Origin of the sequence: Moraxella oculi (genome assembly GCF_023336735.1) — a bacterium.
In the GTDB taxonomy this organism is placed as follows: domain Bacteria; phylum Pseudomonadota; class Gammaproteobacteria; order Pseudomonadales; family Moraxellaceae; genus Moraxella; species Moraxella oculi.
Genome location: NZ_JAMBAQ010000016.1, coordinates 1 through 42,333, shown reverse-complemented (window position 1 = coordinate 42,333; position 42,333 = coordinate 1). Strand labels below are relative to the sequence as shown.

At 44.1% G+C, this 42,333-nt stretch carries 38 protein-coding genes and 2 pseudogenes; 23 read left to right on the top strand and 17 right to left on the bottom strand.

The annotated features are described in order from the left end of the window. Positions 1-674, bottom strand: a 674-nt coding sequence (locus M2R47_RS07850; protein WP_249101390.1) for an ESPR-type extended signal peptide-containing protein, incomplete at its 3' end; no start/stop codon positions are given. Positions 675-1,067: 393 nt separating this feature from the next. Here M2R47_RS07850 and M2R47_RS07845 point away from each other — a divergent pair. The 5 genes and pseudogenes from M2R47_RS07845 to galE all read left to right on the top strand — a co-directional run bounded on the left by M2R47_RS07845 (position 1,068) and on the right by galE (position 6,619). Further along, complete coding sequence (locus M2R47_RS07845; RefSeq protein ID WP_249101387.1) at positions 1,068-1,961, top strand: UTP--glucose-1-phosphate uridylyltransferase; 894 nt, start codon at positions 1,068-1,070, stop codon at positions 1,959-1,961. 98 nt (positions 1,962-2,059) lie between these two features. After that, positions 2,060-2,566 (top strand): annotated as a pseudogene (locus M2R47_RS07840) (Abi family protein); the annotation flags it as partial. A gap of 120 nt (positions 2,567-2,686) precedes the next feature. Next, positions 2,687-4,318, top strand: coding sequence for a glucose-6-phosphate isomerase (gene pgi, locus M2R47_RS07835; RefSeq protein ID WP_249101396.1), 1,632 nt, complete (start codon positions 2,687-2,689; stop codon positions 4,316-4,318). Next, positions 4,315-5,577, top strand: coding sequence for a UDP-glucose 6-dehydrogenase (locus M2R47_RS07830; protein ID WP_249101382.1), 1,263 nt, complete (start codon positions 4,315-4,317; stop codon positions 5,575-5,577). Before pgi ends, M2R47_RS07830 begins: the two co-directional genes overlap by 4 nt. 13 nt (positions 5,578-5,590) lie before the next feature. Beyond that, positions 5,591-6,619, top strand: a complete 1,029-nt coding sequence (gene galE, locus M2R47_RS07825) for a UDP-glucose 4-epimerase GalE (protein ID WP_249101380.1) — start codon at positions 5,591-5,593, stop codon at positions 6,617-6,619. Positions 6,620-6,632: 13 nt separating this feature from the next. Here the strand turns inward: galE and M2R47_RS09525 are convergent, their stop codons facing one another. The 3 genes from M2R47_RS09525 to M2R47_RS07815 all read right to left on the bottom strand — a co-directional run bounded on the left by M2R47_RS09525 (position 6,633) and on the right by M2R47_RS07815 (position 8,940). Continuing rightward, entirely contained in the window at positions 6,633-6,755 is a 123-nt protein-coding gene (locus M2R47_RS09525) for a hypothetical protein (protein ID WP_283162939.1), read from the bottom strand. Positions 6,756-6,842: 87 nt separating this feature from the next. Beyond that, a complete protein-coding gene (locus M2R47_RS07820; protein WP_249101375.1) occupies positions 6,843-7,898 on the bottom strand; it encodes a M48 family metallopeptidase in 1,056 nt (351 codons plus the stop codon). Further along, entirely contained in the window at positions 7,870-8,940 is a 1,071-nt protein-coding gene (locus M2R47_RS07815) for a YjgN family protein (protein WP_249101372.1), read from the bottom strand. The genes M2R47_RS07820 and M2R47_RS07815 overlap by 29 nt, the downstream gene beginning before the upstream one ends. Before the next feature lie 145 nt (positions 8,941-9,085). Here M2R47_RS07815 and rdgB point away from each other — a divergent pair, with 145 nt between their 5' ends. The 9 genes from rdgB to M2R47_RS09585 all read left to right on the top strand — a co-directional run bounded on the left by rdgB (position 9,086) and on the right by M2R47_RS09585 (position 19,433). Beyond that, positions 9,086-9,739 carry an RdgB/HAM1 family non-canonical purine NTP pyrophosphatase gene (rdgB, locus tag M2R47_RS07810; RefSeq protein WP_418001191.1) on the top strand — a complete coding sequence of 218 codons (654 nt, stop codon included), beginning with the start codon at positions 9,086-9,088 and terminating at the stop codon, positions 9,737-9,739. Between the two features lie 392 nt (positions 9,740-10,131). Next, positions 10,132-11,466 (top strand): trigger factor, encoded by a 1,335-nt coding sequence (tig, locus tag M2R47_RS07805; protein WP_249101365.1) that lies wholly within the window; start codon positions 10,132-10,134, stop codon positions 11,464-11,466. Positions 11,467-11,614: 148 nt separating this feature from the next. Further along, positions 11,615-12,232 carry an ATP-dependent Clp endopeptidase proteolytic subunit ClpP gene (clpP, locus tag M2R47_RS07800; RefSeq protein WP_249101392.1) on the top strand — a complete coding sequence of 206 codons (618 nt, stop codon included), beginning with the start codon at positions 11,615-11,617 and terminating at the stop codon, positions 12,230-12,232. A 9-nt stretch (positions 12,233-12,241) separates the two neighbouring features. Then, positions 12,242-13,492 carry an ATP-dependent protease ATP-binding subunit ClpX gene (gene clpX, locus M2R47_RS07795; protein WP_249101362.1) on the top strand — a complete coding sequence of 417 codons (1,251 nt, stop codon included), beginning with the start codon at positions 12,242-12,244 and terminating at the stop codon, positions 13,490-13,492. Positions 13,493-13,888: 396 nt separating this feature from the next. Beyond that, a complete protein-coding gene (gene fadB / locus M2R47_RS07790; RefSeq protein WP_249101360.1) occupies positions 13,889-16,039 on the top strand; it encodes a fatty acid oxidation complex subunit alpha FadB in 2,151 nt (716 codons plus the stop codon). Positions 16,040-16,079: 40 nt separating this feature from the next. Continuing rightward, positions 16,080-17,252 carry an acetyl-CoA C-acyltransferase FadA gene (fadA, locus tag M2R47_RS07785; protein WP_249101357.1) on the top strand — a complete coding sequence of 391 codons (1,173 nt, stop codon included), beginning with the start codon at positions 16,080-16,082 and terminating at the stop codon, positions 17,250-17,252. Positions 17,253-17,508: 256 nt separating this feature from the next. Beyond that, positions 17,509-18,018, top strand: a complete 510-nt coding sequence (locus M2R47_RS07780) for a hypothetical protein (RefSeq protein WP_249101355.1) — start codon at positions 17,509-17,511, stop codon at positions 18,016-18,018. Positions 18,019-18,053: 35 nt separating this feature from the next. Continuing rightward, on the top strand, positions 18,054-18,293 hold the full coding sequence (locus M2R47_RS07775) for a hypothetical protein (protein ID WP_249101353.1): 240 nt from the start codon (positions 18,054-18,056) through the stop codon (positions 18,291-18,293). A 423-nt stretch (positions 18,294-18,716) separates the two neighbouring features. Further along, positions 18,717-19,433 (top strand): CPBP family intramembrane glutamic endopeptidase, encoded by a 717-nt coding sequence (locus M2R47_RS09585; RefSeq protein WP_249101351.1) that lies wholly within the window; start codon positions 18,717-18,719, stop codon positions 19,431-19,433. 39 nt (positions 19,434-19,472) lie between these two features. Here the strand turns inward: M2R47_RS09585 and glmS are convergent, their stop codons facing one another. From glmS to M2R47_RS07740, 6 genes are all read right to left on the bottom strand, one after another. Further along, complete coding sequence (glmS, locus tag M2R47_RS07765) at positions 19,473-21,317, bottom strand: glutamine--fructose-6-phosphate transaminase (isomerizing) (protein WP_249101348.1); 1,845 nt, start codon at positions 21,315-21,317, stop codon at positions 19,473-19,475. A gap of 292 nt (positions 21,318-21,609) precedes the next feature. Further along, positions 21,610-22,458, bottom strand: a complete 849-nt coding sequence (locus M2R47_RS07760; RefSeq protein ID WP_249101346.1) for an ABC transporter ATP-binding protein — start codon at positions 22,456-22,458, stop codon at positions 21,610-21,612. 12 nt (positions 22,459-22,470) lie between these two features. After that, positions 22,471-23,352, bottom strand: coding sequence for a nitrate ABC transporter permease (gene ntrB, locus M2R47_RS07755; RefSeq protein ID WP_249101343.1), 882 nt, complete (start codon positions 23,350-23,352; stop codon positions 22,471-22,473). A gap of 12 nt (positions 23,353-23,364) precedes the next feature. Next, positions 23,365-24,750, bottom strand: a complete 1,386-nt coding sequence (locus tag M2R47_RS07750; protein ID WP_249101340.1) for a CmpA/NrtA family ABC transporter substrate-binding protein — start codon at positions 24,748-24,750, stop codon at positions 23,365-23,367. Positions 24,751-24,797: 47 nt separating this feature from the next. After that, complete coding sequence (locus M2R47_RS07745) at positions 24,798-26,153, bottom strand: FAD-dependent oxidoreductase (RefSeq protein ID WP_249101337.1); 1,356 nt, start codon at positions 26,151-26,153, stop codon at positions 24,798-24,800. A 74-nt stretch (positions 26,154-26,227) separates the two neighbouring features. After that, positions 26,228-27,331, bottom strand: a complete 1,104-nt coding sequence (locus M2R47_RS07740; RefSeq protein WP_249101335.1) for an acyl-CoA dehydrogenase family protein — start codon at positions 27,329-27,331, stop codon at positions 26,228-26,230. Between the two features lie 183 nt (positions 27,332-27,514). Between M2R47_RS07740 and hslO the strand changes: the two genes are divergently transcribed. Next, positions 27,515-28,402 (top strand): Hsp33 family molecular chaperone HslO, encoded by an 888-nt coding sequence (hslO, locus tag M2R47_RS07735; RefSeq protein WP_249101332.1) that lies wholly within the window; start codon positions 27,515-27,517, stop codon positions 28,400-28,402. 118 nt (positions 28,403-28,520) lie between these two features. On the opposite strand, the gene M2R47_RS07730 is transcribed toward hslO, so the two are convergent. The 6 genes from M2R47_RS07730 to aroE all read right to left on the bottom strand — a co-directional run bounded on the left by M2R47_RS07730 (position 28,521) and on the right by aroE (position 34,983). After that, positions 28,521-29,231: an ABC transporter permease gene (locus tag M2R47_RS07730; protein WP_249101328.1), complete on the bottom strand. Its 711-nt coding sequence runs from the start codon at positions 29,229-29,231 to the stop codon at positions 28,521-28,523. Continuing rightward, complete coding sequence (locus M2R47_RS07725) at positions 29,228-29,950, bottom strand: ABC transporter permease (RefSeq protein WP_249101325.1); 723 nt, start codon at positions 29,948-29,950, stop codon at positions 29,228-29,230. Before M2R47_RS07725 ends, M2R47_RS07730 begins: the two co-directional genes overlap by 4 nt. A 264-nt stretch (positions 29,951-30,214) precedes the next feature. After that, entirely contained in the window at positions 30,215-30,988 is a 774-nt protein-coding gene (locus M2R47_RS07720; RefSeq protein WP_249101321.1) for a transporter substrate-binding domain-containing protein, read from the bottom strand. 121 nt (positions 30,989-31,109) lie between these two features. Continuing rightward, positions 31,110-31,886 (bottom strand): ABC transporter ATP-binding protein, encoded by a 777-nt coding sequence (locus tag M2R47_RS07715; RefSeq protein WP_249101317.1) that lies wholly within the window; start codon positions 31,884-31,886, stop codon positions 31,110-31,112. Positions 31,887-32,224: 338 nt separating this feature from the next. Continuing rightward, positions 32,225-34,045, bottom strand: a complete 1,821-nt coding sequence (locus M2R47_RS07710; protein WP_249101312.1) for an acyl-CoA dehydrogenase C-terminal domain-containing protein — start codon at positions 34,043-34,045, stop codon at positions 32,225-32,227. A gap of 140 nt (positions 34,046-34,185) precedes the next feature. Further along, positions 34,186-34,983 carry a shikimate dehydrogenase gene (aroE, locus tag M2R47_RS07705; RefSeq protein ID WP_249101311.1) on the bottom strand — a complete coding sequence of 266 codons (798 nt, stop codon included), beginning with the start codon at positions 34,981-34,983 and terminating at the stop codon, positions 34,186-34,188. 154 nt (positions 34,984-35,137) lie between these two features. Here aroE and M2R47_RS07700 point away from each other — a divergent pair, with 154 nt between their 5' ends. From M2R47_RS07700 to purC, 8 genes are all read left to right on the top strand, one after another. Beyond that, positions 35,138-35,722: a hypothetical protein gene (locus tag M2R47_RS07700; RefSeq protein WP_249101308.1), complete on the top strand. Its 585-nt coding sequence runs from the start codon at positions 35,138-35,140 to the stop codon at positions 35,720-35,722. Between the two features lie 29 nt (positions 35,723-35,751). After that, the gene (locus M2R47_RS07695) at positions 35,752-36,603 is read left to right on the top strand and encodes an aminotransferase class IV (RefSeq protein ID WP_249101305.1); all 852 of its coding nucleotides are present in this window, start codon (positions 35,752-35,754) and stop codon (positions 36,601-36,603) included. Positions 36,604-36,734: 131 nt separating this feature from the next. Then, entirely contained in the window at positions 36,735-37,784 is a 1,050-nt protein-coding gene (mltG, locus tag M2R47_RS07690) for an endolytic transglycosylase MltG (protein ID WP_249101300.1), read from the top strand. A 13-nt stretch (positions 37,785-37,797) separates the two neighbouring features. Beyond that, positions 37,798-38,445: a dTMP kinase gene (tmk, locus tag M2R47_RS07685; protein WP_249101297.1), complete on the top strand. Its 648-nt coding sequence runs from the start codon at positions 37,798-37,800 to the stop codon at positions 38,443-38,445. Positions 38,446-38,541: 96 nt separating this feature from the next. Continuing rightward, complete coding sequence (locus M2R47_RS07680) at positions 38,542-39,927, top strand: trypsin-like peptidase domain-containing protein (RefSeq protein ID WP_249101294.1); 1,386 nt, start codon at positions 38,542-38,544, stop codon at positions 39,925-39,927. A gap of 110 nt (positions 39,928-40,037) precedes the next feature. Further along, a complete protein-coding gene (dapA, locus tag M2R47_RS07675) occupies positions 40,038-40,943 on the top strand; it encodes a 4-hydroxy-tetrahydrodipicolinate synthase (protein ID WP_249101291.1) in 906 nt (301 codons plus the stop codon). A 33-nt stretch (positions 40,944-40,976) separates the two neighbouring features. Further along, complete coding sequence (locus tag M2R47_RS07670) at positions 40,977-41,252, top strand: hypothetical protein (protein WP_249101289.1); 276 nt, start codon at positions 40,977-40,979, stop codon at positions 41,250-41,252. Positions 41,253-41,294: 42 nt separating this feature from the next. Then, a complete protein-coding gene (purC, locus tag M2R47_RS07665) occupies positions 41,295-42,011 on the top strand; it encodes a phosphoribosylaminoimidazolesuccinocarboxamide synthase (protein WP_249101284.1) in 717 nt (238 codons plus the stop codon). A gap of 76 nt (positions 42,012-42,087) precedes the next feature. Here the strand turns inward: purC and M2R47_RS07660 are convergent. Then, positions 42,088-42,282, bottom strand: a pseudogene (locus M2R47_RS07660) (IS3 family transposase); the annotation flags it as partial. Positions 42,283-42,333: the final 51 nt, after the last annotated feature.

The following is a 42,333-nucleotide window of genomic DNA, read 5'->3' as shown; positions in this document are numbered from 1 at the left end:
TCAATTGTTGCTTTATTATCTTTGATCTGTGCACGGTTCTTAGCCACTTCATCAACAGTGGTTTCAGAAATCACAGCCAATTTACCGATGTCATTGGTGTTGTCAGCGATTTCGTCGATGAGGACATTAGATGCAGTGGTTAGAGCATCAATTGTTGCTTTATTATCTTTGATCTGTGCACGGTTCTTAGCCACTTCATCAACAGTGGTTTCAGAAATCACAGCCAATTTACCGATGTCATTGGTGTTGTCAGCGATTTCGTCGATGAGGACATCGTCTGTTGCGTCCAAAGCACTAACAATATCAGCCACGCCATCAAGAGCAACACGGTTGTCTTCAATTGTCTCATAAGCTTGTTGAGACCAACCTAAAAGACCGTTAAGATTATTATCAGTCTCTTCTACAGCAAGTTCTAGATTTGCAATTTTGTCAGCATTTTCGTTTGTTTTGAACTTATTCAAGTCTATTTGAAACGCAGCAAGGCTGGTTGCGGGAGTGGTGTCTTCCGTGTAGTGCGATGTTTCTTGAGCAACCGCTTGACCAGCTACCGTACTTGCCACAGCCAATGCCAACGCAGAGGCGATCACACGACCTTTTGAGCGAGAGGTGGCGATTTCTGAGCATACCACCGATTGACCAAGCGAGTTACGCTTGACTTTAAAAATTTTATTCATAAGACATCTCCTACACCATTGATTTTTGAAAATAGGTAAATATCAACCCAGAGCAACTCTTGGTTTAATATCGCCATATAAATTGAAAAAACTACTTTACTTCATGGTAACAAGGCATCGCCTTTATGTCAATCATTTTAGCATTATTTTTAGCTTTGCTGTCAAAAATTTTTTGTTGTTTTTTTGATTTTTTATCTCAATCGAAAAAAATTGTCTGTGATCATCACTGAAAAATACTTAGGGCTTTTGTGATGATTGAGCCTTGGCAGTGTTGTGTTTTTGCGTGCTTTTGAGCTGATGATTTGGGTGTGTCTGTGCTTGTGTCTTGATGTGGTGATTGTGTTATAATTTGGTCATTCAACCATTAACAAAAACACAATATAGGCAGTCCAAATGAACTTCGTGAAGCATGCCATCATTCCTTGTGCAGGCTTTGGCACAAGAATGCTCCCACTTTCAAAAGCCATCCCAAAAGAGCTACTACCGCTTGGCAATCGCCCAAGCATTGCCTATGTCGTTGATGAAGCGATACAAGCAGGCATTAAAAACATCGTGCTGGTCAATCACGCCCAAAAAAGTGCGATAGAAAATTATTTTGACATCAATGGCGAACTAGACAACCAATTGAGAAATAAGGGCAAAAATGAACTGGCAGACAGTCTAAACTTTTTGCCAGATGATGTGGTGATTGCCAGCGTACGCCAAGGCAAGCCTTTGGGGCTTGGACATGCTGTGCTACAAGGGCGTGCGGTGGTGGGTGATAATCCTTTTGCTGTGCTTTTGCCTGATGTGGTGCTTGACCCATTTGACACCGATTATGCCAGTCAAAACTTGGCATTTATGCTAAAAGAATTTAAAAAAACCGCTCGCTCACAAATCCTTGTCAATCCTGTGGCGGTAGCGGATATTGACAAATACGGCATTGCTAAATTACAAAATCCTCAAACCATTGAAAAATCAAGCCAAAACCAAGTGCTGCCTGTTACAGGTTTTGTGGAAAAGCCAAACGCCAAAGACGCACCGTCAAACCTTGCGGTGGTGGGTCGCTATGTGTTTGACAATGCCATTTTTGATTATCTTGCCAAAACCGCTCCAAGCGTGGGCGATGAAATTCAGCTGACCGATGCCATTGATGCACTGATTGGCACACAAGGCGTGGATGTAACCACGATGGTGGGTAACAGCTTTGATGCTGGCGATATGACAAGCTATATGCGTGCGTTTATGTATTTTGCGACAAGGCAGGGTGTGGATAAACAAAAAGCCCACAACCGACAATCGGTGTAGGCTTTCTCTTTGTCTAAGGCGGTCTGTTAAAAACAGTATAACTGGTTGCTACCAGTTCCGACCCCTAGCTCACAGTGATATTGTAGGATAAAATACAAATGAATGCAAGTCAAATTGATGAAATTTTTGACAATTTGTCGTCCGAACGATTGCAAACTTATTTAAATCTTTGCCAGGACAGACAGCAGGCATTGTGCTTATATCAAAAAAATATGGCATTATCGGCAAGTTTTTTAGCACCTTTGCAAATTTGTGAAGTTGTATTACGCAACGCGATTGCCAATGCCTTGACTTTTGTGCATGGGCAAAATTGGTTTAAAAATCATTTACTTATTAAAAACTTATTGCCAGTTTGGCGAAAAGAATTGCAAAAAGCACTCAAACAATTGGGCAATCATACAACTCAGTCGGTTTTAATTCCCAATCTTAGCTTTGCGTTTTGGCAATCGTTTTTGACCAAACGCTTTGACGGTGTGCTATGGAATAAGGCATTTTTTGTGGTATTTAGCAATGCTCCCAAAAAAAGTGTGGCGGACAACCGTTTGTTTTTACACCAAAGTCTTGACGAAATTCGTAAATTTAGAAATAGAATTGCCCATCACGAGCCGATTTTTAACAAAAATCATCGGCAAATTTACCAAAATATTATTACAGCGGTAAGTTTTTGCTCACAAAGTTTGGGGCAATTTTTGCAAGACGCTTACAAAAAAGCAGATTTTAATCATATTACTAGCAATCAACCCAATCAAAACACTTGGCAAACTCTACACACCCTTGCTCAAAATCCCCCAGATTTAAATGCCTTATTTAAATCCAATCCCACTCGTGGTAAAAAGTTTACTGCCAACGCTTGCGATATTTTTATGGATTTTAGTAAGCAAGCGATTGACGAGACAATTTTAAACAATTTGTTAAATTTGGCAGATGAATTTGATTTATCTAATAAAATCAATGACTTACTGACGGGCAAAAAAATCAACGACACCGAAAATCGCCCTGCCTTACACACCGCTCTTAGATTGCCAAAGGGCGAAGTGCTTGTTGTGGATGGCGTTGATGTCAATGACCAAGTTCATCAAAGCTTAGCAAAATGTGAGACGATTGCCAATCGTATCCGCCAAAAAATCTGGCGTGGTTATTCAGGCAAGGCGATCACTGATGTGGTTAATATTGGCGTGGGCGGCTCGGATTTGGGACCGTTGATGGCAACGACGGCACTTGATGAATGGGCGGATACCGCCATCAATGTGCATTTTGTGTCCAATATGGACGGCACGCAGCTCAATAATTTATTAAAAATTTTAAATCCACAAACGACCTTATTCATCATTTCATCAAAATCTTTTGGTACGGTTGATACACTCTCTAACGCCAAAACGGCCTTGCACTGGCTATTGTCCGCACACAACAACAAACACACCGTGCTACACCGCCATTTTATTGGCGTATCCACTCGCTTTGACAAAATGAGCGAATGGGGCATTCACCCTGACAATCAGCTTTTGCTTTGGGACTGGGTTGGTGGGCGGTTTAGTATGTGGTCGGCGATTGGGCTTGCCATTGCCATTAAAATTGGTATGGATAATTTTTATGAGCTATTGGCAGGGGCAAACCAAATGGATAGGCATTTTGCTGGTGCTGATTTTGCTGGTAATTTGCCTGTTTTGCTTGGGCTGATTGGCGTGTGGAATGCCTCGTTTTTAAACATCAACGCCCATTCGGTGTTGCCTTATGATGGACGGCTTAAATTTTTTCCCAATTATTTAACCCAACTTGAAATGGAGTCTAACGGCAAATCGGTAACAAGGGACGGACAAAAGGTGGATTTTAAGACCTGTCCGATTTTGTGGGGAGATATCGGTTCAAACGCCCAGCACGCCTTTTATCAGCTGTTACATCAAGGTACCCAAGCGGTTTCTTGCGATTTTATCACGCCGATTAATCGCTATGATACCAATCAAGCTCACGACAAATATTTGGAAAATCAGCATAAATTATCGCTTGCCAACTGCTTGGCTCAGTCGCAAGTATTGGCATTTGGCAATCAGGCCTTACCCCAAAATTTGCAAATCAACAATGATGCTTTTGGACAGTTTAAACAATATCGTGGTAATCAGCCGTCCACGACTTTGCTTTTGACGGCTTTAACGCCCAAAACTTTGGGGTCTTTGATTGCACTTTATGAGCATAAAGTGTTTGTGATGAGTGTCATTTGGCAAATCAATCCTTTTGACCAATGGGGCGTGGAAGTTGGTAAAGTGATGGCGGACAGCGTTTTGACGGCATTAAATACAGGGGTGGGCGAATTTGACAGTTCTACGGATAATTTGTTAACAGTGATAGGGAAGAAAAAATGAAACAAATACAGCTTATTGGTGTTAATTTTGAGAGTATAAATACTGCCATATTTTTGGCAGGGTTAGATTTACAAGTGTATTTAATTGGGCAAACCGACACAATCAATGCCTTATTAAAAAATTATCAATTTGACCGTCAATTGGCTTTGTTATGGCAGTTTTATACCGCTGACAATAAAATCATTATTAGCGATATATTACAAAATACCGATACTTTTTGGTTATTTTTTGATAATGAGACTGATGATAAATCTAATGAGTTGGGCGATACATTTTTAACAAAACAATTATTCAATCCAAATAGCCAGGTGATATTAAGCGGCTCAAAACCGATTGGGTTTTTTGATGAATTTGCCAACAATTTGCCGACAAATTGGGTATATTATTTGCCGTTTAATTTTTTAAAAGAAGGCAATAATTTTAATGCGTTTTTTCATATTGAGCTTTTGTTAATTGGCGAAAAGATTAAAGACAGTTTTGATAAATCCAGTATTTTAAAGATATTATTAAAAGATAGCCAAAAGCACAATATCTCTACCATTAAAACCATTGAGTTTGTGCGTGCCAGTATTGCAGGTATGCTTGCCACACGACTGTCTTTTATCAATGAAATGGCACGCCTTGCCGACAGCCACAAGGTCAATATCAAACAGATACAAACCATAATGGGGCAAGATAAACGCATTGGCAAAGAATATCTAAAAGCAGGGTGGGGTTTTGGTGGTAAGTCATTGCCAAACGAACTGTCGTTTTTGATGCAAAGTTTTGAGCAAAATCAAGTGGATACCGCTCTTTTAAAAGCAGTTGTTGATGTTAATGATGACCAAAAAGAGCTGATTTTTAGAAAATTTTGGCAATATTTTAATGGCGATATTGACCATAAAACGGTGGTGATTTGGGGGGCGGGCTATCGCACGGGTGCTGGGCGTACCATAGGCAGTGCGGTGCATACTTTGCTAAATTTGTGTTGGCATTATGGCATAAAAACATTGGTTTATACAGTAAATACCACTTATGAACTGACCCAGCAATATCAAAATCAGCCATTGTTTCATTTGATTGACAATCCTTATGCACTGAATCACGCCCACGCATTATTTGTGATTAATTGGGCAGATGGTCAAATTGATGTATCGGCCTTGAATGAATTTGCCTTGCCGATATTTGACGGTAAAAATGTATTTTGTGATACGCAAATTTGTCAATACAAAGGCTATTATACAGGCATTGGTTGTTTTGATTTAACAACCAAATCGTAAAAAGGGTAAAAAGATGAAAAATATTTTGGTAACAGGTGGGGCAGGTTATATCGGCTCGCATACTTTGATTGAGCTTGTCAAGGCAGGTTTTAGTCCTGTGGTTTATGATAATTTATCCAATTCTAGCCCAATTGCCATTGACAGAGTAGAAAAAATTGTCGGTAAAAAAATTGATTTTATCCAAGGCGATGTGTTGGATAAAGTGTTATTAAGTCAAGTATTTGCAAAAAACGATTTTTTCGCCGTGATTCATTTTGCAGGCTTAAAAGCGGTGGGTGAAAGTGTCAAAGAGCCGTTAAAATATTATCAAAATAATGTGGCTGGCACTTTAAATCTTTTGGAGGTGATGAATGATTTTGATGTCAAAAACTTTGTCTTTTCATCGTCGGCAACGGTTTATGGCAATCCCAAGTCTTTACCGATTTTTGAGGATTTCCCCCGCTCTTGTACCAATCCTTATGGACAAAGCAAATTAACGGTAGAATATATTTTAGAAGATTTGTGCAAATCAAAAGTGTTTAATGCGATCAGTTTGCGTTATTTTAATCCGATTGGGGCGTATGAAACAGGCACGATTGGCGAAGACCCAAGTGATGTTCCCAATAATTTAATGCCTTATATCAGCCAAGTGGCGGTGGGCAAACTTGCCAAATTATCCATTTTTGGTGATGACTATGACACCATTGACGGCACGGGCGTGCGAGATTATATTCATATCACTGATTTGGCAAAAGGACATTTAAAAGCCTTAGAATATTTGGTCAATGGCAATGACAACACAATTGGATTTGAGCCAATCAATTTGGGTACAGGGCGTGGCACAAGTGTTTTGCAGCTTGTGAATGCCTTTGAAAAAGCAACCAATCAGAGTGTGCCTTATGTGATGGTGGATAGGCGAGCAGGCGATATCGCCAGTTGTTATGCGTCTTGCGATAAGGCAAAACAAATATTAAATTGGCAAGCACAGTTTGATATTACCCGTGCGTGCGTAGATGCTTGGCGGTGGCAAAGTAATAATCCTAATGGGTATCAGTTGGACTAGCTTTGCTGCTTTGTCATGAGGGTGTTGCCGTAAAAGCAGTGGCATCAAGAATGCTTGGGTGGTCTGACTGGTCATTCAATAAGATTGACATCGGCTGACTGGTCATGACTGCCCAATTAAGCCTGTCATCACTCATGTTGTACGCACCAAGCCAAAAATGCCATCAACCTCATGTTTGGGGCGTGTTTCATGATGGGGGTGATGCTTGTCTTATCAACACAGATTAATGGCTGGGCGAGTCCATGTTTTGCTTGACTTGTTTGATTCTTTGTTCTGTTGTTGGGTGAGTTGATGGCATTGACCAATGCGAATGCTTGGCATCTTTACTCATTCTTTCAAGAATATTGGCAAGGTGTATTGGCGAGATACCAAGGCGTTTTAATTCATCAATGGCGAATTTGTCCGCTTCAAGTTCGGCTTGTTGGGAATAATGAGCGAAAGTTAGCAAGCTGGGTAATGTTAAGAGTAGGCTGTTGACATCGCCTGTCGCCACAAAAATCAAGGCCCCTACGCCCAGACTGCTGATGGCCTTTTCTAGGGTATGGCGATGTGTCAGATGACCTTGTTCATGGGCTAGTACGGCAAGGATTTCATCATCATGATGGCTAAGTATGATGAGTTCATCAGTGATGACGATGGTATTGTTGGCAATGGCAACGGCATTCATGCCAAGTTCGCCACCACCGCGTATGAGTATTTTGGCTTTTGGATTGGGGTCGAGTTTGTGGTATAAGGCGGTGATTGCGTCTTGGCGTTTTTGTGAGATGATGCTCTGGGTCGTCATTTCCAACACTTCATTCTCCCCGCTGTCGCCAATCTCCATTAATATGTCGTGAGGCAGTGAATGGGCAATGTGATGTGCAGCTAAGGGTATGCCAAAGCGATATAACCCAACTACAAGTACGCACATGACAGCAATTCCTACTGCGACCCATTTCCAATGTTTTTCCATATGACTGACTTGGCTAAATAGCTTTTGATGATGTAAAGGTAGCCAGTCAGGCGGCTTGCCCAAAAACTCAATCTTAGATCCATCTGACATGATTAAAGCGTGCGGTGCTTTGTCAACGGCAGGCAGATATTCATAATCTTTGGGAAAATGGCGTTTTTGTTGCTGGGTGTTTGAGGTATCTTTCCAGGTGATGACAAAGCCATCAAGCACGCCTTGATAATACACTGGGTGGATATGGGCAGGGTGTGGTGTGCTTATCCGCCCATCAAAATAGCGAATGGTGCTGGTCATTGTAGGCTCACCATGAAACATCAAGATCAAAGACATCACTGATTTCCTCGCCCACAGGGGATATATTGTCTGCATGGGGCGTAGTCAGTCTTTCAAAATCATCGACTGCCATGAAGCATAATGTTTGCACTTTATAGCGATGCATACGCACCACCGCCCATGGGTAGAGCAGCCCTAAAGACAGTACAATGACAATTTGGTTGGTCAGATGAATGAAGCTGAATTTTAGAATGCTAAAATTGACCAGTTTGAATTGATTATCGCCAAGTGTCAGCTTTCCCCAAACGATTTGATGTAAAAACCCTTTTATAACTGGTATGATGAACAACAATGCCACATAAAATGCCGCCATGACCATGATGATCATGTCATCAACAATTTCATCAAAAAACATGCCAGTAATAATGGTGAACATACCAATCACCATCAAGGCTAACAAGAGCATGGGCAGGCACAGTGCTTTATAGAAGTCAAGAATGGTTGAATGAAACCCGAACTTTAACCGCCCAAAATAAGTATTATCAAATTGGTAACGCTTAAACAACCAAAACCCAAGCGGTGATAATAAGCCAGCACTCAGCACACTCATCAAAAATGTCCCAATGGCGATCAGATACAGCTTGCCCAGTCCACCACCAAACCCAAAATGTACATTATTATATTGGCTATTTCTTGCCATGAATCTCATGGTTGAGCGAATGATCCATGGCATGGCAATCAAGATGAACAGCAAGCCTGCTAAGGCAACCGTAGGTAGAAAAACATCAAAAATACTGATTGCCGCATACAGACCAAGAGCGATGAGCCGCCCCATTAAAATGCGTTTTGGGTTGGCGGTGAAATCAAAACCTCGTCCATCAATTTGAGTGTTGCCATAAAAATATCGCAGACGACGCACTTTCGCCCATGGTGCATAGATGCCTAGTGTGATGATGGTTAAAAGTAGATTGACAATCCATATCTGAAAGTAACTGGTGCCATCTCCATGAAAACTAAATCGATGCATGGTTGGGGGGTTGGTTGATGGTGATGTGTGAGAATGCGTTTGAGTTGGGAGTGGTGAGATCTGTTCTGTCATGATGAAAAATCCATGAGTGATATTGTCAACAATTGTATGTTTTTAGTTACATTGTATCAGCAAATCTGTTAAAAATAAATAACGATTTTGTCGTGATGAGCGTGTCATTTTGGTAAAAACTGTCATCAAAACTGTGTTAAAATGAATGCAACCCCACTGTTTTGGTGATGCTATGCTAGACTTACAAAAAATCGTATTGGCAAGTAATAATCAAGGTAAGCTTGCTGAATTTCAAAGCTTGTTTGATGCTCAAAATTTGGGTATCAGCATTGTGCCACAAGGGAATCTTGGTATTACTGATGCCATAGAAGATGGGCAGTCATTTATTGAGAATGCCATCATCAAAGCTCGCCATGCGAGTGCTCAAAGTGGATTGCCTGCCATCGCTGATGACAGTGGGCTGTGCGTGCCTGTTTTAGGTAATTTGCCGGGGATATATTCGGCACGCTTTGCAGGCGAGCATGGCAATGACATCGCCAATAATGAAAAGCTCATTCAAGAGCTGGGGAGTTATTTTGAGCGAGGCGAGAAAGTGGAGGCTGTCTTTGTCTGCGTGTTAGTGCTTGTTCGTCATCAAGATGACCCCTTACCCATCATATCCCAAGGCTTGTGGCACGGTCAGATCATCTCTGAGCCAAAAGGGGAGCATGGCTTTGGCTACGACCCAATTTTTTGGTTGCCAAAATTACAAAAAACCTCAGCCCAACTTGATAAAATACAAAAAAATCAAATCAGCCATCGTGGGCAGGCGCTGCATTCTTTGATGACAATGTTGGCGAACCAAGGGCTTTGTCGGTAAGTCATGGGTAAAAGCCATGTGTTGAATGAAAAACGCTTGATATCAATTGATTTTTTATCTGTGGCGATTTAAAAACATGCCAATTGACTCATCATTCATGTTGGCTTTGGCCGTAACAATTTTATCAATCGCCACTCCTTATTATGTTCGCAGACTTTATAGACTCTTGACTTAGCCAGCTGGGAGATGCGTTTGGCAATTGGTTGTTGGTGCGTCAGGTTGCTTTTGGTTGGAGGAGTATCTTGCTGGCGACTTGCCTTTTGCTTGTCATTTTTATGGAAAAAAGCTATAATGACTGTCTTTTAAGAATTTTATGGCAGTCATTGCCAGCTTGGACTTATATCGTTATTTTAAGTAATTGATTTTTAATAATTTTTTTAAAGGTAATCACCATGAGTAATCTAGACATCGCAGTCAATGTACTGTCTGACAAAGAGACCCAATTGACCGTAAAAGTGCCAGTTGGTACCATTCAAAACAAAGTAGAAAGTCGCATTCGCAGCTTAGCCAAAACCGCCAAAATCGACGGCTTTCGCAAAGGTAAAGTGCCAGTAAGTCATATTCGTGCACAGTACGGAGCAGGTATCCAGCAAGAAGTGATTAACGATGTGATTCGTGATACTGTATTTGAAGCGATGAGTGAGAGAAAGGTGCGTGCTGTTGGTGTGCCGAACATTGATGATGTCAAGCTTGAAAATGACTTTTTGGTATACCAAGCCACCGTTGAGACTTTCCCAGAGGTAACGGTGCAAGGTCTGACTGAGATTGAAGTGGAGCGTCAAACAGCCACCGTCTCAGACGAAGATGTTGATGTCATGATTGAGAACTTACAAAAGCAACGCCAAACTTTCGAAGCTAAAGAGGGTGCTTTGGAAGATGGCGATGAAGCGACTTTCGATTTTGAAGGTACGATTGATGGCGAGAAATTCGAAGGTGGCACTGCTGAAAACTATCGTTTAATCATTGGTTCAGGTCGTATGATTCCTGGCTTTGAAGATGGCATGAAGGGCATGAAAGCTGGCGAAGAAAAGACCATCAAGGTTACTTTCCCAGCAGACTATCAGGCTGAAAACCTACAAGGTAAAGAAGCTGATTTTAAAATCAGTGTTAAAGAAATTAAAGCACCTAAGTTACCAGAATTGAACGAAGAATTCTTTGAGTTATTTGGTGTGAAAGAGGGCGGTCTTGATAAGCTAAAAGCCGATGTTCGTAAGAACATGGAGCGTGAAATCAAAAACGCAGGCCGTAACCAAGTGAAGCAAGCAGCTTTTGATGCGTTACTTGAAAAAAATGAATTTGATGTGCCAAAAGCCATGCTGGACCAAGAAATCAATCGTCAGCGTGAGCAAATGTTGCAGCGTTTTGCCCAGCAGTTTGGTGCCAATCCAAACAGCTTTGGTGCGGACATGTTGCCAAATGAGTTGTTTGAAGATCAAGCGTTGCGTGCAGTGCGTTTGGGCGTGCTTGTCAGCCAAATCATTGAGCAACAAAACATTGAAGTTGATCAAGATCGTGTGACGGCATTCATCAGTGAAGCTGCTGAAAACTATGAAGACCCACAAGAGGTGATTGATTTTTATACCAATGACAAACAGCAGCGTGCTGGTATTGAGTCTGTGGTATTAGAAGATCAAGTGGTGGATTATCTGCTTAGCCAAGGTAAGGTAACGGATAAGGAAGTTAACTATCAAGATTTATTGGCGGCAGTGCAGCAAGCACAGTTCTAAGTGTCTTTTGCTTACAATAAAATCATAAAAATACCCCAGCAATGTTTGGGGTATTTGTTTATTTGATGGTAAAATAAGCATTATTTTAATATTTTTTTGGAAAAAATCCATGAATGACATGAAACACAATCCTTTTTATGATCAACTGATGGACAGTTATCACGCTCCGCAGAACGCTTTGGTGCCGATGGTAATTGAGCAGTCTGGTCGTGGTGAACGCTCATTTGATATCTTCTCTCGCCTACTGCGTGAGCGAGTGATTTTCCTGACAGGTCAGGTTGAAGATGGCATGGCAAATCTCATTGTCGCCCAACTTTTGTTTTTGGAGGCGGATAATCCAGAAAAAGACATCCATTTGTATATCAATTCGCCAGGCGGTGTGGTAACGGCTGGCATGGCAATTTATGATACGATGAATTTCATCAAGCCGCATGTTTCAACCATTTGTATGGGACAGGCAGCGAGCATGGGTTCATTCTTGTTGTCAGCAGGAGAAAAAGGCAAGCGATATGCTCTTGCCAACAGTCGTATCATGATTCATCAGCCGTTAGGTGGATTCCGCGGTCAAGCCTCTGATATTGAGATTCATGCACGAGAAATCATTCAGCTAAAAGCCAAGCTTAACCAGTTGCTTGCTGAACACACAGGACAGCCTGTTGAACGCTTGGAGAAGGATACTGACCGTGATAACTTCATGAGTGCCGAGCAAGCAAAAGAATACGGCTTGGTTGATGTGGTGCTTGATAAACGCCCATCAAATCTGTAAGGAGTGCGTATGACCGATCTAAAAAAATGCTCATTTTGCGGTAAGAAAAAAAGTGAGGTTAAAAAACTCATCACAGGTAAGGGTGCGACCATTTGTAACGAGTGTATCTTGGCTTGTGGCGATATGCTCGCTGATGCGGGCATTGACAACGATAAAGAGACGACCGACAATGACAAGCAGGTCAATGCGTGGGAAAATGCAAAGCTACCGACACCAAAGGAGTTAAGAGCCCATCTTGATGAGTATGTCATCGGTCAAGATGCTGCTAAAAAAGCCTTGTCCGTGGCGGTTTATAATCACTACAAGCGTCTAAAATCCGAGCAAAAAGGCACATTAAATGGTGATCAAGTCGAGCTGGCTAAGAGCAATATCATGCTGATCGGCCCTACAGGCTCTGGCAAGACTTTGTTGGCACAAACCCTAGCACGGTTACTAGATGTTCCTTTTGCGATGGCTGATGCCACCACTTTGACGGAGGCGGGCTATGTGGGCGAAGATGTGGAAAACATTGTTCAAAAATTGCTACAGGCTGCCGATTACGACATTGAGCGTACCCAAAGAGGCATCATTTTCATCGATGAGATTGATAAAATCACCCGTAAATCCGAAAATCCTTCCATTACCCGAGATGTCTCTGGTGAAGGCGTGCAACAAGCATTATTGAAGATTATTGAGGGTACGGTAGCAAGCATTCCGCCGCAAGGAGGTCGTAAACACCCACGCCAAGAGATGATACAGGTGGACACAAGTAACATTCTGATCATCGTTGGTGGTGCGTTTGCAGGCCTTGATCGAATCATTCAGCAGCGTACCGAAACCACAGGCATGGGTTTTAATGCCACTGTCAAGGCACAATCAGAGGCAAAAGTCAGTGAGTTGTTCCGTGAGGTTGAGCCAGAGGATTTGGTGAAATTTGGTATCATTCCAGAGTTCATCGGTCGTTTGCCTGTCATTGCCACACTGGATGAATTGGATGAGGCGGCATTGGTACGGATTTTAACAGAACCAAAAAATGCCTTGACAAAACAATATCAATATTTGTTTGAGATGGAAGGGGCGAAATTATCCTTTGATGAAGAGGCCTTGACTGCCATCGCCAAAAAAGCGATGAAGCGTAAAACAGGTGCAAGGGGATTGCGTTCCATCATTGAAAGTGCATTGCTTGATACCATGTATGAGTTGCCGAGCATGAATGATGTGAAAGAGGTTGAGGTAACCAAATCGGTGATTGAAGATGGTGAAACACCACGAATGTCGTGAGTTGTTTTGCTAAGTTCATCAAACCAAGTTTGCTTGCAGACTTGGTTTTTTAATTTCATTTCATTAAGATGTCAAGCTTTAACATGCTTTTTTGGGCCATGCTGATTGAGATTTTAAAACATTGAGAGATGAGATTGGCTCTTACAATATTGCAATGGTGTTGATAAAAACGCAGGCATGCCAGCCCTTGTCAAACGCAACAAGGTGTGGATGTCGAATGCTGGTTCATGGGTGTGATTGCGTTGGTTGTGTATGAAATTGATGCGAAAGCACCTGTCATGACCCATTGGTCAATTTTAAAAAATTTTCCACCCCAAGTGATGAAAATTTTGTTATATTAAATTGGCTAAGTGATGATTGCTGGCATTCAATTATTCATGATAAAAGGAAAAGGTAATGACTGAGATTTATAATGGCAACAGCTTGTCTGTTTCATTGGCGAATGGTATCGCCAATTTGTGTTTTGACAATCCATCAGAATCAATCAATAAATTTGACGCAGCGACGAATGCTGAATTTGCTGAAGTGGTTTCGTTGCTTGAAAATCGAGATGATATTCAGGGTCTGATCGTCACTTCTGGTAAAAAAGTCTTTATTGCAGGGGCGGACATCACGGAGTTTGTGTCGCATTTTGAACGCCCAGAAGAAGAGTTGACCGCTTGGCTGCTGAACATTAATCAGACATTCAATCGTTTTGAGGATTTGCCATTCCCTAAAATCGCTGCCATTAACGGTGCAGCCTTAGGCGGCGGCTTTGAGATGAGTTTGGTGTGTGAATATCGTGTGATTGGTGCATCAGGTCAAGTGGGTCTTCCTGAAACAAAACTGGGTATTTTTCCAGGATTTGGCGGTTCGGTGCGTACCCCTCGTGTCGTAGGCGTGGACAATGCGCTAGAAATCATCGCCACAGGTAATCATATTCGCCCAGATGCCGCCTTAAAGATGGGCTTGGTCGATGCTGTGGTGGCTGATGATCAGGTTGAGCAATCGGCGATTGATTTGGTTAAAAAATGTATCGCTGGTGATTTTGATTGGCAAGTCAAACGCCAAGAGAAAATCAATCCTGTACGCCTAAGCCAGCTTGAACAAGCAATGGCGTTCAATGCTGCTAAGGGCGTGATTTTCACCAAAGCCAACCCAAAACATTATCCTGCCATCGCATTGGCGGTACAAACCATCGAAAAGCATGCCAATCTCACCCGTGATGATGCCATCAAAGTGGAAGTGGAGGGCTTTGTAAAAGCGGCTAAGACGCCACAAGCTCAAGCGTTGGTTGGTGTGTTCTTAAATGATCAAGCGGTGAAAAAAATCGCTAAAGATCATAGCAAAGATGCCCATGACATTGATGAGATGGCGGTACTGGGGGCGGGCATCATGGGTGGTGGCATTGCCCATCAAGCAGCCGCTAAGGGTCTGTCCATCATCATGAAAGACATCAAATCCCAACAGCTTGATTTGGGCATGAGTGAGGCAACCAAGCTGTTATCCAAAGAAATTGAGCGTGGCAAATCAACGCCAGCTAAGATGGGGGAGGTACTTGGTCGTATTCGCCCAACCTTAAATTATGGCGACTTTTCAGCACCTGACATCATCATTGAGGCGGTTGTTGAAAATGAACAAGTGAAAAAATCTGTACTCGCTGAGGCAGAAAGTGTCATGAAAGAGAGTGCCATTTTGGCATCAAATACTTCAACCATTAGTATTACCAAATTGGCCGAAAATCTCAAACGCCCAGAAAATTTTGTAGGCATGCACTTTTTTAATCCTGTGCATCGCATGCCACTGGTTGAGATCATTCGTGGTGAAAAATCGAGCAATGAAGCAGTGGCAACCACGGTTGCTCTTGCCCAAAAGATGGGTAAAACACCCATTGTTGTTAACGATTGCCCAGGATTTTTGGTGAATCGTGTGCTGTTTCCGTATTTTGGTGCGTTTGATTTGCTGGTCAAGCATGGAGCGGATTTTGCCAAGATTGACAAGGTGATGGAGAGATTTGGCTGGCCGATGGGTCCTGCTTACTTGTTGGATGTGGTTGGTATTGATACAGGCGTGCATGCTAGCCAAGTGATGGCGGAGGGTTTTCCTGATCGCATGAAGCCTGACTACAAGACAGCGACTGATGTGATGTTTGCAAACAATCGCTTGGGTCAAAAAAATGGCTTGGGTTTCTACAAATACGAGCTTGATAAAAAAGGCAAGCTTAAAAAAACATCAGATGGTCATGTCTATGAACTGCTGACAAGTGTGCAAGATGCCCAAGCAGAGTTTGACGATCAGCAAATCATCGATCGCTTGATGGTGGCATTTTGTAATGAGACGGTACGCTGCCTAGAAGATGGTATTGTAGCGACACCTGCCGAAGCTGATATGGCGATGCTGTTAGGGCTTGGATTTCCACCGTTCCGTGGTGGTCCTTGCAGATACATTGATCAAATAGGTGTGGTCAATTTTGTGGCGTTGTGCGATGAATATGCACATCTGGGCAAAGCCTATGAGGCACCAGCGTTGTTGCGTGAAATGGTGCAGCAGGGCAAGACTTTTTACTGATTGAACACCGATGGCTAAAAATAAATTTTAAGGAAAAATCATGACAACTTTATCCCCAAAAGATGTGGTCATCGTTGATGGCGTGCGAACAGCGATGGGTAAATCGAAAAATGGCATGTTTCGTAATGTGCGTGCTGAGGTACTTTCAGCCGAACTGATGAAAGCATTGATTGATCGTAATGACTTGGATGCTGATGTGCTTGAAGATGTGATCTGGGGCTGTGTGAACCAGACTTTAGAACAAGGCTGGAATATTGCCAGGCATGCCAGTCTGTTGGCAGGTATCCCCAAGCATGTGGCTGCTCAGACTGTCAATCGTCTGTGCGGCTCTTCCATGCAAGCACTGCATACCGCAGCGGCTCAAATCATGACTCATCAAGGCGATGTGTTCATCATTGGCGGTGTGGAGCATATGGGGCATGTGGCAATGATGCATGGCGTAGACATCAATCCAAGCGCTTCCAAGCGTGTTGCCAAAGCATCGAATATGATGGGTCTGACTGCAGAAATGCTAGGCAGGCTTAACGGCATCACTCGTCAAGAACAAGATGAATTTGCCCTAAATTCACATCTAAAAGCCGCCAAGGCTACTGCTGAAGGTCGTTTTGATAATGAAATCGTAGGTGTTGAGGGTCATGATGATGCAGGTAATTTGCAGCTTTGCCTGACAGATGAAGTGATTCGTTTTGATGCTAACATTGAAAGCCTACAAAAACTAAAACCTGTCTTTGACCCAGCTAACGGTACGGTAACGGCAGGCACAGCATCAGCATTGTCTGACGGTGCATCGGCAATGCTTGTGATGAGTGCGTCTAAGGCAAAAGAGCTTGGTTTGCGACCAAGAGCTCGCATTCGTGGTATGGCTGTGGCAGGCTGTGATGCCGCCATCATGGGCTACGGTCCTGTGCCAGCCACCCAAAAGGCATTGAAGCGTGCTGGAGTAAATCTGTCTGATATCCAGACGATTGAGCTTAATGAGGCATTCGCCGCTCAAGGCCTGTCTGTGCTAAAAGGCTTGGATCTGTACGACAGACAAGACATTGTCAATCACAATGGCGGTGCCATTGCTTTAGGGCATCCGCTTGGCTGTTCAGGAGCTCGCATCACCACCACGCTGCTTAATGTTATGGAGCAACAAGACACCCAGCTGGGGCTTGCAACGATGTGTATTGGCCTAGGTCAGGGCATCGCCACCATCATTGAGCGTGTTTAATCCATTTGAATTGAAAAAAGCCATTGATGATCAATGGCTTTTTATGAATGACTTGGTGGCCAAGATGAGAGGCGGTGTGATGATGTTGGCGTGTGTCATTAGGCAACAAGATCACACAGATGGGCATTGCTTATGATACAATTTTAATATGTTTTGATGCTGATTTCATGCTATGATAAGAAAAAATCAGACATCAACCATTTGGCGATTGGTCTTCAATCGTGTCTTACTATTACTAATTGATGAGGAAAAGCTTATGAAATTGCATCGCATATTTTTGGCTGTGATGGTGATGACAGTCTCGGCAGCCAATGCCATGTTGCCAACGCCAAGTGATGCACAACTTCCAAACGCTCAAGTCAGCCAAGTCAATCCAGAGATTGATGCCAAGTTGCATGCTTTTTTGGTGCGTACTGACGCTGCTGGTAAGGAAACTTTACAGCCATTGACAACCAATGATAATGTGGTTCATGGTGATGTGATCGAGTACCAAGGGTTGTACACCAATCATAACGCCAACCGTTTGCGTAGCATGACTATCACACTTAGCATTCCTAAAGAGGCAGAGCTTATTGGCATGGTAGAGCCTGCAATCGTTCGAGCCAGTGTTGATGGTCAGCGATTTGTCAACATGCCGATTCGCACCAGGGTTAATGGGCAGATACAGGAAGTTCCATTAAGCTACTATAAAGCATTGCGATGGACAATCGAGGATGTTGGTATTGGAGCGACGGCTGCTGTCAAGTATCGTGTACGCATTAAGTAATCGCTTGTCAGTTTTTTTGTTAGTATTTGATTGTTATGTCAGCGGTATTGACTCATGATTTTGATTTGGAGTTAACTCGTCAGGAATTGGCAAAACAAGCTGAACAAACAGCATTTGAGTCAGCAGGCTTGGAAGCGTTAAGACGCTACAAGGCAACAGGGCTACACATTACAGACGAAGAATTGCAAGCGTACATCGGCAGTTTAGCCAACGGCGAATCTGTGGAGTTTCCAAAATTCATTGGAAATGCAAATTTGGTTTCAGCCATGCGATGAGTGATTATGTGTGAAAGTTATTGAAAGCAAATTTGATTATGGCAGGCGACGGATATTGCACGGTTAATGTCAAATAATGTCCTTGTTTTTTTAAAAAGAATATTGTATTTTTAACCTAAACGCAAGGGCGGTGGAGTTCTAAGTTAACCGAGATTTTATTTTGGCGACAAGGCTCATTCGTCATGGGGTTTTTTCATGTCTAAAGTCCCTAATTGTTTCTTATAAAGGTGGTTAAAATGACTGACACTGCTTTAAACCCAATGTATCCTAACAAGAATGTTTGTGATGTTAGCGTTGCTAATATTTTTAAAATACCCTTTACTAATCTTTACTAGAGGTTTAGAGATTTGATTAAGAGGCAAAACCAGTTCTTTTCAAATCAAGCATTGAGGTAAAGATAACGCATTTTTTTACTGGTGATGAGTGAGTAACAAGTTAATGACGCATTTGAACAAGCAACTGTACTTCCATGATATTGTGATCTTGGCAGTCGTCTTTTTTGGCATTGCCATCTATGATTCAACCTTACATTTCATTGGGATGCTCAATCATGGACAGGTTGCCCCAGAGACATTAGAGTTTGATGCCGGTGGTAATTGGCGAGGCATTGCGACTGAGTTGGTGGCTTTGGTGGTGGCTTGGGGTTATTTAAAATACCGTCGATTTGATTTTAAACAGCTTAATTTTAGCTTTAATCGCTGGACCATACCAAAGACTGTTTTGTATGTTCTTTGTGCAAGTGTGGTTGCCACCCTTTATGAAACCTTTCAGTACATGGCTTTTCCGCAGCTTTATGCTGCCGCAGAAGTGCAGTATGGTGTGGAGGAGCATTTTGGTATGTGGTCGCCGTCTTTATTGCTATTTGCTTTGATTAATGGCTTTTATGAAGAGGTGTTTTTTGTTGGGCTTGTGGCATTGACTGCTAAAAAGCATTTGCCACTGGCAATTGTGTTGACTTTATTGGTGCGCTTTGCCTTTCATACTTATCAAGGCTTGGCAGGGGCTTTGACCATCACGACGCTTGGTATGGTGTTCTTGTTGTTGCGTCGTAAGAGTGATGAGTTGTTGCCGTTCACTTTGGCACATTCATTTTTTGATTTGTTTGGGTTGACCTTGCCTTTGTATTTGCTGGGGGAGTGAGAAAGAAGAGCCATTAAGCAATGGCTCTTGATGGTGAAGTCATTCTACTGTTACTGATTTTGCCAGATTTCTTGGTTTATCGACATCTGTACCGCGTACCAGTGCGACATGATAAGATAGGATTTGTACGGCAATGGTATGCACGATGGGGGATAATACCCCGACATGGCGTGGTGTTCGAATCACATGCACCCCATCTGTCTCGGCAAAATCGCTATCTAGGTCAGTCAGCACAAACAGTTCGCCACCACGCGCACCAACTTCTTGCATGTTTGCCTTGACCTTATCAAGCAATTTGTCATTTGGGGCGATGACGACCACAGGCATGTTTTCATCAACCAATGCTAGTGGTCCGTGTTTGAGTTCACCTGCTGGGTAAGCTTCGGCATGAATATAAGTCAACTCTTTAAGCTTGAGAGCGCCTTCTAGGGCGATTGGATAGTGAATACCACGACCTAAAAATAAAGCCGATGGCTTAGTGGCGAATTTTTGTGCCCAAGTAGCAATCTGTGGTTCTAGATTCAAAGCGTGTTGAATGCTACCAGGGAGCTGACGCAATGCTTCACCATGGCTTTCAAGTTGGTCATCATTGAGATGGCCGCGCATCTTGGCTAGGGTTACTGCCAGACCAAATAAGATCACCAGTTGTGTTGTGAACGCCTTGGTGCTTGCCACCCCAATCTCTGCTCCTGCACGAGTGTGAATGGCAAGCGTGCTGTTTCTGGGTAGGGCGGACTCCATGACATTACAGATGGATAGGCTGTAATCATGCCCTTGTTGCTGAGCGTATTTCAAGGCTTCCATCGTGTCTAGCGTTTCGCCTGACTGACTGATGGTGATGATCAGCTCATTTGGGTCAGCGATGACATCACGATAGCGGTATTCACTGGCGATTTCAACATCACAACGAATTTTGGCGATGGACTCTAGCCAGTATTTGCCTGTCAATGCGGCGTAGTGGGAAGTGCCGCAGGCGAGAATTTTAATGCTGGTGATGGCATCAAAAATTTGTGGTGCCATGTCGCCAAAATTTTCTGCGACAAATCCGCCATCTAAGAAGATCTCTGCCGTATCAGCAACCGCTCTTGGTTGTTCATTGATTTCTTTTTGCATGAAATGGCTATAAGGCCCCAGTTCAAGGCTGGCAAGGGATAGCTGAGAGGTCTTAATTTGACGCTGTGGCGTGTTACCATCTTTGTCAATCAAAGTGTCAATGCCATCGGCTGTTAAGATGGCAATGTCCCCATCTTCTAGGTAGGTTACTTGACGAGTAAAAGACACGACCGCTGAGACATCTGATGCGACGAATACTTCTTTTTCGCCAAATCCGATGAGTAATGGACAGCCCATTCTGGCCACCACCATCTGTGTTGGGTCGTCAGGCGTGATGACGGCGATGGCATACGCTCCTTGAAAACGAGAGCATGCAGTTTGTACAGCACGATATAGATGACCGCCGTTTTGGGTGTATTCGTGATGAATGCTGTGAGCGATGACTTCAGTATCTGTCTGAGATTCAAACACAAAGCCCAATGCTTCTAGGCGATTGCGTTCTGCTTCAAAGTTTTCAATGATGCCATTATGCACAACAGCAATCGTTCCGCCTGAAATGTGTGGATGTGCGTTTGGTTCGGTTACGCCTCCGTGCGTTGCCCAGCGAGTATGACCGATGCCGATATGCCCTGTGACGCCTTTAGCTCGTGCTGCCTCTTCCATGAGTGCCACGCGTCCAACACGACGAACACGCTTGATTTTGTTTTCTGCTTCGCCATATACAGCAATCCCAGACGAATCGTAGCCACGATATTCCAAGCGTTTTAAGCTGTCTGTCAAAAAATCTACAATATTGGCATTGCTGCGAATGCCACCAACGATACCGCACACAAAAAGTTCCTTAGTATCAAAAAATACAGTTAGTCATCAATGGTCTTGATGAGCCAATCGTGAGACACCCAATAAGCCACCCCAAATCGTTGGGCAGCTTGGTGAATTTTTTTGGCAAACCCAAAAAGTTAAAATGAGTGCTAGTATATCACATTCGTTTTGTGTAAATTGTTTAGTTTTGCTAAAAATCTTGTTGCTAAGTCGACCATGATGCCTTTAATAAAAGCGTTGAGTTTTGGGAGTGAAAATGTCCAAGATTATCAGCTGGCATGGGATGTTATTTATTGAAATGCTACAACAAATCCCAGTTGTCCCTTGCAGGGTAGACGATTTTTGGGGTGCTGGGTCGGTCAGTTTCTGCTTGCAGTTTTTTACTGCGATGCACCAAAAAGTCCAAAAGATGATTGCGAATACGATAATAATCTTGGGTATGATGAATCTCTTCACGACTTCTTGGGTGAGAGATGGTATTGACGACAATCTCGGCAAGCACAGCTCTTGGACCATTACTCATCAAAAAAATTCGGTCAGCAAGTAAAATGGCTTCGTCAATGTCATGAGTGATCATAAAGACGGTTTGGTGAGTTTTTTCGACAATATTGACAAGCTCATCTTGAATGATGCCTCGTGTCAGGGCGTCTAATGCACCAAAGGGTTCGTCCATCAGTAACATTTTTGGTTCGGTGGCAAAAGCTCTGGCAATGCCAACACGCTGTTTCATACCGCCAGACAGTTCAGAAGGCATCTTATCCATCGCTGATTCTAGACCAACCAGTGAAAGATAATGGCGAATCTTATCGGTTTTGTCATGATGGGGCAGTTTGCCAAACTTAGCATCAATGGCGAAGCCGATATTATCCTTGACCGACAGCCAGGGCAATAAGGCATGTGATTGAAACACCATACCACGCTCCAAGCTGGTGCCTGTGATGGGAATGTTTTCCATCAGTATCTGACCAGAGGTGGGTGTGTCAAGCCCTGCTAGGCAATTTAAGATGGTGGATTTTCCACAGCCAGAATGACCAATCAGGCAGATGAATTCATTTTTCTTGATGTCAAAGTTGACATTCTGAAAAACGGCTTGGGCATCTTGGGAAAAGCTTTTGGTCAGGTTTTTGACACTGATTAGGGATTCTGTCATCTTTAATTCTCATCATTCTGTATAGCTGGCTTTTCTTTGTAATTTGGCAAAAATCAAATCAAGGAGCATGCCCACCAAGCCAATCATCAATACCGCAAAAATCACATTGCCCAGTGAAAGATTATTCCACTGATTCCATACAAAATAGCCAATGCCTGTGCCACCTACGAGCATTTCAGCAGCCACAATGACCAGCCAAGCAATGCCCATGGAGATGCGCATGCCTGTTACGATGGTTGGGGCGGCGGCTGGCAGGACGATTTTTCTGGCCTTGGTTAAGGCATCTACTTCTAAGGTACGAGCGACATTGAGCCATTCACGGCGAACACTGGCTACGCCAAAGGCGGTATTGGTCAACATTGGCCAAATTGAACAAATAAAAATCACAAACACTGCCGATAGATTGGCATCTTTGATGGTATAAAGAGCAATGGGCATCCACGCAAGCGGTGAAATGGGTTTGAGTAACTGTATGAAAGGAGAGATGGCTTTATTGGCGATTTGAGAGATGCCAAGTAAGTATCCAAGCGGAATGCCAACCATCATCGCCAGCATGAAGCCTGCCAACACACGAACGATTGAATACGCCAGCTGAATGCCAATGCCTTTATCGTTAGGACCTTTGTCATAAAAAGGATCGGATAAATGCTCAAGGCTGATTTTGGCGAAATTGACTGGGCTGGGAAAGTCGCTTTGGACTGTGCTTAAAGTCGCACCAGCTGGCGTACCCTCTGGTATGTTGCCCATCAGCACTTCGTATTCTAAAGCGATGGGGTCGGTTGGGGCGGTGGTTTTGGTGGGTAAAGTCGCCACTTGCCAAATGCCAAGCATGCTAATGACGAGTAAGAGACTTAGTAAATGGGCTTTGGTTTGTTGTGTGAGTTTGCCAAACATGGCGATTTGTCCTCATATAAACTGCTTGGCTTGGCGTCTGATGTTAAAGCCATTAAGATAGTCATCTGGTTTGGCGGGGTCGAATCTCTTGCCCATCACAACAATGGATTTTTCATCAGCAAATTCATAACCTAATTTACTCATTTCTCTCTTGGCATCAGTGAGCATAAAGATTTGTTGGGCGAGTGATTGGTAGTTGACATCGCCTTTTAGATAACCCCAGCGTTTCATCTGTGTCATCATCCAAACCGCCAATGAATGCCATGGCATCGCATCAAAGCCTGTGCGATCAGGCACATCTTGAATACCACCCACACCATCGGCAAAGCGACCAGTAAGACTTTGGCGAATGACCAATTCAGGTTGGTTGAGATAATTGGCAGGTGCTAAGATTTTGGAAAGCTGTTTTTTGATGTTAGGTTGGTTTGCCATCACATTGGCTTTTAAAATTGCTCGGTACATTGCCAAAAAGCTGTTTGGGTGATGTTGAATGAATGTTGATGATGTGCCAAATGAACAGCAAGGATGCCCATTCCAAATATCACGGCTAAGCGTATGAATGTAGCCTGCCTTATCCCACACAGCTCGTTGGTTGAACGGTTCTGGCCCAAAAAAACCATCAATATTGCCTGCTCTTAGATTGGCGATCATGTCAGGTGGTGTGGTTAGGCGAAGTTTGACATCTTTATCAGGGTCAAGTCCATGTTCCGCCAAAAAATATCTTAGCAGGTAGTTGTGCATCGAATGTTCAAAGGGAATGGCGAAAGTCATGCCTTTCCAGTTGGCAGGATTGCGGTTGTTTTTGTGTTTGAGTGCCATCACCAAGGCTTGCCCATTGATGTTTTGGATACAGGCGACTTGAGTGTCTTGTTTGGCAGACCCTAAACCAAGAGTCATTGCTAATGGCATCGGTGCCAAAAAGTGTGATGCGTCTAGCTGGCGACTCATGAGTTGATCTCGTATCAACGCCCAGCCTGCTCGCTTGACCAGTTTGGTGCGAATGCCTTGCTCGGCATAATAGCCTAAGGGGTCAGCCATGATGAGTGGCGTGGAACATAGTATGGGGATAAAGCCAATGGTCAGCTCTTTTTTTTCTAAGGCAAGCTTATCAATCGCAGCGGCTTCTTGGAGAGAGGATAAGGGCAGAATGCTTGCTACCGCCGCCATCACCGCACCTTTACCAACACTGTTCAAAAATGCACGGCGAGTCGGCTCATGCGGGAACAGTGCTTTAATGGCAACAGCTTCTACAAAGTCAACCGATGCTTGCTCAATCTGGCTGGCTTGACTGTGTTTGTCATCAAGCAAGCTTGTGGGGCAGGTCGATTGATCATGATGTTTGCCACATGAACAGCCTAGCTGTGCATCATGTTCAAAAGGTCTAAAGATGTTGGTCATATGTTGCTTTTTAAACCATGCTTTTTAAGTATGTTGAGTGCATCATGTCAGCTTTTGATGGGTGTTTTTAGCAATGCCTTAGCAATGACTTGCCCATCTTGGTGCATTTCCAAAGACAGTTCATTCATGTCATCATTGACAACATGCCAGTTGCCATCAGCTTTTGGCAGACCATGAGCAGTTACAGCGATGCTTTTGTTTTTTAGGCGAATCATTGGCGGTTTGTGCTCATAATTACCTACGCCCTGCAAAATATGGCTTGCAATGGCGGCGGCTTGGGCTCGGTGTGGGGCGACATAGCGACATGGCACGCCATCTATGCTGATGCTGTCGCCAATGGCATAGATATGCGGCATGTTTGTTTGAAGTGTTTTTTTGTCGACGACGATGCCTGTGCGTCTGTCAAATGCGATGCCAGCTCGGATTGGCAGGCGTTCATCAATCATCAAGCCAGTCGCCACGACAATTTCGTCAACTGTTAAAGATTGGGTTTGTCCATCGGTGCTGTTCATCAGTTGTAGGGTGCGACCATGCTCATCGTGATGAACCGCCTGCACCATCGTTTCGCCCATGAAATCAACACCCAAATCAACGATGGCACTCAAAATCCGTTCGCCTGCCACTTTCGGCAATAATGCACTCAATGGATATGTGCTGACATCAATCAGTGTTACTGCGTGTCCTGCTCGTCTTAAATCTTCTGCAAATTCGGTACCAACCATGCCAGCACCAACGATGGCAATGTGTTTTTTTCCATCTTTTAGGCGATTTTGCAACCCTGAAAATCTTTGTAGATGGTTGATGTGCCATGCCGAATCGGGGCAGATGGTGGGTGGGTATGCAGGAGTAGCACCAATGGCAAGCACCAAATCATCATAACCGATGATACCACGCGTGGTGTGCACTTGCTGAGACTGGGCATCAATGTTGGTAACAAAAGTGTTGGCAACTAGGCGGATATTGGCGACTTTGGCGGCTTCCATGCCTGTAGTACGCACCAAGTCGCTTGGTGTTTTTTGTTGGCTGATGGCAGCAGACAGCATGGGTTTGTGATAGCGGTCAGCATCATCGGCACTGATGAGTGTGATATTGATGTTGTCATCAATCGCACGCAATGCCTCAACCACACTCCAACCAGCCAAGCCAGCACCAACGATGACAATGCCTGCTTGATCGTCGGTGAACTCTATGACATCAAGCACAGCATCTTCTGCCTGTTCATACGGCTCAAAATCGCTTTTTTTCACACCACACAGCGGACACTGCCAGTCGTCAGGAATGTCTTCAAAGCGAGTGCCAGCAGGCAAACCGCCATCAACATCGCCCACCTCTTCATCATAAACATATCCGCAAGCCAAGCAGATGAATTTTCGCCAATCACCACGACCATCAGTTGCCATCATTTTGTTATCCTTAGTGAGTGTTGTCAGTTTTTTTTGGTAAATGAATTGGTTGTCATTAATGCTAAAAAAGTAAGCTACCTAACCTGAGGTTCGCTCATGATTTGATGGGATAAATAACGCAAATGCTTGATCGCAGGGGTAACAATCGCCACAAACTGTGCTTCACGCAGACGGCGTTGGGGATTGGCAATCATCAGGTAGCCCTTTGCACCTTGGTGTAGCATGGCAGCTTGTGTGGCCTGTAGGCATAGCATCGCACCTTGCTCTCTGACATTGAGTACATCTAAGAAAAAATCGTGATGAGTGTCAAAAGGCGTTTCAGCAAGCTTGAGAGTCGTGGCTGTTAATTTATCCAAAGCAAGGCTAAGTGTGCCTGCTTGATCTTCTAAAAAGGCGTTGCTGACAGCCGTACCTTGGCGAATGTCGTCAATCGCTCCAGCGATGATGCCAGCACCGATGCCCAGCTGCATCAGGACGAATGCACCACGAATGCGTTTGATGAATTCTTGGCAGGGCATGGCGATGATGTCGTCGGTGGTGATGGGGTAATCATTCAGTTCAATCCGCCAAGTGCTAGAACCTTCCATTCCTGCAAAGGTTGGGCAAGCGTGCAGCTGCCATTTTCCTGCTCGCATGTCGTCGAATTGAAGTAGGAAAAATAGCTGCTCTTTTGTGTCTTCAAGGACTGCAACAGCACCGCAATACTGATCTGGTGCGATGTGACTGATCCATGGCAATGTGCCTGTGATGCGATAGCCTTGTCCGTCTTTTTTGGCCTTTAAAATCATTGTCTCAATGTTTGCCCAGGTTTTCATTGGGTTGGATAGGGCGGTGCCACCAAAGCGATCGGCGATGGCATGCTTGGCGAGAAATTGCTGTTTTAAAAGCAGGTTGTCAGACTGGTCTAAATACAGGCCGCACACTTGATGACACCAAGATAAAAAGCCTGTCGTACCACAGGTTTGGGCAATCTTAGCGGTCGCCAAAATCGCCGTGCCAAAATCTCCACCGTGATCGGTCAGATGTCTTGAAAATGCACCAGCTTTTCCCAAAACTGACATTTCAGCAAGCGGATAGTAGCCTTGATCAATATCGATGACTTTAGGGGTAAGATGTGCCTTGGCAAGTGTTTCGATGTGATGTAAAAGTTCGCTTGACTGTTGAGATGAATGGCTCATGATGGGCTCAATATTGTGATTGAAATATGAACTAACATTATAAGCCAGCCTATTGGGGGCTAATTTATGCTATTTTAGACTATGTATATTTTATTTTGGCATATCTGATTGAAATGGTGATGATTGCAATCTGTCAAGCCGCCCCCATATAGGGATAAATTTAGCCACATAAGAAGTATCATCGTGATTTCAGTCCAGCAGCCAGACCAATACCGTCAACGCTTTTTCATTGAAAATTCACCTGTGCGTGGTGATGTGGTGCGTCTGACCAAAGCGTATCAAACCGTCATCACCAAAAAAAACTACCCCAATGCCATCAAAGCATTGCTGGGTGAAATGCTGGTGGCGGCAAGCTTACTCATTGGCACATTAAAGATCAATGGGAGATTATCAATACAGCTACACTCATCAGATGACAGCATGCCTTTATCATGGGCGATGGCAGAGTGCGACCACGCAGGGCAGGTGCGAGCTTTGGCAAGCTTTCGTGATGATGACGCATGGCAAACCATCACCACGAGTCGTCAAGCGTTCAGCAAGCTTGGGCAAGGTGTGCTATTCATCAGCATTCATCCAGAGCAAGGCGAAGCCTATCAGGGTATCGTGGAGCGTGTGAGTGATGATTTGGCAGAGTGCTTGGCACACTATCAAAAGCAGTCGGCACAGATTCCAACCTTATTGAAGATTGCCACCGATGATCAGGCGGCAGGTGGTATGTTGGTACAGCTATTACCCCAAAGCGATCAAGACCGTGAAGATGATCCAGATTTGTGGGAGCGTATGAAAGCCCTGACCGCCACCATTAGGGCAGATGAGCTGACTGAGCTTGGTGCTAATGAGATACTGCATCGTTTATATCATGAAGAAGAAGTGGTCATTCCAGAGGTGGTGCCATTAGAGTTTGGCTGTACTTGCTCAGTGGACAAAAGCGAAGCGGCAATACTACAGCTTGGGCATGAAGAGGCCATGCGTGCACTGGAGGTTCATGGTGGCAGGCTGTCTTTGGATTGTGGGTTCTGTGGTGCGTCTTATGACTTTGATGAAAAGGCGATTCATACTCTGTTCTCATGACATGTGTTGAGCCGTATGAGGTGGGTCTGACCCACCTTGTTTTTTGATTGAATTGTTTGAATGGTGGATTGGGGTTGCCATGCCATAAAAAAAGAGCGGTATGTCGCTCTTTTTTAGGTCATGACACTGCTGGGGGTGTGTGGCGTTTGTGCTTATTGATGCGATTTTCAAAGAGTCTAAACCCAATCATGATGATCCATGCCAATATCAGGTAGATCACGCCAGCAGCTGTATACATTTCAATGGGCATGTAATTCTTGGCAGCGAGATTCTTGGCTGTATAAGTCAGCTCTGCTAGAGTGATGGATGCGGCTAAGGCACTGCCTTTTAGGATAAAAATCACTTCATTGCTATAAGCTGGAATCATGATGCCAAAAGCACGAGGAAGCATGATTCGGCGTGCTTTTTGGTATCTTGACATGCCGATGGCATCTGCTGCTTCTAGTTCGCCGCTTGGAATGGCGGCAATTGCCCCACGCACGATCTCAGCGATGTAGGCTGCGGTGTTGAGTGTGAGTGCGATGATGGCACACCAGTAAGCTTGCTTGAAAATGGGTTCCCATAAGAAGCTTTCTGTAATGAAATCAAACTGACCAAGTCCTTGATAAATCAAAAAAATCTGAATCAGCAGGGGCGTACCACGAAAAAAGAACATATAAGTAAAAGGAAATGCCTTAACCCACCAATGTTCAGATGAACGCAGAAGCCCCAAAATAACGCCCAAGATCAATCCGATGACACAAGACATGACGACCAGTTGAATGGTGAGTACAGAGGCTTTTAGCATGGTGGGGAGTTGTTCGATGACTGCTTGCCAATCTAAAATCATGCGTTGCCCCCTTTGGTTTTAATCAATGCTTTGGCATAGCGAGTTGCTGGATTGGCACGCCATTCAAAGTGCATCATCAAAAGAGTGATGACGGTCGTCAAAGCCAAATAAATCAAAGCCGCCACAATGTAAAAAGTAAAAGGCTTTTGGGTGCTTTGAGACGCATGACCAGCATAATACATCAGATCTTGCAAGCCGATGAGTGAGACCAAAGCGGTGTCTTTGAGCAATACCAGCGTCAGATTGCCAATACCAGGTAGGGCAACCAGCCACATCTGTGGTAAGATGATGCGTGTGATGGTCTGAATCGGACGCATGCCAAGGCTGTGTGCTGCTTCCCATTGACCTTTTGGGATGTCATCAATCGCCATGCGAAATACTTCGGTGGCATATGCCCCAAACATGAGGGATAATGCCGCCACGCCTGCCCAAAATCGGCTCATGTCAGCATGACCTGTATGGCCGATCTGTGAGACGATGATTTGTAACAAAGCATCACCGCCAAAATAGATGAAAAATACCATCAGCAGTTCAGGTACGCCACGCACCACTGTTGTATAGATGTCGGCGATTCGTTGCAGTATCCAAATGCCAGACAGCTTGGCGGTAGCACCTAATATGCCAAGCATCAGCCCAAAAAATAGACTGACGATGCCCAGCTGAATGGTCAGCCAAGTGCCTTTGAGTAAAATTGGGCCGTAGCCTTGTAGGTCAAACACAAAAAATGCCTTACATAAAAAGACGAATAAACACAAGTTTGTAGATGCGTGCAGACATCAACAGCCGAACCATCTATTTTAACAAAATTTCAATCATCGTGGAATGTGATCTGGCATGAATGTTGATGGCAAATCATAGGCAAACCAAAGCCACAAGTATTCCATGATTTTTTTGTCGGTCAAGACATCGCTGGGTTTATGATGCGGTTCTGGCTGCTGCTAAGATGTCTTTTTGTCGTACGGACCGCTGCACGACGGCGTGCGTTAGGGTTTGATGACATTGGCATCAAAGTAATGATTCACCAGTTCGTCATATTTGCCAGTCTCTTTGAGCGTGCTTAAGGCGGCATTAAATTCATCTTTGAGCGGATCGTTTTTACGCAAAGCAATGCCAACTTGATCTTGAATGTCAATGGGTTCGCCTTTGATTTCAAAGTCGGCACCTTTAGGAGTTTTTAACCAATCTAAGGCAGGTATGATGTCTGACATCATGCCATCAACACGCCCAGCAGCCAAATCAAGATAGGCATTGTCTTGTTTGTCATAGGCTTTGATTGTAGCCTTTGGCTGATGTTGTGCCAAATAGTCGGCAGAGGTGGTTGCTTGTTGGACGGCGATTTGTTTGCCATCTAGAGCATCAGCAGACAGCTCAACGCCTTTTTTACCAATCAATACCAGTTTATTGTGAAAATACGAATCGCTAAAATCCACTTGCTTTAAGCGTTCTGGGGTGATGGACATGCCTGCCATGACGGCATCGTATTTGTTGGCTTTTAAACCAGGAATAAGACCTTCCCAATCTTGGTTTTGAATGTCGCATTTGGCTTTCATCTCTTGACAAAGAGCATTGGCAAGGTCAATCTCAAAACCAACCAGCTCTCCACTGGTGTCTAGATAACTAAATGGTTTGAAGCTTGCCTCTGTGGCAATGCGGATCTGTTTTTCTGCAGAAGCAGACTGGGTGTCGGCAGGGTTATTTTGACCACAAGCGCTTACCAAAGCGGTCAATGCCAAAGCACCAAATAGTTTTAATTTCATTGATATGCTCCTATTATTGGGTGGTGATTGTTTTGGATAGATTGTCAGTCAGTCATTAGGCCTGAATGTATTACTGGTGGTGCAAGCAGCCATCAGTCTGTCATGGTCATCTGTGGGTGCCTCATGAGCGGTGTGATGCCATGAATTCACGCACGCGGGGAGATTTTGGGTTGTCAAATACTTCGTCAGGCGTGCCCATTTCTTCGATTCGACCTTGATGTAAAAAGACGATTTTATCCGAAACCTCTCGAGCAAAACGCATTTCATGTGTAACGATGAGCATCGTGCGACCTTCAGATGCCAGCTCACGCATGACCGCCAATACTTCATTGACCAGCTCTGGATCTAGGGCGGAGGTTGGTTCATCGAACAACAGTACTTTTGGCTTCATTGCCAAGGCACGAGCGATGGCCACACGCTGACGCTGACCCCCTGACAGATTGTCTGGATAGGCGTTTTTTTTATCTAATAAGCCGACCTTATCCAGTAGGCGTTCGGCTTCGGTGATTGCTTCGGCTTTAGGCTGTTTTAGGACTTGTGTTGGACCTTCAATGATATTATCCAAGATGGTCTTATGTGGCCATAGGTTGAAATTTTGGAACACAAAGCCGATGGTAGAGCGTATTTTTTCAAGTTGCTTGGGATTTTTAGCAACCAATTCACCTTTTTTTTCGGTCAAGATCAGCTCTTCATTGCCGACGAAAATCCTGCCTTTGGTCGGTTTTTCTAACAGATTGATGCAGCGAAGCAGGGTAGATTTACCAGACCCTGAAGAGCCTAGAATACTGATGACATCGCCATCACGAGCAGTCAAGGATACCCCTTTTAAGACTTCTAGCGAGCCATAATTTTTATGAATGTCTTGTAAATCTAGGGCAATAGAATTGGTGGTGGTCATGTCGGTTTGCTTAAAAATATGAAAAAATTGGGTGATGTCTGATGACCAAATATTGGCAACCATCCCAAATGAAAAATATTGATTGGGCTATTGTCGCCAAAACCGTACAAAAAGGCAAATCTTTTTTATTGGTTTTGGCGATATTTTTTTGTAAAAATTGATAAAAGCAAGCTAAAATTATGGATTGTTGGTATTTTTTTAAAAAAACACCGACTTAATGGCGTGATTGGGGGGTGGGGTATGTAAACATGTGTGTTAATTTGACTTTCATGGGGTGGATTTCACACATCAAAAAAAGCAGGGTGTCAACCTGCTTTTTATTAAGGAGATCACGCCAATCAATCCAAGAAGGCGAAATGCTCAATTTTCATCTTAGTCATCACCTCGCTTGGTGTGGTCATGGCACTGGCATGAGCATCACTTCTTGGCAGGATTTTTTGGAAATAAAATTCTGCCGTTTGGGTCTTGGCAAGGTAGAATTCATCAGGTTGTTCGCCACCATTTTTCATCTTTTCAAAAGCAACTGCTGCCATGCGTGCCCAATGATAAGCCATCATCACATAGCCTGAATACATCAGGTAGTCATCAGAGGCTGCTGATACAATGTCTCTGTCTTTACGAGCAGCGAGCAGCAGTCGGGCGGTCAGCATGTTCCATTCGGCACACAGCTTGGTCAATGCCCAGACATATTGACGCATGTCTTTGTCTAAGGCGTACTCACCGCACCATTTCATGATGCCTGCCGTATAGTCTCGCACTACTTTACCACCACCGTGCAATAAGACCTTACGACCCAATAAATCTAAAGCCTGCACGCCCGTCGTCCCTTCATATAAGGTAGCAATGCGAGCATCACGAGCGATGAGCTCCATGCCTGTCTCTTTGATGTAGCCGTGCCCGCCATAGATTTGTTGCCCATGTTTGGCACATTCGATACTAAGTTCGGTCAAAAAGCCTTTTAAAATCGGTGTATAAAAGCCCAGCTTGTCGTCCCATTTTTTAATCGCTTGTGCATCACCTGCCGCCACTGCATTTGACAGATGGTCAGCATAGCGTGCCGAGTGATAAATCATTGAGCGAGCCCCTTCGGTAAAAGCTTTTTGGGTGAGTAGCATGCGACGGACATCGGCATGATGAATGATGGCATCGCCAGCTTGATTGGGTTCTTTAGTGCCTGATAGTGCACGCATGGAACGGCGTTCTTTGGCATAAGGTAGGGCGTTTTGGAAAGCCAATTCCATGTGAGCCAGCCCCTGAATGCCTGTGCCGATGCGAGCGGTATTCATGTAGGTGAACATGGCTTTTAACCCTTTGTTCGGTTCGCCAAGCAAATATCCCGTTGCTGCATCAAAATTAAGCACGCAAGTGGCTGATGATGAGATGCCCATCTTGTGTTCAATCGAGCCGCAGGCGACGGCATTGCGTTCGCCAATCTCTCCAGATTCATTGACCAAAAACTTTGGCACGATGAACAGCGAGATTCCCTTGGTGCCTTTTGGAGCATCAGGTAAGCGAGCTAAGACGATGTGAATGATGTTATCGGTAAGATCATGCTCACCTGCCGAGATGAAAATCTTGGTTCCTGTGATGGCGTAGCTGCCATCGCCATTGGGTACGGCACGGGTCTTCATTTGGTTGAGATCGGTGCCAGCTTGAGATTCGGTCAAGCACATCGTGCCAGACCATTCGCCACTGATGAGCTTGGGCAGATACTGCTCTTTTTGGGTGTCATGGCCATATTGTAAGATGGTATTGACTGCCCCAATGGATAATCCAGGATACATCGCCCAAGGCCAGTTTGCTGTACCCATCATTTCGGATTTGATGAGATTAAGCGACATTGGCAGATTCATGCCACCAAATTGCTCTGGATAAGAAATGCCCTGCCAGCCCCCTTCAATGAAGGCCTGATAAGCTTCTTTAAAGCCCTTGGGTGTTGTTACTTCTCCATCTTTAAAATGGCAGCCTTCCGCATCTGCTTGTTGGTAGAGGGGGGCAAGCACATTTTCAGAAAAATCAGCAAAGCCTTCCAAAATCATCTGTACGGTCTCGGCATCAGCTCCCGCTCCATTATCCAAGTTTTGATAATGTGCTTGAAAATCAAACATGTCATTCATCAAAAACTTAATGTCTCTTAAAGGGGCTTTATAAGTCAGCATCAAATCATCCTTTATCGTCAAGTGAATTAAACTGTGGTTGATGGTTTCAACTATACAGGAAAATGAAGGACAATCGTGCGAAATTTCCTTTTATATAATTTTTTTTCATGAAATTTTTATTGAATGATAAATAAAAGTCATCATTTATCAAGTAAAACGGCATTCAAATCAACTTGTTTGCCCGTCCATAGCTCAAATGCCAGCTTGGCTTGATGAATGAGCATGCCGTAGCCATCCAAAAGTCGCGTACCTTGTTTGGTAAAATGGGTCAAAAATGCTGATGGCTTACCGTACATCATGTCATAAGCAACATTGGCTCGTAGGTTTGGTGATATGTTCAAGTTCTGTCCTGTCGTACTGGTGCTGGTGGCATTGATGAGGACTTCAAAGCCAAAATGCCCATTTGCGAGGTCATCTAGGCTTTTAATATCAATCTGAGCAAATGCTTTGAAATCTTCTTGGAGTGTTAGGGCTTTTGAGAGCGTGCGATTGAAAATGGTCAGCTTTGCCCCTTGTTCGATGAGTGGTAAGATGACACCACGCGTCGCCCCACCTGCACCAATGATGGCGACTTGCTTGCCGTCTAAGTCAATGTCATGAGAAAGTAGGTCTGCGATCAAGCCTGCACCGTCTGTATTATCGCCAAATAATTTACCATCACGCATGACAAGGGTATTGACTGCTTTGGCGGTTTTGGCATGCTCGCTATGAGTTTGACACATGTTAAAGGCGATCTCCTTAAATGGTAAAGTAACATTTGCCCCTACGCCCCCACCATAAAAAAAGGCTTCCACTACGGCACGAAAACTGTCCGAATCATCTGGACAAAACTGGCGATTGTACTGAATGTCAAGCCCTAAGCTTTGGGCGAAAGCGTGATGAATGGCAGGGCTTTTTGAGTGACTGATGGGGTTGCCGATGACGATGAAGTGTTGCATGAGTGGTCCGTAAATCTCTATCTAAAAAAATGCTCATCTTGATTTGTATGGGCGTTATTGTTTAGCATTTGGTAAAAAATAGCAAGTTTTTTAAATTTTAGGTACAATAGCCCAACTACTTTATTTATGTCTCATTCTGATTGTCCAAACTGCCATGACTGATACCGCCAAATCATCTCGCTTCAACAAAAATTCATCTTTATTTGCCATCATTGTGGCGATTGTGCTTGGTGTGATGGCATTTTTCATGTTCAGACCCATCACAGATGCTGAACAAGTCGTCCAAGATGACGGTGAAAAATACCATCACAAACCTGTCGTTTATGAAGTGGCAAGCTGGTCAAAAACCCCCAAACAGCCCATCAATGTTGAACAGCTCAAATCCAAGCTTAGCACCACCGCAACAACCGAACAATCGCTGGACTTCTATGGCAATCATGCCACCAAATACCGCTTTTCCAATAAAACTGAACCACCATTTTATGCCGTAGAGTCTGACGATGTGTTAGAAATTGCATGGTATTACGCCGCCCCAACAGATGATGAACAACAAAAGAATGCCAGCATGACCCATGCGATGAAAGTCTACGCTGTGATGGGTGCTTATGCAGGCATTCAAGGTGAGACGGTGGTACAAAACGCCCTACAAAACCCCAATAAGGTCTTTCATGATGAGCATGCAGGCATCATCACTGCACAGTGTATGCACTATCAATGTCGCATCATCTTAAATAAATAGCATTCTTTTGATGATGGTGGGGGTTTTGTATGGCACATTTTATTTTTGAGAGTGGCGCACTTTTTGATTATCACGATGCGATGGATGAGCGTGCATTCGCTTATGGTGATGGGTTTTTTAGCACGATTGGCGTACATCGGGGGCGTATGCTGTTTGCTGACGGGCATCGAATGAGGATTGTGCGTTCGGCCAAGCAGTTTGACTTGGCTGTGGATGTTGATGGTGTGATGTTGACATTGGTGGACTTGGCAAGGCGAATGCAAGAGGGTGCCATCAAAATCATCATCAGTCGGCAAACCCAAGGTGTGCGTGGCTATGGCTATGAGAATGAAAAAGCATGCGTATTTATCAAAACCATGCTGTCAAATATTTACCAAGGGGTGCGTTTTCATGCAGGCATTCCTTGCCAGTCATCAGCCAAAGCGGTGTGTCTTAGTGAATCGCTGTCCTTGCGTACGCCCAGATTCCAAGGAGTTAAGCTCATCAGTAGTCATGAGCAGGTGTTCATTCATCGGCAATTATTGCAATATCAACAAAAAAATAAGAGCGTCGCAGAAGGACTGGTTGCCAATCTTTTGGGCGATTGGATCGGTGGAGCGATGAGTAATGTGTTTTACCATTTAGATGGTGCTTGGCATACGCCACCTGTGCATGAATGCGGCGTGGCGGGTGTGATGAGGCAGGAGTTGATGACAAGATTTGACATCAAAGAGCGTAGGTTGGTTACTGATGAACTGGTGTGTCTTGATGGTCTTGCCTTTACGAATGCGGTGAGTGGCATCATGCCCATCGGCGTATTTGCTCTGAATGGTACGATAAGAGCATTGACACAGGATTTTTGTGCCTTACCCAAACATGCCGACGGTGAAAATTTATCATAAACAACAGCATAAACATGATACAATAATCATAACTTTCACGAATACCAAACGCATCTATGGCAAAAAGTAGCAAAAAAAACACCAAAAAATCATCCATAAAAAAAACTCATGGCACCAGCTGGTTCAAGATAGTGCTGGTGTTTATTATGGGGGTGATGGTGTTGCTTGGTGTGATTTTTTATACCACGATTTTTGCTAAGACGGATCAAGATGCACAGATTTTGACAGTCAAAAAAGGTGATACTTATCATGGACTGCTTGTTAATAACGCATGGCAACGGTCCGCTTTCGCTTTTGATGCTGTCGCCAAACTTTATCTAAAAGCATGCGTACACACTCCATTACAAGAAGGGGTGTATCAGATTCCTAAGCATGCCAGCTTAAAGCAAGTCATCGATGTCTTGACTCAGGGAGTAAAGGTGCAGATGATTAAGGTGCAAATCATTGAGGGTAAGACCGTCAAAGATTTGTATCGAACCATCAAGAATGCAGAAGGTGTGGTCGTTGAGGTATTAACACCTCGTGCTGATGGCTATTCGTGGGCAGATGCCATGAGGGATAATGAGCGTGTGGCGGCGGCACTTGGCATCACCTTGGTCAATGGTAATTTGGAAGGACAGTTCGCCCCTGATACTTACTTTTTTGAGCATGGCACAAGTGATAAAAAAATCCTACAAAAGCTCTATGATTCACAACAAAAAATCCTAAACGAAGCATGGAAAAAACGCACTGAAAATTTGCCCTATCAAGACAAATACGAAGCACTCATCATGGCAAGCATCATTGAAAAAGAAACAGGCATCTCTGATGAAAGACGACGCGTCTCTTCAGTGTTTGTCAATCGTTTGCGTAAAAACATGCGTTTGCAGACTGATCCTACCATCATTTATGGATTGTTTGATCGCTATGATGGTAAGATTTATCGCTCAAACATCAATGAAAAAACAGACTACAACACTTACCAAATCAACGGATTGCCACCAACCCCCATCGCCTTGCCCTCTAAGGCATCTATTGAAGCCGCCTTGCACCCAGCTGATGATGATGCGTTGTATTTTGTGGCAACGGGTGATGGTGGGCATCAGTTTAGCCGAACCCTAGATGAGCATAATCAAGCGGTTGCTCGGTATCGTGCGGCGATGGCAAGCAAAAAAACATCAGTAAGTAAATCAACTCATTAAAGATGGGGTCGGCGTGGACACACCAGTAAAATTCGTCAGTTTTGAAGGCACAGAAGGGGTGGGGAAGACCACTGCTGTTGATGGTTTTTGTCGTCATTTGGAAACACTGGGCATTGAGTATGTGCGAACCCGTGAGCCGGGCGGTGCAGATGTTGCAGAGACACTTCGTAGCATCTTGCTTGATAAAGACAGTTTGCTCAATGATGATACTGAGCTGCTACTGATGTTTGCTGCTCGTGCCGATCATTTGCATAAGACCATACTGCCTGCTTTGGCTGATGGCAAATGGGTGGTGTGTGACAGATTTATTGATAGTACGGTGGCGTATCAAGGGTTTGGGCGATTGGGTGGTGATGTGCAGGCATTGGCTAAGATTGATCTGTTGATTGATCATTTTGTGCCTCGTTTGCCTGACATCACACTATGGCTGGATTTGGATGTCCGTGTTGGCATGATGCGTGCCAAAAATCGCAGTCAGGCTGATCGCTTTGAGTCGTTAACCATTGATTTTTTTAATCGAGTGTATCAGGGGCTGTGTCATCAGTTGGATAAAAATCCTGATCGCATGAGTCGCATTGATGCCTCCGGTGATGCTGATGTGGTTTTGATGCGTATTTGTCAAGCGGTAGGTTTGTGGTCAAATGGAAGAATCATAAAATAAGCATCGCCATCAACTGGTTGTTGATCAACGAGGCTTTTGTTTGCTGCTTAATAGTTGGGCAACCACCTATCGCCATTTTGGGAACTAAGGATTAATATGCGTACATTCATCAAATCGACAATGTTGGCAGGCATCATCTGCTTGGCGAGTATCTTACCAAGCAGCCCTGTGTCATCATTAGCCAGAGCGATGGTGCAGGTTGATTTTGCTGATTTGGTAGAGCAAGTTTCCGCTGGTGTGGTGCGTATTTCTACCACCAGACCCATTAACGATGCTGATACTTATATGCAGGCACAAACGCTTGGGCGGTATTTGGGGGAGCAGGTGAATGTGCCGACCATTGAGCATGGTTTTGGCACAGGGTTTTTCATTACTAAAGATGGCTACATATTGACCAATCATCATGTCGTTGATGGGGCGAAGACGATTACCGTAACACTCAATGATCGCACGGAGATGGATGCGGTGTTGGTTGGGTCTGACGAAGCATCAGATATTGCCGTACTTAAAGTCAATGGGCAAAATTTTCCAGCATTGACCATGTCTCAACGACAGTTGCGTGTGGGCGAACCAGTATTGGCAATCGGCTCACCTTTTGGGTTTGATTATTCGGCATCTGCAGGCATCGTGTCTGCCAAGCATCGCAACATGACACCTGATGCTGCCGTGCCGTTCATTCAAACTGATGTCGCCCTTAATCCAGGTAACTCTGGAGGGCCGCTTTTTAATCAGCAAGGTGAAGTCGTTGGTGTGAATTCACACATTTTTAGTGAGACGGGTGGCTATATGGGGCTGTCGTTCTCCATTCCGATTGATGCTGTCTTGCACATTTATGATCAAATTAAACGATTTGGTAAAGTTCGACGCTCGGCATTGGGCATTGTGGTGCAAGATGTCGATAGAAATTTGGCTGAGGTGTATGGACTGTCTCGTCCTCAGGGTGCGATTTTGACTCAAGTGAGCATTGGGTCGCCTGCGGATATGGCAGGGTTGAGGGCGGGCGATTTGATACTCAACTTTAATGGCACGCCCATCACGCAGGCGGCAGAATTACTCAATTTACTCAATCGAACTCAGCCGAACGATGTTTTTGGTTTGACCTATCAGCGAGGTCGACAAAAATATCTGGCTCAAGGGCGATTTGCCGAAGCGCCAAGCGATGTGTCAGCAAGCGGTCAGCACCAGAAGTTTGGTGGTGTCAAACTTGGGCTTCGTCTAAAAGAGTTGTCGCCGGCAGAATTAAGAGTGCTTGCCAAATTTGGTGTGCAAGGCGGTGTGATCATCACTTCAGTAAACCCTGTTGGACTGGCGGCACGCACAGGCATTCAGGTTGGTGATGTCATTTTGGGTCTGAATAATCATCAAACTCTCAGTGTTGATGAAATGGCGGTGGCGGTGCAAAGCTTGCCAAAAAAAGGCGTCGTATCAGTGCAGCTGATTCGTCAGGGAATGCCTGTCATCATTGGCATGCGTATTGAGTAAATCAGAAAAATAAATCAAAAAATCCATCAAAAGCCAAGTCAATTATGATACACTAGACTTATTTTTGATGATTGTTACTTTCTTTTAAATGTTAAAAAAATGGCACTCTCATGACAGATAAATACCAAGATATTAAGTCAAAATTACAAGGCTCAATCACCGCTTTGGTTACCCCCATGAGTGCAGATGGTGCGGTGGATTATGAAGCTTTCACGCGTCTCATCGATTGGCAAATTGCTGAAGGCACACATGCATTGGTGGCGGCTGGCACCACAGGTGAATCGGCAACATTGTCCATGAAAGAGCATGTCGAGGTGATTCGTTTTTTTGTCAACCATGTTGATGGTCGTGTGCCAGTCATTGCAGGTACTGGTGCCAACAACACCATTGAAGCCATTGAATTGACCTCAGCAGCCAAAGAGGCAGGTGCTGACTGTGCGTTACTTGTCGCTCCTTATTATAACAAACCAACCCAAGAAGGTATTTATCAGCATTACAAGGCAATCAGTGAGGCGGTGGACATTCCGCAGATGCTGTACAATGTACCAGGACGCACTGTCATTGACATCAGTCAGCAGACGGTAGAGCGATTGATGACTTTGCCAAACATTGTTGCCATCAAAGATGCCACAGGCAATCTTGAGCGTGGTATTGCACTCATTGAGGCGGTGAGTGAGCACATGATCGTGCTGTCTGGCGACGATCCTACTGCCTTAGAACTCATCAAACATGGTTCAAAAGGTAATATCTCTGTAACATCCAACATTGCTCCTAAGGCAATGAGTCAGATATTCAAGCTGGCATTGGCTGGCGAATTTGATGAGGCGGTTGGCATTCATGACACAATCAAACACTTGCATAAGGATTTATTTTGTGAGTCCAGTCCACAGCCCGCCAAGTATGCACTGCATAAGATGGGCTTGATTGATAAAGGCATTCGCCTGCCACTGGTGTGGTTGTCGGTAGAAAGTCAGCTCATCATTGATGAAGCACTTGCCAAGGCGAACTTGATCTAATTTTATCCAATCTTTTAGGCAAAAGGATCGTTTATGAACATCATACCAAAGGTCAGCACGCTGTTGCTGGTAACCATCGTGGCATTGTCAGGTTGTAGTACTGCCAAAAGTTGGTGGGGTAAGCGTGATGATGGCAGTCTAAAATATCAGTCAAGTGTTAAACTTGACCCCATTAAGTTGCCTGCCGATCAAGCTACTGCCGACTTCATTCCATTATACCCAACGCCAACTGTGGCTCAGGTGGACACGAGCTTGACAAATGAGTCTGGCAAACAGTTTGCGTTGCCAAAGCCGCCAACTGTGCAATGAGTGATGACAATTTTTAGTGTTTACTTTAATTAAGAGATGAATATGGAAAAACAAGCCCTACTATACACAGGTAAAGCCAAATCTGTCTATGAAACCGAACATGAAGATTATTTGGTATTGCATTTTCGCAACGATGCGTCAGCATTTAATGGCGAGAAAATTGCTCAGCTTGAACGCAAGGGCAAGGTAAATAATCGTTTTAACACATTCATCATGCAAAAATTGAGTGAGGCTGGCATTGAGACGCATTTTGAGCGTCAGCTGTCAGATGATGAAGTGTTGGTAAAGCGCCTAAAAATGATTCCAGTGGAGTGTGTGGTGCGTAACTATGCTGCTGGTGGTCTGATGAAACGCTTGGGACTGACTGAGGGCTTGCCGTTACTGCCACCGACTTTTGAGTTGTTTTATAAAGATGATGCTTTGGGCGATCCCATGCTTTCTGAATCCACCGCCATTGCGTTGGGTTATGCTACCGCTGATGAGCTTGAACAGATGAAAGTGTTGACTTATAAGGTCAATGAAGTGTTGGGTAAAATTTTTGATGACGCAGGCTTGATGCTGGTTGATTTTAAATTAGAGTTTGGTCTGTTCCATGGTCGTGTTGTGCTTGGTGATGAATTTTCACCAGATGGATGTCGCCTATGGGATAAGGAGACTAAGAAGAAGTTGGATAAAGACCGCTTCCGTCAAGGTCTGGGCGATGTTGTAGAGGGTTATGAAGAGGTTGCACTGCGTATTGGTGTGCCATTAGAGAGTTAAGTAATAAAAAACCCACCATATTGAACCTCCAACCCTTAGACAAAGTTAAGATTAAAAGGTTGGGTTTAAGTTTAGGTCAGGCGGTTTGACCAAGGACTAAGTTTTTGTATTGTACAGGACTTAGTCCTGTTAATTTACTCTTTATTCTATCATGATTGTAGTAGTGTATGTATTCATCAATCACTTGTTTAAGCTTGTCAATGGAAGTAAATCTTCTTTGATGTTTGTCATGAAAGAATATCTCTTCTTTTAATGCACCTTTGATACTCTCTGATTTGAATGCAATATTGGTGCTTCATCTGCTTTAAACTTAGTCAAAGCA

What these genes read in the sequence shown, in the direction of transcription:
- M2R47_RS07715 (WP_249101317.1), bottom strand. Translation starts at nt 31,886, where the DNA reads ATGACCACCACCAATTCTATTGCCCTAGATTTACAAGACATTCATAAA.
- purC (WP_249101284.1), top strand. Translation starts at nt 41,295, where the DNA reads ATGGAAAAACAAGCCCTACTATACACAGGTAAAGCCAAATCTGTCTAT.
- M2R47_RS07775 (WP_249101353.1), top strand. Translation starts at nt 18,054, where the DNA reads ATGTCAGCGGTATTGACTCATGATTTTGATTTGGAGTTAACTCGTCAG.
- aroE (WP_249101311.1), bottom strand. Translation starts at nt 34,983, where the DNA reads ATGCAACACTTCATCGTCATCGGCAACCCCATCAGTCACTCAAAAAGC.
- M2R47_RS07740 (WP_249101335.1), bottom strand. Translation starts at nt 27,331, where the DNA reads ATGAGCCATTCATCTCAACAGTCAAGCGAACTTTTACATCACATCGAA.
- tig (WP_249101365.1), top strand. Translation starts at nt 10,132, where the DNA reads ATGAGTAATCTAGACATCGCAGTCAATGTACTGTCTGACAAAGAGACC.
- M2R47_RS09525 (WP_283162939.1), bottom strand. Translation starts at nt 6,755, where the DNA reads ATGAGTGATGACAGGCTTAATTGGGCAGTCATGACCAGTCAGCCGATG.
- M2R47_RS07780 (WP_249101355.1), top strand. Translation starts at nt 17,509, where the DNA reads ATGAAATTGCATCGCATATTTTTGGCTGTGATGGTGATGACAGTCTCG.
- clpX (WP_249101362.1), top strand. Translation starts at nt 12,242, where the DNA reads ATGACCGATCTAAAAAAATGCTCATTTTGCGGTAAGAAAAAAAGTGAG.
- M2R47_RS07815 (WP_249101372.1), bottom strand. Translation starts at nt 8,940, where the DNA reads ATGACAGAACAGATCTCACCACTCCCAACTCAAACGCATTCTCACACA.
- dapA (WP_249101291.1), top strand. Translation starts at nt 40,038, where the DNA reads ATGACAGATAAATACCAAGATATTAAGTCAAAATTACAAGGCTCAATC.
- M2R47_RS07845 (WP_249101387.1), top strand. Translation starts at nt 1,068, where the DNA reads ATGAACTTCGTGAAGCATGCCATCATTCCTTGTGCAGGCTTTGGCACA.
- ntrB (WP_249101343.1), bottom strand. Translation starts at nt 23,352, where the DNA reads ATGTTTGGCAAACTCACACAACAAACCAAAGCCCATTTACTAAGTCTC.
- M2R47_RS07720 (WP_249101321.1), bottom strand. Translation starts at nt 30,988, where the DNA reads ATGAAATTAAAACTATTTGGTGCTTTGGCATTGACCGCTTTGGTAAGC.
- M2R47_RS07745 (WP_249101337.1), bottom strand. Translation starts at nt 26,153, where the DNA reads ATGATGGCAACTGATGGTCGTGGTGATTGGCGAAAATTCATCTGCTTG.
- M2R47_RS07830 (WP_249101382.1), top strand. Translation starts at nt 4,315, where the DNA reads ATGAAACAAATACAGCTTATTGGTGTTAATTTTGAGAGTATAAATACT.
- M2R47_RS07760 (WP_249101346.1), bottom strand. Translation starts at nt 22,458, where the DNA reads ATGACAGAATCCCTAATCAGTGTCAAAAACCTGACCAAAAGCTTTTCC.
- M2R47_RS07710 (WP_249101312.1), bottom strand. Translation starts at nt 34,045, where the DNA reads ATGCTGACTTATAAAGCCCCTTTAAGAGACATTAAGTTTTTGATGAAT.
- clpP (WP_249101392.1), top strand. Translation starts at nt 11,615, where the DNA reads ATGGACAGTTATCACGCTCCGCAGAACGCTTTGGTGCCGATGGTAATT.
- M2R47_RS07820 (WP_249101375.1), bottom strand. Translation starts at nt 7,898, where the DNA reads ATGTCTTTGATCTTGATGTTTCATGGTGAGCCTACAATGACCAGCACC.
- rdgB (WP_418001191.1), top strand. Translation starts at nt 9,086, where the DNA reads ATGCAACCCCACTGTTTTGGTGATGCTATGCTAGACTTACAAAAAATC.
- M2R47_RS07680 (WP_249101294.1), top strand. Translation starts at nt 38,542, where the DNA reads ATGCGTACATTCATCAAATCGACAATGTTGGCAGGCATCATCTGCTTG.
- fadA (WP_249101357.1), top strand. Translation starts at nt 16,080, where the DNA reads ATGACAACTTTATCCCCAAAAGATGTGGTCATCGTTGATGGCGTGCGA.
- galE (WP_249101380.1), top strand. Translation starts at nt 5,591, where the DNA reads ATGAAAAATATTTTGGTAACAGGTGGGGCAGGTTATATCGGCTCGCAT.
- fadB (WP_249101360.1), top strand. Translation starts at nt 13,889, where the DNA reads ATGACTGAGATTTATAATGGCAACAGCTTGTCTGTTTCATTGGCGAAT.
- M2R47_RS07700 (WP_249101308.1), top strand. Translation starts at nt 35,138, where the DNA reads ATGACTGATACCGCCAAATCATCTCGCTTCAACAAAAATTCATCTTTA.
- M2R47_RS07670 (WP_249101289.1), top strand. Translation starts at nt 40,977, where the DNA reads ATGAACATCATACCAAAGGTCAGCACGCTGTTGCTGGTAACCATCGTG.
- M2R47_RS07750 (WP_249101340.1), bottom strand. Translation starts at nt 24,750, where the DNA reads ATGACCAACATCTTTAGACCTTTTGAACATGATGCACAGCTAGGCTGT.
- M2R47_RS07695 (WP_249101305.1), top strand. Translation starts at nt 35,752, where the DNA reads ATGGCACATTTTATTTTTGAGAGTGGCGCACTTTTTGATTATCACGAT.
- M2R47_RS07730 (WP_249101328.1), bottom strand. Translation starts at nt 29,231, where the DNA reads ATGATTTTAGATTGGCAAGCAGTCATCGAACAACTCCCCACCATGCTA.